This window comes from Streptomyces sp. NPDC127100 (assembly GCF_042724095.1).
GTDB lineage: Bacteria > Actinomycetota > Actinomycetes > Streptomycetales > Streptomycetaceae > Streptomyces.
On the sequence record NZ_JBHXFL010000008.1, the window covers coordinates 111,755 to 167,212 of the forward strand.

General features: G+C 73.4%; 54 protein-coding genes and 1 riboswitch (2 of these 55 only partly in view). Of the genes, 26 read left to right on the plus strand and 28 right to left on the minus strand.

The annotated features are described in order from the left end of the window. Positions 1–658: the 5' end (the start) of an FAD-binding and (Fe-S)-binding domain-containing protein gene (locus ACFWJB_RS11565; RefSeq protein WP_386921832.1), read on the minus strand. Its footprint begins 2,201 nt before the window's first position; the window shows 658 of its 2,859 coding nt (coding positions 1–658); it begins with the start codon at positions 656–658; its stop codon lies off the left edge, out of view. A gap of 110 nt (positions 659–768) precedes the next feature. Here ACFWJB_RS11565 and serC point away from each other — a divergent pair, with 110 nt between their 5' ends. Then, the gene (gene serC, locus ACFWJB_RS11570) at positions 769–1,887 is read left to right on the plus strand and encodes a phosphoserine transaminase (protein ID WP_385472464.1); all 1,119 of its coding nucleotides are present in this window, start codon (positions 769–771) and stop codon (positions 1,885–1,887) included. A gap of 94 nt (positions 1,888–1,981) precedes the next feature. On the opposite strand, the gene ACFWJB_RS11575 is transcribed toward serC, so the two are convergent. Next, positions 1,982–2,806, minus strand: a complete 825-nt coding sequence (locus tag ACFWJB_RS11575; protein ID WP_385458285.1) for an ABC transporter permease — start codon at positions 2,804–2,806, stop codon at positions 1,982–1,984. Next, positions 2,803–3,774, minus strand: coding sequence for an ATP-binding cassette domain-containing protein (locus tag ACFWJB_RS11580; protein WP_385458286.1), 972 nt, complete (start codon positions 3,772–3,774; stop codon positions 2,803–2,805). Before ACFWJB_RS11580 ends, ACFWJB_RS11575 begins: the two co-directional genes overlap by 4 nt. Positions 3,775–3,871: 97 nt before the next feature. On the opposite strand from ACFWJB_RS11580, the gene ACFWJB_RS11585 reads away from it, so the two are divergent. After that, positions 3,872–4,660 (plus strand): TetR/AcrR family transcriptional regulator, encoded by a 789-nt coding sequence (locus ACFWJB_RS11585; protein WP_385458287.1) that lies wholly within the window; start codon positions 3,872–3,874, stop codon positions 4,658–4,660. Here the strand turns inward: ACFWJB_RS11585 and ACFWJB_RS11590 are convergent. Next, entirely contained in the window at positions 4,634–5,617 is a 984-nt protein-coding gene (locus ACFWJB_RS11590) for a WD40 repeat domain-containing protein (protein ID WP_386921835.1), read from the minus strand. The two genes, ACFWJB_RS11585 and ACFWJB_RS11590, sit on opposite strands and share 27 nt — an antisense overlap. Positions 5,618–5,717: 100 nt before the next feature. Between ACFWJB_RS11590 and ACFWJB_RS11595 the strand changes: the two genes are divergently transcribed. The 3 genes from ACFWJB_RS11595 (at position 5,718) to ACFWJB_RS11605 (ending at position 8,127) form a co-directional block, all read left to right on the plus strand. Further along, positions 5,718–6,398, plus strand: coding sequence for a GDSL-type esterase/lipase family protein (locus ACFWJB_RS11595; protein WP_386921837.1), 681 nt, complete (start codon positions 5,718–5,720; stop codon positions 6,396–6,398). 101 nt (positions 6,399–6,499) lie between these two features. Next, a complete protein-coding gene (locus ACFWJB_RS11600) occupies positions 6,500–7,087 on the plus strand; it encodes a Uma2 family endonuclease (protein WP_385458290.1) in 588 nt (195 codons plus the stop codon). A 47-nt stretch (positions 7,088–7,134) separates the two neighbouring features. After that, the gene (locus ACFWJB_RS11605; protein ID WP_385458291.1) at positions 7,135–8,127 is read left to right on the plus strand and encodes an aldo/keto reductase; all 993 of its coding nucleotides are present in this window, start codon (positions 7,135–7,137) and stop codon (positions 8,125–8,127) included. 127 nt (positions 8,128–8,254) lie between these two features. On the opposite strand, the gene thpR is transcribed toward ACFWJB_RS11605, so the two are convergent. Genes thpR through ACFWJB_RS11620 form a run of 3 tightly spaced genes read right to left on the minus strand, consistent with a single transcriptional unit; the run spans position 8,255 to position 10,676 of the window. Next, positions 8,255–8,827, minus strand: a complete 573-nt coding sequence (gene thpR / locus ACFWJB_RS11610) for an RNA 2',3'-cyclic phosphodiesterase (protein WP_385458292.1) — start codon at positions 8,825–8,827, stop codon at positions 8,255–8,257. Between the two features lie 21 nt (positions 8,828–8,848). Further along, positions 8,849–10,213 carry an MFS transporter gene (locus ACFWJB_RS11615; RefSeq protein ID WP_385458293.1) on the minus strand — a complete coding sequence of 455 codons (1,365 nt, stop codon included), beginning with the start codon at positions 10,211–10,213 and terminating at the stop codon, positions 8,849–8,851. A 25-nt stretch (positions 10,214–10,238) separates the two neighbouring features. Further along, the gene (locus tag ACFWJB_RS11620) at positions 10,239–10,676 is read right to left on the minus strand and encodes a MarR family transcriptional regulator (protein ID WP_351014225.1); all 438 of its coding nucleotides are present in this window, start codon (positions 10,674–10,676) and stop codon (positions 10,239–10,241) included. A gap of 156 nt (positions 10,677–10,832) precedes the next feature. On the opposite strand from ACFWJB_RS11620, the gene ACFWJB_RS11625 reads away from it, so the two are divergent. Continuing rightward, the gene (locus tag ACFWJB_RS11625) at positions 10,833–11,015 is read left to right on the plus strand and encodes a ribbon-helix-helix protein, CopG family (RefSeq protein ID WP_362101560.1); all 183 of its coding nucleotides are present in this window, start codon (positions 10,833–10,835) and stop codon (positions 11,013–11,015) included. A gap of 10 nt (positions 11,016–11,025) precedes the next feature. Here ACFWJB_RS11625 and ACFWJB_RS11630 read toward each other — a convergent pair whose 3' ends face one another. Next, a complete protein-coding gene (locus ACFWJB_RS11630) occupies positions 11,026–12,483 on the minus strand; it encodes an NCS2 family permease (RefSeq protein WP_385458353.1) in 1,458 nt (485 codons plus the stop codon). Positions 12,484–12,684: 201 nt separating this feature from the next. Between ACFWJB_RS11630 and ACFWJB_RS11635 the strand changes: the two genes are divergently transcribed. Together ACFWJB_RS11635 and ACFWJB_RS11640 are read left to right on the plus strand one after the other, a co-directional pair. Further along, on the plus strand, positions 12,685–12,954 hold the full coding sequence (locus ACFWJB_RS11635; RefSeq protein WP_385458294.1) for a DUF2530 domain-containing protein: 270 nt from the start codon (positions 12,685–12,687) through the stop codon (positions 12,952–12,954). Positions 12,955–13,053: 99 nt separating this feature from the next. Beyond that, positions 13,054–15,456 carry an HAD-IC family P-type ATPase gene (locus tag ACFWJB_RS11640; RefSeq protein ID WP_386921841.1) on the plus strand — a complete coding sequence of 801 codons (2,403 nt, stop codon included), beginning with the start codon at positions 13,054–13,056 and terminating at the stop codon, positions 15,454–15,456. 123 nt (positions 15,457–15,579) lie between these two features. Here ACFWJB_RS11640 and ACFWJB_RS11645 read toward each other — a convergent pair whose 3' ends face one another. Continuing rightward, positions 15,580–18,792 carry a sacsin N-terminal ATP-binding-like domain-containing protein gene (locus tag ACFWJB_RS11645; RefSeq protein WP_386921843.1) on the minus strand — a complete coding sequence of 1,071 codons (3,213 nt, stop codon included), beginning with the start codon at positions 18,790–18,792 and terminating at the stop codon, positions 15,580–15,582. Between the two features lie 326 nt (positions 18,793–19,118). Continuing rightward, a complete protein-coding gene (locus ACFWJB_RS11650) occupies positions 19,119–20,045 on the minus strand; it encodes a DUF3027 domain-containing protein (RefSeq protein ID WP_385458297.1) in 927 nt (308 codons plus the stop codon). Between the two features lie 399 nt (positions 20,046–20,444). Here ACFWJB_RS11650 and ACFWJB_RS11655 point away from each other — a divergent pair, with 399 nt between their 5' ends. The 4 genes from ACFWJB_RS11655 to ACFWJB_RS11670 are packed head-to-tail and all read left to right on the plus strand — an operon-like array spanning position 20,445 to position 23,955. Then, positions 20,445–21,827, plus strand: coding sequence for an MFS transporter (locus tag ACFWJB_RS11655; RefSeq protein WP_385458298.1), 1,383 nt, complete (start codon positions 20,445–20,447; stop codon positions 21,825–21,827). Positions 21,828–21,885: 58 nt separating this feature from the next. Next, positions 21,886–22,398 (plus strand): DUF2771 domain-containing protein, encoded by a 513-nt coding sequence (locus tag ACFWJB_RS11660; protein WP_385458299.1) that lies wholly within the window; start codon positions 21,886–21,888, stop codon positions 22,396–22,398. Positions 22,399–22,409: 11 nt separating this feature from the next. Beyond that, positions 22,410–23,117, plus strand: a complete 708-nt coding sequence (locus ACFWJB_RS11665; RefSeq protein ID WP_386921846.1) for a futalosine hydrolase — start codon at positions 22,410–22,412, stop codon at positions 23,115–23,117. Next, positions 23,107–23,955 (plus strand): 1,4-dihydroxy-6-naphthoate synthase, encoded by an 849-nt coding sequence (locus ACFWJB_RS11670; protein ID WP_385458301.1) that lies wholly within the window; start codon positions 23,107–23,109, stop codon positions 23,953–23,955. The genes ACFWJB_RS11665 and ACFWJB_RS11670 overlap by 11 nt, the downstream gene beginning before the upstream one ends. A gap of 19 nt (positions 23,956–23,974) precedes the next feature. On the opposite strand, the gene ACFWJB_RS11675 is transcribed toward ACFWJB_RS11670, so the two are convergent. Next, on the minus strand, positions 23,975–24,358 hold the full coding sequence (locus ACFWJB_RS11675; protein WP_385458302.1) for a cold-shock protein: 384 nt from the start codon (positions 24,356–24,358) through the stop codon (positions 23,975–23,977). A gap of 150 nt (positions 24,359–24,508) precedes the next feature. Between ACFWJB_RS11675 and ACFWJB_RS11680 the strand changes: the two genes are divergently transcribed. Beyond that, on the plus strand, positions 24,509–24,775 hold the full coding sequence (locus tag ACFWJB_RS11680; RefSeq protein WP_385458303.1) for a hypothetical protein: 267 nt from the start codon (positions 24,509–24,511) through the stop codon (positions 24,773–24,775). On the opposite strand, the gene ACFWJB_RS11685 is transcribed toward ACFWJB_RS11680, so the two are convergent. Together ACFWJB_RS11685 and ACFWJB_RS11690 are read right to left on the minus strand one after the other, a co-directional pair. After that, positions 24,736–25,392 carry an HAD family hydrolase gene (locus ACFWJB_RS11685; RefSeq protein WP_385458304.1) on the minus strand — a complete coding sequence of 219 codons (657 nt, stop codon included), beginning with the start codon at positions 25,390–25,392 and terminating at the stop codon, positions 24,736–24,738. The genes ACFWJB_RS11680 and ACFWJB_RS11685 overlap by 40 nt on opposite strands. Before the next feature lie 248 nt (positions 25,393–25,640). Beyond that, on the minus strand, positions 25,641–26,669 hold the full coding sequence (locus ACFWJB_RS11690; RefSeq protein WP_386921849.1) for a hypothetical protein: 1,029 nt from the start codon (positions 26,667–26,669) through the stop codon (positions 25,641–25,643). 146 nt (positions 26,670–26,815) lie between these two features. Between ACFWJB_RS11690 and ACFWJB_RS11695 the strand changes: the two genes are divergently transcribed. The 3 genes from ACFWJB_RS11695 (at position 26,816) to ACFWJB_RS11705 (ending at position 31,688) form a co-directional block, all read left to right on the plus strand. Beyond that, complete coding sequence (locus ACFWJB_RS11695; RefSeq protein ID WP_386921851.1) at positions 26,816–29,392, plus strand: helicase-associated domain-containing protein; 2,577 nt, start codon at positions 26,816–26,818, stop codon at positions 29,390–29,392. Positions 29,393–29,757: 365 nt separating this feature from the next. After that, a complete protein-coding gene (locus tag ACFWJB_RS11700) occupies positions 29,758–29,961 on the plus strand; it encodes a hypothetical protein (protein ID WP_385458307.1) in 204 nt (67 codons plus the stop codon). An 83-nt stretch (positions 29,962–30,044) separates the two neighbouring features. Beyond that, positions 30,045–31,688 (plus strand): DNA repair helicase XPB, encoded by a 1,644-nt coding sequence (locus ACFWJB_RS11705; protein ID WP_385458308.1) that lies wholly within the window; start codon positions 30,045–30,047, stop codon positions 31,686–31,688. A gap of 4 nt (positions 31,689–31,692) precedes the next feature. On the opposite strand, the gene ACFWJB_RS11710 is transcribed toward ACFWJB_RS11705, so the two are convergent. Continuing rightward, entirely contained in the window at positions 31,693–31,878 is a 186-nt protein-coding gene (locus ACFWJB_RS11710; RefSeq protein WP_385458309.1) for a hypothetical protein, read from the minus strand. Positions 31,879–32,154: 276 nt separating this feature from the next. Here ACFWJB_RS11710 and ACFWJB_RS11715 point away from each other — a divergent pair, with 276 nt between their 5' ends. After that, positions 32,155–34,200: a HelD family protein gene (locus tag ACFWJB_RS11715; protein WP_386921854.1), complete on the plus strand. Its 2,046-nt coding sequence runs from the start codon at positions 32,155–32,157 to the stop codon at positions 34,198–34,200. Between the two features lie 130 nt (positions 34,201–34,330). On the opposite strand, the gene ACFWJB_RS11720 is transcribed toward ACFWJB_RS11715, so the two are convergent. Together ACFWJB_RS11720 and ACFWJB_RS11725 are read right to left on the minus strand one after the other, a co-directional pair. Beyond that, positions 34,331–35,020, minus strand: a complete 690-nt coding sequence (locus ACFWJB_RS11720) for a copper homeostasis protein CutC (RefSeq protein ID WP_385458311.1) — start codon at positions 35,018–35,020, stop codon at positions 34,331–34,333. A 130-nt stretch (positions 35,021–35,150) separates the two neighbouring features. Next, entirely contained in the window at positions 35,151–35,834 is a 684-nt protein-coding gene (locus ACFWJB_RS11725) for a maleylpyruvate isomerase family mycothiol-dependent enzyme (RefSeq protein WP_386921856.1), read from the minus strand. Positions 35,835–35,881: 47 nt separating this feature from the next. Here ACFWJB_RS11725 and ACFWJB_RS11730 point away from each other — a divergent pair, with 47 nt between their 5' ends. Both ACFWJB_RS11730 and ACFWJB_RS11735 read left to right on the plus strand, forming a co-directional pair. Beyond that, entirely contained in the window at positions 35,882–36,544 is a 663-nt protein-coding gene (locus tag ACFWJB_RS11730; RefSeq protein ID WP_385458313.1) for a hypothetical protein, read from the plus strand. 10 nt (positions 36,545–36,554) lie between these two features. Continuing rightward, on the plus strand, positions 36,555–37,634 hold the full coding sequence (locus ACFWJB_RS11735) for a GNAT family N-acetyltransferase (RefSeq protein WP_386921858.1): 1,080 nt from the start codon (positions 36,555–36,557) through the stop codon (positions 37,632–37,634). Here ACFWJB_RS11735 and ACFWJB_RS11740 read toward each other — a convergent pair. Continuing rightward, positions 37,607–37,894, minus strand: a complete 288-nt coding sequence (locus ACFWJB_RS11740; protein WP_385458315.1) for a DUF4031 domain-containing protein — start codon at positions 37,892–37,894, stop codon at positions 37,607–37,609. The two genes, ACFWJB_RS11735 and ACFWJB_RS11740, sit on opposite strands and share 28 nt — an antisense overlap. Positions 37,895–37,904: 10 nt before the next feature. After that, positions 37,905–38,288 carry a hypothetical protein gene (locus tag ACFWJB_RS11745; RefSeq protein ID WP_385458316.1) on the minus strand — a complete coding sequence of 128 codons (384 nt, stop codon included), beginning with the start codon at positions 38,286–38,288 and terminating at the stop codon, positions 37,905–37,907. 55 nt (positions 38,289–38,343) lie between these two features. Between ACFWJB_RS11745 and ACFWJB_RS11750 the strand changes: the two genes are divergently transcribed. The 3 genes from ACFWJB_RS11750 to ACFWJB_RS11760 all read left to right on the plus strand — a co-directional run bounded on the left by ACFWJB_RS11750 (position 38,344) and on the right by ACFWJB_RS11760 (position 41,018). Then, positions 38,344–39,297, plus strand: a complete 954-nt coding sequence (locus ACFWJB_RS11750; RefSeq protein WP_386921861.1) for a MurR/RpiR family transcriptional regulator — start codon at positions 38,344–38,346, stop codon at positions 39,295–39,297. 130 nt (positions 39,298–39,427) lie between these two features. Further along, a complete protein-coding gene (gene murQ / locus ACFWJB_RS11755) occupies positions 39,428–40,363 on the plus strand; it encodes an N-acetylmuramic acid 6-phosphate etherase (RefSeq protein WP_386921863.1) in 936 nt (311 codons plus the stop codon). A 73-nt stretch (positions 40,364–40,436) separates the two neighbouring features. After that, the gene (locus ACFWJB_RS11760; RefSeq protein WP_385458319.1) at positions 40,437–41,018 is read left to right on the plus strand and encodes a hypothetical protein; all 582 of its coding nucleotides are present in this window, start codon (positions 40,437–40,439) and stop codon (positions 41,016–41,018) included. Positions 41,019–41,054: 36 nt separating this feature from the next. Here the strand turns inward: ACFWJB_RS11760 and ACFWJB_RS11765 are convergent, their stop codons facing one another. The 6 genes from ACFWJB_RS11765 to thrC all read right to left on the minus strand — a co-directional run bounded on the left by ACFWJB_RS11765 (position 41,055) and on the right by thrC (position 47,327). Beyond that, entirely contained in the window at positions 41,055–41,627 is a 573-nt protein-coding gene (locus ACFWJB_RS11765) for a dihydrofolate reductase family protein (protein WP_386921865.1), read from the minus strand. Positions 41,628–41,781: 154 nt separating this feature from the next. Beyond that, the gene (locus ACFWJB_RS11770; RefSeq protein ID WP_386921867.1) at positions 41,782–42,912 is read right to left on the minus strand and encodes an NADH:flavin oxidoreductase; all 1,131 of its coding nucleotides are present in this window, start codon (positions 42,910–42,912) and stop codon (positions 41,782–41,784) included. Positions 42,913–43,139: 227 nt separating this feature from the next. Continuing rightward, on the minus strand, positions 43,140–44,762 hold the full coding sequence (gene groL, locus ACFWJB_RS11775) for a chaperonin GroEL (protein WP_189233956.1): 1,623 nt from the start codon (positions 44,760–44,762) through the stop codon (positions 43,140–43,142). A gap of 346 nt (positions 44,763–45,108) precedes the next feature. Then, a complete protein-coding gene (locus ACFWJB_RS11780; protein WP_004929928.1) occupies positions 45,109–45,312 on the minus strand; it encodes a cold-shock protein in 204 nt (67 codons plus the stop codon). Positions 45,313–45,753: 441 nt separating this feature from the next. Then, positions 45,754–46,029 carry a ubiquitin-like small modifier protein 1 gene (locus tag ACFWJB_RS11785; protein WP_385458322.1) on the minus strand — a complete coding sequence of 92 codons (276 nt, stop codon included), beginning with the start codon at positions 46,027–46,029 and terminating at the stop codon, positions 45,754–45,756. Beyond that, positions 46,026–47,327: a threonine synthase gene (gene thrC, locus ACFWJB_RS11790; protein ID WP_385458323.1), complete on the minus strand. Its 1,302-nt coding sequence runs from the start codon at positions 47,325–47,327 to the stop codon at positions 46,026–46,028. Before thrC ends, ACFWJB_RS11785 begins: the two co-directional genes overlap by 4 nt. An 18-nt stretch (positions 47,328–47,345) precedes the next feature. Then, positions 47,346–47,501, minus strand: a riboswitch (SAM riboswitch). A 141-nt stretch (positions 47,502–47,642) separates the two neighbouring features. Between thrC and ACFWJB_RS11795 the strand changes: the two genes are divergently transcribed. Continuing rightward, on the plus strand, positions 47,643–48,614 hold the full coding sequence (locus tag ACFWJB_RS11795; protein WP_385458324.1) for a glucosyl-3-phosphoglycerate synthase: 972 nt from the start codon (positions 47,643–47,645) through the stop codon (positions 48,612–48,614). Positions 48,615–48,649: 35 nt separating this feature from the next. Here the strand turns inward: ACFWJB_RS11795 and ACFWJB_RS11800 are convergent, their stop codons facing one another. Next, positions 48,650–49,333, minus strand: a complete 684-nt coding sequence (locus tag ACFWJB_RS11800) for a hypothetical protein (RefSeq protein WP_386921870.1) — start codon at positions 49,331–49,333, stop codon at positions 48,650–48,652. A 161-nt stretch (positions 49,334–49,494) separates the two neighbouring features. On the opposite strand from ACFWJB_RS11800, the gene ACFWJB_RS11805 reads away from it, so the two are divergent. Then, complete coding sequence (locus ACFWJB_RS11805; RefSeq protein WP_386921872.1) at positions 49,495–50,883, plus strand: trehalose-6-phosphate synthase; 1,389 nt, start codon at positions 49,495–49,497, stop codon at positions 50,881–50,883. A 61-nt stretch (positions 50,884–50,944) separates the two neighbouring features. On the opposite strand, the gene otsB is transcribed toward ACFWJB_RS11805, so the two are convergent. Genes otsB through ACFWJB_RS11820 form a run of 3 tightly spaced genes read right to left on the minus strand, consistent with a single transcriptional unit; the run spans position 50,945 to position 53,377 of the window. Continuing rightward, a complete protein-coding gene (otsB, locus tag ACFWJB_RS11810; RefSeq protein ID WP_385458327.1) occupies positions 50,945–51,817 on the minus strand; it encodes a trehalose-phosphatase in 873 nt (290 codons plus the stop codon). Between the two features lie 34 nt (positions 51,818–51,851). Further along, a complete protein-coding gene (locus tag ACFWJB_RS11815) occupies positions 51,852–52,076 on the minus strand; it encodes a DUF3263 domain-containing protein (RefSeq protein ID WP_077797979.1) in 225 nt (74 codons plus the stop codon). 35 nt (positions 52,077–52,111) lie between these two features. After that, positions 52,112–53,377, minus strand: a complete 1,266-nt coding sequence (locus ACFWJB_RS11820; protein ID WP_386921875.1) for an ABC transporter substrate-binding protein — start codon at positions 53,375–53,377, stop codon at positions 52,112–52,114. Positions 53,378–53,521: 144 nt separating this feature from the next. Here ACFWJB_RS11820 and ACFWJB_RS11825 point away from each other — a divergent pair, with 144 nt between their 5' ends. Next, complete coding sequence (locus ACFWJB_RS11825) at positions 53,522–54,439, plus strand: ROK family protein (RefSeq protein ID WP_385458355.1); 918 nt, start codon at positions 53,522–53,524, stop codon at positions 54,437–54,439. Further along, on the plus strand, positions 54,439–55,458 hold the 5' portion of the coding sequence (gene nagA, locus ACFWJB_RS11830) for an N-acetylglucosamine-6-phosphate deacetylase (RefSeq protein ID WP_386921877.1). The gene runs 126 nt beyond the window's last position; only the first 1,020 of its 1,146 coding nucleotides appear in the window; it begins with the start codon at positions 54,439–54,441; its stop codon lies beyond the right edge, outside the window. The genes ACFWJB_RS11825 and nagA overlap by 1 nt, the downstream gene beginning before the upstream one ends.

Sequence of the window (55,458 nt, forward strand, 5' to 3'; positions counted from 1 at the left end):
CGTGCTCCGGGAGCAGCGCGTCCAGCGCGTAGCCGGAGATGCGGCGGGGCAGGTCGGGGAAGCCGGTACGCAACCGCGCCAGGTCGCCGTCCACCAGCTCACGCAGGCCCTCCGGTGCCCCGGCCCACTCCCGCCCGAGCCGCAGCCGACGCCCCCGCGCGGTGAGCACCGTCAGCTCGCGCACGCTGTCCGCCGTGGTGCCCCAGGCCACCGAGTGGGACCCGCACGCGTTGTTGCCGATCATCCCGCCGAGCGTGCAGCGGCTGTGGGTGGAGGGGTCGGGGCCGAAGCGCAGGCCGTGCGGGGCGGCGGCCTCCTGGAGCCGGTCGAGGACCAGGCCCGGCTGGACGACGGCCGTGCGGCTCTCCGGGTCCAGGGACAGCAGCCGGTTCATGTGCCGGGTGAAGTCCAGGACGACGCCCGTGCCGGTGGCCTGGCCCGCGATCGACGTGCCCCCGCCGCGCGCCACGACCGGTACGCCCCGCTCCCGGCACACCTCCAGCACGGCCGCCACGTCGTCGGCGTCCGACGGCGCCACCACACCGAGCGGGACCCGCCGGTAGTTGGACGCGTCCATGGTGGTCAGCGCCCGGGAGGTGACGTCGAATCCGACCTCGCCCCGGACGGCCCCGCGCAGTGCTGCCTCAAGACCCGTCATGCGTCCAGGATGGGCTCTCGTAGCTCCGTACAGGTCCGCACGGCGGAGATCTCGTCTCATCGGACGGACATGTCGTCGTCCGGTTTGGCCCAGGGGGTAGCCTCCGGCTCGTGGCTGAGATCCAGATTCCTGCTGACATCAAGCCCGCGGACGGTCGATTCGGCGCGGGTCCCTCCAAGGTGCGGGTGGAGGCGCTGGACGCCCTGGCCGCCACCGGTACGTCCCTCCTCGGCACCTCACACCGCCAGGCCCCGGTCAAGAACCTGGTCGGCAAGGTCCGTGAGGGCATCCGCGAGCTGTTCCAGCTCCCCGACGGCTACGAGGTGGTCCTCGGCAACGGCGGCTCCACCGCGTTCTGGGACGTCGCGACCCACGGCCTGATCGAGAACAAGTCGCAGCACCTGACCTTCGGCGAGTTCTCCTCCAAGTTCGCCAAGGCGGCGAAGCTCGCCCCCTGGCTGGCCGAGCCGACGGTCGTCTCCGCCGACCCGGGCACCCACCCCGAGGCGCGGGCCGAGGCCGGCGTGGACGTGTACGCGTTCACGCACAACGAGACCTCGACCGGCGTCGCCATGCCGATCGAGCGGGTCGCCGGTGCCGACGAGGGCTCCCTCGTGCTGGTCGACGCCACCTCCGGCGCCGGCGGCCTGCCCGTCGACATCGCCGAGACCGACGTCTACTACTTCGCCCCGCAGAAGTCCTTCGCCTCCGACGGCGGCCTGTGGATCGGCGTGTTCTCCCCGGCCGCGATCGAGCGCGCCGAGCGGGTCCACGCGTCCGGCCGGCACGTCCCGGAGTTCTTCTCGCTGCCGACGGCGATCGACAACTCCCGCAAGAACCAGACGTACAACACCCCGGCGCTGGCCACCCTGTTCCTGCTGAACGAGCAGCTGGAGTGGATGAACGGCCAGGGCGGCCTGGACTTCACCGTCCGCCGCACCGCGACCTCCGCGCGCACGCTGTACGGCTGGGCGGAGGACGTGAAGTTCGCGACGCCGTTCGTCACCGACCCGGCCAAGCGGTCGCAGGTCATCGGCACCGTCGACTTCTCCGACGACATCGACGCCGCCGCCGTCGCCAAGGTGCTGCGCGCCAACGGCATCGTCGACACCGAGCCGTACCGCAAGCTCGGCCGCAACCAGCTGCGCGTCGCGATGTTCCCGGCGATCGACCCGGCCGACGTCGAGGCGCTGACCAAGTGCATCGACTACGTGATCGAGAAGCTGTAGCCGTCACCGGCAACGACGAGGAGGGCGCCCGGCGGACCACCCGCCGGGCGCCCTCTCACGTGCTCCGCGGGAGGTCAGCACCTCCACACGCGGTTCAGCGGCTGAGGCGCTGGAACCGCCGTACCGCCAGGGGCAGGAAGATCGCCGTCAGCACCACCGGCCACACGCACGCCATCAACACCGCGTGCTGCTCGACCCACGAGTCGCCGCCGCCGATCGGCGTGCCGAACAGCTCGCGGGCAGCCGCCGCCGTGGAGGAGATCGGGTTCCAGGCGGCCACCCAGCCCAGCCAGTCGGGCATGAGCTGCGGGGCGACGAAGATGCTGGAGATCATCGTCAGCGGGAACGCCACCGCGAACAGACCGCCGGCCGCCTCCGGGTTCGGGACCAGCAGGCCCAGCCACACACCGATCCAGATCAGCGCGAACCGCAGCCACAGCAGCAGCGCGAACGCCGCCAGGAAGCCCCAGCCGCCGTCCGGACGCCAGCCCATGGCCAGCGCCGTCAGCATCATGATCGCCAGCTCGGCGCAGGCGATCACGAGGTCGGTCACGCCGCGCCCCGCGACCACGGCGGAGGAGGCCATCGGCATGGAACGGAACCGGTCGATGACGCCCTTGGTGGAGTCGTAGACGACGACGGTGGCGGTGTTGATGAAGCCGAACGCCATGGTCATCACGAACATGCCCGGCATCAGGAAGTCCTTGTAGTCCCCGCCGCCCGGCACGGTCATCGCGCTGCCGAAGACGTAGCCGTAGAGGAGGACGGACAGGATCGGGAAGCCCAGCTGCCAAGCGATGTTGACGGGCTGGCGCTGGTAGTGCGTCAGGCCGCGGCGCACGATGTTGCCGCAGTCGGCCAACAGCCAGTACAGCCGGCCGCGTTCGCGCGGGGCCGTCGTCGGGTCGAGGGCGCTCATGCCGCCGCCTCCGTCTCGGTACGGGCGGTGCGGTGACCGGTCAGGCGCAGGAACACGTCGTCGAGGCTCGGCCTGCGCAGCCCGATGTCCTCCACGCCGACCCCCTCGTCCTGAAGGGTCCGTGCCACCTCGGTCAGCGCGGAGACCCGGTCGGTGACCGGGGCGTGCACGCGCAGTGCCTCCTCGTCGGCCTCCGGTTCGCCGTCGCAGACCCGGGCGACCACCTTCACCACCCTCGGGATGTCGGCCCGCTCGGCCACCACGACCTCTACGCGGTCGCCGCCGACCGCATTCTTCAGCCCGTCCGGGGTGTCGTCGGCGATGGACCGGCCCCGGTCGATCACGGTGATGCGGGAGGCCAGCTTGTCGGCCTCCTCCAGGTACTGCGTGGTCAGCAGCACGGTCGTGCCGCTCGCCACCAGGGCCCGGACCGAGTCCCAGACCTCGCCGCGGCTGCGGGGGTCGAGGCCCGTCGTCGGCTCGTCCAGGAACAGGACGGAGGGGGCGAGGATCATCGAGGCGGCGAGGTCGAGGCGGCGCCGCATGCCGCCGCTGTACTTGCCGACGCCCCGGTCGGCGGCGTCGGTCAGGTCGAACTGCTCCAGCAGCTCGACCGCGCGGGCCCGGGCCCGCCGGCCGCCCAGGTGGAACAGGCGCCCGAACATCTCCAGGTTCTGCCGGCCGGTGAGCACCTCGTCCACGGCCGCATACTGCCCGGTGAGGCCGATCCGGGCCCGCACCTCGCGCGGCCGGCGGGCGACGTCCAGACCCGCCACCTCGGCCCGTCCGCCGTCCAGCCGGACCAGCGTGGACAGGATGCGCACGGCGGTGGTCTTCCCGGCGCCGTTCGGCCCGAGCAGGCCGTGCACGGTGCCCTCGCGGACGAACAGGTCGAAGCCGTCCAGTGCGCGTTTGTCCCCGTACCGCTTCTCCAGACCCTCGGCCCGTACCGCGTCTCGCTCGCTCATGGGTCCCGGTCCCCCTTTCCTGCGGCTGACTGAGTACACCGTACTCGATTACGCGTACACCGTACCCAATTTTCTGGCGCGGATTTAGACTGACCCCATGGCAAGCGGTACGGAGACCAGCGGCAGCGGCGACATCGGCCGCACCCTCGAACTGTTGTGGGACACCGGCCGGCGCCCCAGCCGAGGCCCCAGGCCGGGCCTGACGCTGGAGCGGATCGTGGAGGCCGCCGTCGAGGTCGCCGACCGGGACGGACTGGGCGCGGTCTCGATGCGTCGGATCGCCACCGAGCTGGGCACCGGCACGATGTCCCTGTACCGCTACGTCCCCGGCAAGGGCGAGCTGATCGACCTGATGCTGGACCGCGTACAGCGCCCGTCCGAGGACCCGGCCGACCTCGGCGACGGCGGCTGGCGCTCGGCACTGGAGGCCCTCGGCCACGCCACACTCGCCCTCTACCGCCGCCACTCGTGGCTGCTGGAGGTCAACCAGTCCCGCCCGATCCTCGGCCCGTCAGCCCTGGACGGCATGGAGAAGGTGCTCGCCCGGATCAAGCCGATGGGGCTGACCGACCCCGAGCTGGTCTCGGTGATCATCATGATCGACGGGTACGTCGTCGGGGCCGCCCGGACGCAGGTGTACGAGCGGGAGGCGGAGCGCAGGTCCGGGCTGACGGACGCGCAGTTCTGGGCGGCCCAGGAGCCGGTGCTGGTGAAGGCCATGGCCAGCGGGCGCTACCCCGTGCTGGCCTCCCTGTCCGAGGACGCCTTCGGCACCGGCTTCGACCACTTCGAGTTCGGGCTCCGGCGCATCCTGGACGGGCTGGAGGTGCTGGTGGCCGCACGGCGGGCGGCGGACGTCTCAGCGGCGCCGGAACAGCCGGCGTAGGCCGAACAGCGCGGCGCACGCCACGAGCACGCCGACCGCGCCGACCTTGAGCGTGTCCCCGCCGGTGCCGTCCGCACCGGAGGCGCCGGACCCGCCGTCGCCGGACGAGGCGCCGTCCCCGCCCGACGAGCCGCCCCCGGGCGCGTCCTGGGCCCGCACCGGGCTGTTCTCGCCCTCCATGCCGAGCAGCAGCTTCTTGCCGTCGGCGGTGTAGGTGACCGACTCGCCCTGCCCCAGGGGCACGCTGATCCGCCCCTTGCGCTGGATCTTCCCGTCGTTCCAGGCGTACCAGATGCCCCCGAGATAGCCGCGCACGGCGAGCCGCTCGCCGTCCGGGGAGAACGCGGCGTCGGTGGCCCAGAGGTCGACGGGGACGGTGGGCCGGAAGACGTTGGTGCCGGAGGAGGACAGCTTCGCCGGGCCCTCGTACAGGTGCCCGCCGTCCTCGTTCTTGTCGATGATGTAGACGCGCCCGGTCTTCGGGTGGACGACCATCGACTCGGCGTCGCGGGCACCGTCCGCGTACTTCACTACGTACTGCGTGGCCTTGACCGTCTGGTCCTTCAGTTCCTTCGGCTCGGGCAGCTCGTAGATCCACACGTACGGCCAGGTGCCGCCGAGGTTGTCCCCGATGTCGCCGACGAAGATCCTGTTCCCGGGCCCGACCGCGATCGCCTCGACGTCCCGGGGCGTGCCCACGCCGGACAGCGCGACGCGCGCGACGGTCTCGCCGGTGGCGCCGTCCACGGCGTAGAGGTAGGGCCCGTTGTCCTGGTCGTTGTGCGTCCAGTAGACGCCGGGGTGCAGGCGGGAGGCGGCGAGGCCGCTGGACTCGGTGATGCGCGGGTCCTTGATGGTGAACCCGTCGCTCCCGTCGTCCCCGTCGGCGGCGACGGCCGGCACGGCGAACGCGCCCACGAGAAGGGCCGAGGCGAGGAGGGCGAGAGATCGGCGCATGCGCCAAGCCTGCCATCCCGCGCGGGTGTTCACCTTGACGGCCGTCCCGGGTGGCCGGGCTCACATCGCGCCGGCCAGGCGGATCGTCCATGATGAGCGGATGCTCAGGTTCATGTTCGTCGGTGACTCCATGACGATAGGGAGCGCCGGCGAACACACGTGGCGCCACCGGATGTGGCAGCACCTGCGTGACACGTACGGCCGCCCCTTCACCTTCGTCGGCCCCCGCGAGGCGCTGCACGACCCGTCGACGGACGCCCCCACCTCGTACACCTACGCCGACCCCGGCTTCCCCCGCGCCCACCTGGCCGGCTGGGGCGAGGGCTGGCACCACATGACGCCGCTGATCGGCGAGGCGGTGCGCGTCCACCGCGCGGACGTGCTCCTGGTCTCCCTGGGCCTGATAGACCTCGGCTTCTACACCAACCCCGAGCAGACCGCGGACAACGTCCGCGCCTTCGTGGCCGGGGCCCGGTCGGCGAACCCGCGCGTCCGCGTGGCCGTGATGCCGGTGCTGCACAACATCCGGGTGGACACCGACGCGCCCTTCGCCGACCAGGTCCACCGCTTCAACGAGCTCCTGGCCAAGACGGTCGCCGACCTCGACGCACCGGACTCCGCCCTCCTCCTCGTCCCCCCGCCGGCGTCGTACGACTTCCACACGGACACCTACGACGGCACCCACCCCAACGAGGACGGCGAGCACAAGATCGCGGGCGCGTTCGCGGAGGCGCTGCACGAGGAGTGGGGGCTGGGCGGGCCGTACTCCGGCGAGTCCTAGTCTGCTGACATATGCGCGGCCTGCCGTGACCTGACCTCCGTGCGTATCGTTGTACCGCGCGGCTGCTCCCGCCCGTGGGACAGCCGGGGAGGAGCGCCACGATGACCGTCCTTGAAGACAGGATCGCCATGGCCGACGCCAACACCCAGCGCCTGGACGAGTGGTTCGAGCGGCTGGAGCGGATGCCCGTCCCCGAAGGATTCAGGGTCGAGATCGTCGGGGGCAACGTCCACATGACACCGCAGCGGGACACGCACTGGGGGATCATCTTCCGCATCGCACGAGCCGTCGATGACAGGTTCGGCAAAGATGTCAAGATCTTCTCGGACGTCCGCATCGACTTCCCCGGCCATGAGAACGGCTTCTGCCCGGACGTCGCCAAACTCCGCGACGGAGCGGAGCGGGACGACACCGGCCACTGGCGCCACCAGGACGTCGAGTTCGTGGCCGAAGTCATCTCCCAGGGCACCGCCGCCAACGACTACGGCCCCAAGAAGCTCGCGTACGCCGCCGCCGAGGTCCCCCTTTACCTCATCGCCGACCCGTACCAGGGCAGGTGCCACATCTACACCCGTCCCAAGGACGGCGACTACACGACCGAGACCCGGGTCGCCTTCGGGCAGGACCTGGACCTCACCGACACCGTCCTCGGCCTCACGCTGCCCACCGCCGGGTTCCCCCGCGACTGAGCGGATCCGCTTGCCTGGAGCGCACTCCAAGCCGTTGGCTGGGGGCCATGAAGTACACGCAGCTCGGACGCACAGGACTCAAGGTCAGCCGGCTCGTCCTCGGCACCATGAACTTCGGTCCGCAGACCGACGAGGCCGACAGCCACGCGATCATGGACGCGGCGCTGGACGCGGGCATCAACTTCTTCGACACCGCCAACGTGTACGGCTGGGGCGAGAACAAGGGCCGCACCGAGGAGATCATCGGCAACTGGTTCGCCCAGGGCGGCGACCGGCGCGACAAGGTCGTCATCGCCACCAAGGTGTACGGCAACATGGGCGCCGACGGCGAGGCGTGGCCCAACCACGACAAGCTGTCCGCCGTGAACATCCGCCGGGCCGTCGACGCCAGCCTCAAGCGGCTCCGGACCGACCACATCGACCTGTACCAGTTCCACCACATCGACCGCGCCACCGGATTCGACGAGATCTGGCAGGCCGTCGACACGCTGGTCCAGCAGGGCAAGGTCCTCTACGCCGGCTCCTCGAACTTCCCCGGTTACAAGATCGCCCAGGCCAACGAGACCGCCGCCCGGCGCGGCGGCACCATCGGCCTGGTCAGCGAGCAGTGCCTCTACAACCTGGCCGAGCGCCGCGCCGAGATGGAGGTCATCCCGGCCGCGCAGGACTACGGCCTGGGAGTCATCCCGTGGTCGCCGCTGCACGGCGGGCTGCTGGGCGGGGTCATCAGGAAGCAGGCGGAGGGCGGACGGCGCGCCTCCGGGCGGGCGGCCGACACCCTGGCCGACCCGGCCTCGCGCGCTCAGATCCAGGCGTACGAGGACCTGCTCGACAAGCACGGCGTCGCACCCGGCGAGGCGGCGCTGGCCTGGCTGCTGACCCGGCCCGGCGTGACCGGCCCCATCGTGGGTCCGCGGACCGGCGAGCAGCTGGCGTCGGCGCTGCGCGCCGTGGAGCTGGAGCTCTCCGAGGAGCTGCTGAACGGGCTGGACGAGATCTTCCCGGGGCCGGGCCCCTCCCCGGAGGCCTTCGCCTGGTAGGCCGCGCGGGCACGCCGGCGGCGGCCTCGGCTAACCGAGCGCCGCCGCCACCGCCACGACGACGAACATCAGCACGAGCACACCGGCCATGATCCGGTTACGGGTCTTCGGGTCCACGCCCCCGAGCCTAACCGGCCGCGCCGAGCGGAGTGCGGGCGACCGTCTCGTAGCGGGGCTGCTCGCCGGGAACCCCGGACCTCGGCAGGTTGCTGCGCACCAGCGCCAGGTCCGTCACGGTCCAGGTGCGGCTGGTGAAACCGGCCAGCGCGTCGACATAGGGAGCCACGTCGAACGCCTCCCGGCCGCGGGCCAGTGTGAGGTGGGCCGTGTAGCGCCGGTGCTCCCCCATCGGGACGCCCGCCCGGCGCGCCGCCGACTCGGCACGCTCCGCGAGCAGACGCAGGGCGCCCAGGTCGCCCGCTCCCCCGGCCCACAGGGCCCGGCCGTGCCCGAAGTGGCCGCCGCCGCGCAGCGCCAGCTCGAACGGCGCGGTGCGGCGTGCGGCCCGCTCCAGGCGCGCGGACAGCTCCGGTACGACGTCCTCGCCGACCTCGCCGTAGAAGGCGAGCGTGAGGTGCCACCCCGGACGGCCGGTCCAGCGCAGCCCGTCCGCGCCGGGCAGCTTCCTGAGCGCGGCCACCTCGGCGGCGAGAGCGGCGACGACGTCCTCGGGCGGCAGCACGGCGGCGAAGAGTCTCATGCCGCCACCTTCCCAGACCTCCTACGCCGCCGGGGCCAGTTGCTCCCGGCGCTCGCGCGGCACGAACCGCACCTGCGGGTGTCCCCGGTGCCAGCCGACGGACAGGCGCAGGTTGCCGACGCGGGCCAGGACCAGGCCGACCACGGCCGCCGCGGTGGCCGCCACGGCGCCGCCCGCGGCGAAGCCCACCCGGGCGCCGTAGGTGTCGGTGACCCAGCCGACGATCGGGGCGCCGACCGGGGAACCGCCGAGGAAGACCATCATGTAGAGGGCCATGACGCGGCCCCGCATGGCCGGGTCGGTGGACATCTGGATGCTGGTGTTGGCGGTGACGTTGACCGTCATGCTGAAGACGCCGATCGGGACCATCAGCAGGGCGAACAGCCACAGCGACGGCGCCGACGCTGCGACGATCTCCAGGACGCCGAAGCCGAGGGCCGCCGCGATCAGCACCCGCAGCCGGGCCGTGCCGCGCCGGGCGGCGAGCAGCGCGCCGGCCAGGGAGCCGACGGCCATGAGGGTGTTGAACAGGCTGTACTCGCCGGCGCCCGCGTGGAAGACGTCGTCCGCGAAGGCGGACAGGAACACCGGGAAGTTGAAGCCGAAGGTGCCGATGAAGCCGACCAGGACGATGGTCCAGATCAGCTCGGGGCGCCCGGCGACGTAGTGCAGGCCCTCCCGGAGCTGTCCCTTGCCGCGCGGGGCGCGCTGCGCGACGTGCAGCTCGCGGGCCCGCATCAGCAGCAGGCAGCCCAGCGGCGCCACGAAGGACAGCCCGTTGGCGAGGAACGCCCAGCCGGTGCCCACGCCGGTGATCATCAGGCCCGCGACGGCGGGGCCGACCAGGCGGGCGGACTGGAAGTTGGCCGAGTTCAGGCTGACCGCGTTCTGGAGCTGGTCGCGGCCGACCAGCTCGGAGACGAAGGACTGGCGGGCGGGGTTGTCCATGACGGTGGCCAGGCCCATCGCGAAGGCCGCGACGTAGACGTGCCACACCTGGACGTGCCCGGTCAGGGTGAGCGCGGCGAGGGCGAGCGCGGTCAGGCCCATGGCGGACTGGGTGACCAGCAGCGTGGGCCGCTTGCGCAGGCGGTCGACGAGGACGCCGCCGTAGAGACCGAAGAGCAGCATCGGCAGGAACTGCAGGGCCGTCGTGATGCCGACGGCCGCGGAGGACCCGGTGAGGCTGAGCACCAGCCAGTCCTGGGCGATGCGCTGCATCCAGGTGCCGATGTTGGAGACGACCTGGCCCAGGAAGAACAGGCGGTAGTTGCGGACCCTCAGGGAGGCGAACATGGACGTCTTGTGCGGGGCCCCGGGGGCCTTGGACAGGGAGTCGTCGTGGTCAGGTGCGGGGACGGAAGCTGCTCCGGGTCCCGTACTCAAAGGGTCGCCTCCTCGCGATTGCTTTCTACAGGTGTGCGAGCTTCTCCAGCACGGGGGCCGCTGCGCGCAGCTTCGCCCACTCGTCCTCGTCGAGCCCCTCGACCAGCGCGGCCAGGAACGCGTTGCGCTTGCGGCGGCTCTCCTCGAGCATCACCACGGCCTGCTCGGTCTGCGTCACGACCTTCTGGCGCCGGTCCTCGGGGTGCGGCTCCAGCCGGACCAGCCCCTTGGCCTCCAGGAGCGCCACGATGCGGGTCATCGACGGCGGCTGGACGTGTTCCTTGCGGGCGAGCTCGCCCGGGGTCGCGCTGCCGCAGTTGGACAGGGTGCCGAGCACCGACATCTCGGTGGGGCTGAGCGACTCGTCGACCCGCTGGTGCTTGAGCCGACGGGAGAGCCGCATCACGGCGGAGCGCAGGGAGTTCACGGCGGCGGCATCGTCGCCATGCTTGAGGTCCGGCATGTTCCTTAGCCTAACTCATTAGGTTCGCGAAATACCAACGCTCACCCCGCCGGTTGCCCGTGACCCCCGCCACTGAAACCCGAGGGTCACCCGTACGAGTGAGCTATTTCCGGAAACCGTGGCATCACCCGGCGGGCGGGGGCGACCCTCGTGCGCATGGGGACCAGCGTGCTCAGCCTGCGGATGGACGGGGAGCTGCTCGAACGGCTCCGGCACCACGCGGCGAAAAGAGGAATGAGCGTCCAGGACTATGTCGTCCGGACGCTCATTCGGGATGACTTCGACGAGCGGTTCCAGTCCGCCGTCGAGGAGACGGAACGGTTCTACGGGGTGCCGTGACCCCGCGGGATCAGGTCAGGCCCAGGGCCGGCATCAGGTAGTAGAAGGCGAAGACCGCCGACACCGCGTACATCGCCACCGGCACGTCCCGGCCGCGGCCGACCGCCAGGCGCAGCACCGTGAAGGTGATGAAGCCCATGCCGATGCCGTTGGTGATCGAGTACGTGAACGGCATCATCAGCATCGTCACGAAGGCCGGGACGGCGACCGTGAAGTCGGCCCAGTCGATCTCCTTGATCGAGCCGGCCAGGATCAGGAAGCCGACCGCGACCAGCGCCGGGGTGGCCGCCTGCGACGGGACCATCGTGGCGACCGGCGTGAGGAACAGGGCCAGGGCGAACAGCCCGCCGCTGACGATGTTGGCGAAGCCGGTCCGGGCGCCCTCGCCGACGCCGGCCGTGGACTCCACGAAGCAGGTCGTGGCCGACGCCGAGGCGGCACCGCCCGCGGCGACCGCGACACCGTCCACGAACAGGACCTTGTTGATGCCCGGCATCTGGCCCTCGCCGTCGGTCAGCTTGGCCTCGTCGCTGACGGCCATGATCGTGCCCATGGCGTCGAAGAAGCAGGACAGCAGGACGGTGAAGACGAACAGGACGCCGGTCAGGACGCCGACCTTCCCGAACCCGCCGAACAGGCTGACCTGGCCGACCAGGCCGAAGTCGGGCGTGGAGACCGGGTTGCCGGGCCACTCCGGGGTGGTCAGGCCCCAGGACGGGATGTCCGCGACGGCGTTGATGATCATCGCGATGACGGTCATCACGACGATGGAGATCAGGATGGCGCCGGGGGTCCTGCGGACGATCAGCGCCAGCGTGAGCAGCACGCCGAGGACGAAGACCAGGACGGGCCAGCCGAGCAGGTGACCGCCCGTGCCCAGCTGGAGCGGGACGGTGGTCTGGGCGGCGTCCGGCATCCGGGTGACGAACCCGGAGTCGACGAGGCCGATGAGCATGATGAACAGGCCGATACCGATCGCGATGGCCTTGCGCAGACCGAACGGCACGGCGTTCATCACGCGCTCGCGCAGACCGGTGGCGACCAGCAGCATGACGACGAAACCGGCCAGCACCACCATGCCCATGGCGTCCGGCCAGGACATCCGCGGGGCGAGCTGGAGGGCGACGACCGAGTTCACGCCGAGACCGGCGGCGAGCGCGATCGGGACGTTGCCGATGACGCCCATGAGGAGCGTGGTGAACGCCGCCGTCAGGGCGGTCGCGGTGACCAGCTGGCCGTTGTCGAGCTGGTGGCCGTACATGTCCTTCGCGCTGCCCAGGATGATCGGGTTCAGCACGATGATGTAGGCCATCGCGAAGAAGGTGGCCAGACCGCCGCGGATCTCGCGGGACAGCGTGCTGCCGCGCTCGGAGATCCGGAAGTAGCGGTCGAGGGCGTTCTGCGGGGGTCGCCGGTCTTCGGGCGACTCGGGGGACGGGGGGACCTTGGCGGCGGCCGAGGCGGACATGCGAGACCTCATCACCAACAGGTTCCCCCACGGCCTTGTTGGCGTTTCCTACGAATGAAAGCGGTCAGAGACAAACGGATTCAGTATGAACGTATGAGCCCGAGATCGCTATCTCCGCGCGTAGACCCGTGCGGCGGCACCCGCCCTGCCGACCGGCCGCCGCCCCGCGAGGGCGCGCCGGCACCCTCGTAAGCTGTACGCATGGCGAAGTGGACACCTACGCATGAGGCGCCGGAGCCCCTTGAGGGCCCCGTGGTCGCGACCATCACCGGCGGCACCATCCTCTGGTTCGTCCTCTTCCTGGCCCAGCTGCCCTTCTACGGCTGGTTCGACGACCACGGGCACACCTGGTGGGTGTGGACCTGCCTGGCGGGCGGCGGGCTCGGCCTCATCGGCATCTGGTACGTCCGCCGGCGCGACGCCGCGATCAAGCGGGACACCGCGGCCCGCGAGGCCCGTCCCACCCCGTAGTACCACGGCAGCACACGGCGGCCGGGCTTCTCGTACCCAGGTCGGATCTTCCACCCATCCAGCGGGTGAAGCCCCAAAACCGCACGTACCGTCGAATGCATGACGCATATCGACGCGGGCGCCGCACTCGATCCCGCGCGCCCCGCTCCCCTGTCCTCGCCGGAGACGGGGCTGACGGCCGCCGAGGTCGCCGAGCGGGTCGCGCGCGGGCAGGTCAACGACATACCGGTGCGCAGCAGCCGCTCACTCGGCGAGATCGTCCGCGCCAACGTCCTCACCCGCTTCAACGCGATCATCGGCGTCCTGTGGGTGATCATGCTGATCGTGGCGCCGATCCAGGACAGCCTCTTCGGCTTCGTGATCCTCGCCAACACCGGCATCGGCATCGTCCAGGAGTGGCGGGCGAAGAAGACCCTCGACTCCCTGGCGCTGATCGGCGAGGTCAGACCGGACGTGCGCCGGGACGGGCGGACCACCCCGATCAGCACCTCGCTGATCGTGCTGGACGACGTCATCGAGATCGGCCCCGGGGACAAGGCCGTGGTCGACGGGGTGTGCGTCGAGGCCGACGGACTGGAGATCGACGAGTCGCTGCTGACCGGCGAGGCCGACCCGGTCGTCAAACGGCCCGGGGACCAGGTCCTGTCCGGCAGCTTCGTGGTCGCGGGCGGGGGTGCCTTCCGGGCGACCAGGGTGGGGCGCGAGGCCTACGCCGCCCAGCTCGCCGAGGAGGCGTCCCGCTTCACCCTCGTCCAGTCCGAGCTGCGCTCCGGCATCTCCACGATCCTGAAATACGTCACGTGGATGATGGTCCCGACCGCGATCGGCCTGATCATCAGCCAGCTGGTCACCAAGGACGACGCCTTCAAGGACTCCGTCGCGCGGACCGTCGGCGGCATCGTGCCCATGGTCCCGGAGGGGCTGGTGCTGCTCACCTCCGTGGCCTTCGCGATCGGCGTCGTCCGGCTCGGCCGCAAGCAGTGCCTCGTCCAGGAGCTGCCCGCCATCGAGGGCCTCGCCCGCGTCGACACGGTCTGCCTGGACAAGACCGGCACGCTCACCGAGGGCGGCATGGACGTCACCGAGGTGCGCGCGCTCGGCGGCGCGGACGAGGAGTACGTCCGTACGGTGCTCGGCGCCCTCGGCGCGTCCGACCCGCGCCCGAACGCCTCCCTCCAGGCGATCATCGACGCCTCCCCGGCCACCGGGGCCGCCGAGGGCTGGCGGTGCACCGACTCCCTGCCCTTCTCCTCCGCCCGCAAGTACGCCGGCGCCACCTTCGAGACGGCCGACGGCGCCTCCGGCACCTGGCTGCTGGGGGCTCCCGACGTGCTGCTGACCGAGGACGACCCCGCCCTCGCCGAGACCGGGCGGCTCAACGAGCAGGGCATGCGGGTGCTGCTGCTCGCCCGCGCCACCCGGGACCTCGAGGACGCCGAACCGGCCGAGGGCGCCGTGCCGACCGCGCTGGTCGTGCTGGAGCAGCGGCTGCGGCCGGACGCCGCCGACACCCTGCGCTACTTCGCCGACCAGGACGTGCGGGCCAAGGTCATCTCCGGGGACAACGCCGTCTCCGTCGGCGCGGTGGCCGCCAAGGTCGGGCTGTCCGGCAGCGCCGTCGACGCGCGCCGGCTGCCCGCCGACCGGGAGGCCATGGCCGGCGAGCTCGACGCGGGCACGGTGTTCGGCCGGGTCACCCCGCAGCAGAAGCGGGACATGGTGGGCGCCCTCCAGTCGCGCGGGCACACGGTCGCGATGACCGGCGACGGGGTGAACGACGTCCTGGCCCTGAAGGACGCCGACATCGGCGTGGCGATGGGTTCGGGCTCGGAGGCCACCCGGGCGGTCGCGCAGATCGTGCTGCTGAACAACAGCTTCGCCACCCTGCCCTCGGTGGTCGCCGAGGGCCGCCGGGTCATCGGCAACATCACGCGGGTCGCGACCCTGTTCCTGGTGAAGACGGTCTACTCGGTGCTGCTGGCGGTGCTGGTGGTGTGCTCACGCGTCGAGTACCCGTTCCTGCCCCGGCACCTGACCCTGCTGTCCACCCTCACCATCGGCGTCCCGGCCTTCTTCCTGGCCCTCGCCCCGAACACGGAGCGGGCCAGGCCGCACTTCGTACGGCGGGTGATGCGGTACGCCGTCCCGGGCGGGGTGGTGGCCGGGGCGGCGACCTTCGTGACGTACCTCGTCGCCCGGCACCACTACAGCGGGCCGGGGGCGCTGGACGCGGAGACCAGCGCGGCGACGCTGACGCTGTTCCTGGTCTCGATGTGGGTGCTGGCGATCGTCGCGCGGCCCTACACCTGGTGGCGGGTGCTGCTGGTCGCGGCGATGGGGCTGGCCTTCCTGGTGGTGCTGGTGGTGCCGTGGCTGCAGGACTTCTTCGCGCTGAAGTTGGTGGGCGTGACGATGCCGTGGACCGCCGTCGGCGTGGCGGTCGCCGGTGCGGGCCTGCTGGAAGTGGTGTGGAGGTGGGTGGACCGGCGTGTCCCCGGCTGACGGTGCGTCCGTGCCGGGGGGCGGCCGGTCCGTCGTTCACCGCGGCACCGTCGTGGCCGAGCGCGCCGTTCTCCGCGCCCCTTTCGGGGCGCGTGCCCGTCGTCCGTCGCAAGGCGCCGCGGGTCAGTCGAACCAGCGGTCCCGGGCCAGCTCCTCCGTGCGGGACGGGTCCTCCAGCAGGGCCGCGACCTCGAAGCGGCGGGGCCACTGGCCGGCCGCCCAGGCGAGGCCGGCGGCGACGCCCTCCAGGGTCGCGGCGTGCAGCACGCCGGCGGGCGTGAGGCGCCAGTCGATCTCCACGCCGTCGACCACGAGCTCCTCGTGCTCCACGTACGACGCCGGGGTCCGCGCCCCGAGCAGCACCCGCACCGGCTCCGGCACGTCGTGCTCGGTGCCCTCGGAGTGCACCTCGCCGGTGACGGACTCGCTCAGCCGCCGCACCTGGAACAGCTCCGCCAGCTCGGCGGCCAGCACCGGCCGTACCGGCAGCAGGGGCACGCCGGACGTGAAGGGCAGCAGGTCGGGCGAGTCGACCACGACGGCGTCGGCGGCGTCCACCACCTCGACGCGGCCGTCGCGGACGGCGCGCAGGTCGTCCGGCAGGGTGACCTGCTCGGGGTCCAGCCCGGCCAGCGCCCCGTACAGGGCGTGCAGCTGGGCCGCCGTGACCGGGCGGTCGGGGTCGGCGAGGCGGTCCAGCAGCTCGGCCGCGCCGCCGGGCTCGTCGAGCAGGGCGGCCACCGAGGTGCGCACACCCAGCGCCCGCAGCACCTGCTCGTCCTCGAAGCCGGTCGCGTCCGCCTCGTCGTACAGGCCCCGCAGGAGGGGGTCGCCGCCGGCCGCGCGCAGTCCGGCCGGGCGCCGGCCGCCGAGCACCGGGTGCCCGCGCAGCCACCACGCGGTGTACGGCCGTACGACCTCGTGGGTGCCGTCGGGCAGCAGGACGCGCACCGGCTCGACCAGGGCGTCCCGCAGCGGCGGCCGCGACAGCAGGGCGAGGGCCCGGGGCCACTGGTCGTCGTCCACCAGGTCCAGGTCGCGCACGGCGACGATCTCGGTGGCGACCGGCGGGACGGGGCTGTCCGGGAAGCGGTCGAGGACGTCCTCGCTCCACACGTCCACGGCGTCCAGCAGACCCGCGTCGTCGGGCTCGGCGAAGTCTCCCTCACGGGGCTCCAGTTCGTCCGGGTCGAGGACGACGTCGGTGGCGCGGACGAGGGCGAAGGTGACGAGGACGCCGCAGGCGGCGAGCGGTTCCGGGCCCCACTTCCGGGCCAGTTCCGCGTCCACGGCGGCGAGTTCGTCCTCGCGCATGACCTGGGCGAAGGGGCCGCCGGGGAAGACGAGTTCACCGGCCGGGGAGAGTTCGCCGTCCTCGTCGGGCAGCGCGAGCGCGCCGAGCCACGGCTCGTCGCCGGGGTCGAGGGCGGCGTCGCGGACCAGGCCGAGCACCGTGTCGGCGAGTTCCTCGGCGTCGAGGGCGTCGTCCTCCCAGTTCATGCCGCCCTCGTCGTCCAGGGAGGCGGCGACGGCGGCCCGGACCTGCGGGGTGGTCAGTACGGCCCGCGGGGTGGCGGGGAGGGCGCCGAGCTTCTCCAGGAGCGGGTGGGCTGCGTCCGGGTGGGCGACCTTGAGGCCGAGGCGGGTGAGGACCCCGGGCTCGACGGAGGCGGCGTCCGGGGAGGGCAGCAGCACCTGGCGGGGGCCGATGGTGGTCCGCCCGTCGGCCAGCGGCACCGGCAGCCCGGACAGCCGCTCCGGGTCGACCCCGGCGAGGCTGTCGTAGAGCCGCCGCCACCAGGCGGGGTCCTTCTCCAGTCCGGCCAGCCGGTCGACCGCGTCGGTCAGCGGCACCCGGGCCACGCCCAGCGTGCGCAGCTCGGGCCGGCGCTCCAGGCCGCCGGGCAGCAGGGTGGGCAGCACCTCGGCGAGCACGCGCACCGTCTCCGCGCCCGCGCCCTCGACCACCTCGGCGTCGCGGGGGCGCAGGGACTCGGCGAGATCACCGAGGCCGCCGTCGTGCGCCGGGTCACCGGGCGCCGGGGCGGGCAGCGCGTCGGCGTCCCCGAGGTGGAGGGGCGCGGACAGGTCGCCGGCGTCCCCGGCGTGCGGTCCGGCGGCGGGCGGCAGGAAGGAGGTGCGCGGCAGCCGGCCGAGGATCGCCTGGCGCAGGGCGCCGTCCAGTTCGCCCTTGCCCAGCGGGCCGGGCACCAGGTCGAGGATGCCGGTGGTGACCGGGCGCCAGCCGGCGAGGAGGGCGGCGTAGGCGTCCGCCGCCCGCTGGGTCAGGAAGTCGGTCAGCGGTCCGGGCGCCGCGTGCCGGCGGGTCGAGTCCAGCGGGAAGGACGCGATGAGCAGGGCGGGCACACCGAGGGGTTCGTCGCTGGGGGTGGGGGCGTGCACGACGGGGCTGGTGCGGGGGCGGGCGGGTGCGCCGTCGGCGTCCACGGGGACGGCCCACGTCACGGACCAGTGGGGGCGCAGGCGCTCCTCGACCGGCCGGTCGGCGAGCAGGTCGGGCGTGAGCGGACCGTGCGCGACGGCCGTGCGCCAGCGGGTGACGCCCTCCCGGGAGTCCTCCACGACCGTGAGGGCGCCGTCGGCACCGCGGCGCAGCGTCCGGACGTCGTCCCCCGCCTCGATCACGACCTCCTCCAGGCCCGGCAGGGCGAGGAGCAGCGCGTCGTCCACGGCGTGCAGGAGCCGTTCGGCGAGATCGGCGGCGGCGGCGTCGCGCAGCGGCAGGATGACGGCCGTGTCGTACGGGTCGGGGGCGCTGCCCTCGGCGGGGAACGGCAGCCGCAGCAGCGGCACGTGACCGTCGCGGCGCCGGATCTCGTCGCCCAGGCCGGGGCTGTGCCGCGCGGTGTCGGCGGCCAGTCCCCGCGCCTCGGCGAGGGACCAGCGCACGCCGCCGTGCCGGCCGACGACGGCGGGTTCGTCGGTGACGGCGAGGACGGCGGCGAAGCCGACCCCGAACCGGCCGACCGCGCCCTCGCCGCCCTCCCGTTTGGCGGAGGCGCGCAGCGTGGACAGCGACTCGGCGCCGGCCGCGTCCAGCGGGGCGCCGGTGTTGGCGGCGACGAGGACGCCGTCGCGCAGGGTCAGCCGCAGCCGGCCGGGCACGCCCGCGCGGGCGGCGGCGTCGGCGGCGTTCTGGGCGAGCTCGACGACCAGCCGGTCGCGGTAGCCGCCGAGGACGAGGTCCTCCTCGGCGTTGGCGTCCTCACGGAACCGGGCGGGGCTCGTCGCCCAGGCGTCCAGCACCCCGCGCCGCAGGCGTGCCGTGGCGAAGGGGTCCGCACCCTCCTCGGCGGGCCGCACGAACATGCTCACGGTCACTCTCCTCTTCGACGGACCACGAAGGTACCGCGAGCACGCCCGTCCTCCGGCCGGACGTTCAGCGGCCGGACCACCGGCACCGTCCCACCCGGTCCCGGCGCCCGGCGACCGAGTACCGGCGGTCGCCGCCTTCCAACCCCTCCGGCATCCGCCGCCCGGTGAGGGACGGCGCCCTCACCCGATCCGGGCGTGATCGTCCGGTCCGACCCGTGTGCGAGGACTGCTAGGACGGTGGCGCCGCGCACGCACCCGGCGCGACGGCGGTGCCAGGGGGCGTCCGACACATGAGCGCGACGCCGCGGGCATGTGTCAGACACCCCCTAGGAGTGCCCGAGGTCCGCCGACGCCTCGTCCCCGGTCACCGGCACCGACCCGGAGTCCGGCGCGGGGCGCAGCGGGAACGGGTCGATCCGCGTCTCGTCGATCACCGGCGGAGCCGGCTGCGGGGTCTTCGGCATCACCGCGGCCTCGGAGTGACCGCCGCAGCCGTAGGCCAGGGACACGACCCGGCCGTCCGCCGGGGAGAACTCGTTGGCACACACGCCGAAGGCCTGGCCCAGCGAGCCGCCGATGCGGGCGAGGAAGCCGCAGGAGGCGCAGGAGGCGGGCGCGGCCTGGGCCATCGCGGTCTTGGGCCCGAAGGCGTCCTCCCACCGGTCGGCGGCGACGTGCAGGCCGTAGCGGGAGAGCACCCGCGCCCGGCGCAGGCCCAGTTCCTCGGCGACGGCCGCGATCGTGCCGCGGGCCGGGGTGGTCGTCAGCTCCGCGGGGGGCCCGGCCGTGACCTCGGCGTCCTCCGCCTCGACCAGGTCGGCCATCTCGTGGGAGACCACCGAGTTGGGCGGCGGCTCGTCCTCGCCGGTCCAGCCCGGCTCCAGCCGCAGGTCCTCCGCGTCGGTGGGCAGCAGGTCGCCGGGGCCCATGTCGCCGGGTCGCAGCCGCTCGCTCCACGGCACCCACTCGGGGGCGAGGAGGGCGTCCGGGCCGGGCAGCAGCACCGCCTCGTCCACGGTCACGATCTTCGCCCGGGAGGCGCGGGCCACGGTGACGGCCCAGCGCCAGCCGCGGTAGCCGAGCTCCTTGGCGGCGAAGTAGTGGGTGACGACCCGGTCACCCTCGGACACGAGCCCCTCGTGCTCGCCGACGACGCCGGGGGCGGCGGCCTCCTCGGCTGCGGCGCGGGCGAGGTCGACGGCCTCGGCGCACAGGCGGTCAGGGGTGCGGCTTCGCGTTGTCGCTGCGCTCACAGGTATCGCTTCTCTCCATACGCCGTCTCACGAGTGCGCCGCTGCCTGCGAGGGGCGGACGGAGCGGACCTGTGGACCGCGTCGACGTCCGCGCCCGATCGCGCTCGGGCACACCTACGTCATCCATTCTGCGGTATGCACGTAAGGCGCGCGGCCGAGAACGTCGCCACGGCGCGCTAGGCACGCTACCTGCTCACGTGCGCTGGGCCTACACCGACGGGAGTTTCGGCCGGGGCGCGATCCCGCTCCGGCGCGCTCCCGCCCCCGTCCGGGCCACGGCGAACCCGGTGCCGGAACGGCGCCGGACCCGGTCCCGGACCGGGTGCGTCACCCGACCCGATCAGCGCCATGCGTGCCGTAACGGCGCTAGACCCCGGGCTCACGGGGCACTATGACGGGGTGGCAGCCGCACGGACGGAGTTCAAGGGCGGAAGCCGGGGACGAGGTCCCGGCTGGCTCCGCGCGGTCGGCCGTGCCCTGCGCCGGCCGGTGACCGGGACGGTGCGCGGCATCCGCCGGGCGACGCACGCGCACGGCGCCGGCGAGTCCGGCCTCGGCAAGCTGATCGAGCTGCACGGGGTGAACGGCGCGGGCGACGTCATGATCACCGTGGCCCTCGCCTCCACCGTGTTCTTCTCCGTGCCGACGGACGAGGCGCGGGGCCGGGTCGCGCTCTACCTCGCCATCACCATGGCCCCGTTCACCCTCCTCGCCCCCGTCATCGGCCCGCTCCTGGACCGCGTCCCGCACGGCCGGCGCGCGGCCATGGCGACGGCGATGGGCGCCCGCGCGCTGCTCGCGCTGGTGCTGTCCGGGGCGGTGATCACCGGCAGCATCGAGATGTACCCGGCGGCGCTCTGCGTGCTGGTCGCCTCCAAGGCGTACGGCGTGGTCAGAAGCGCCGTGGTGCCCCGGCTGCTGCCACCCCGGTTCTCCCTGGTGAAGGCCAACTCCCGGGTGACGCTGTGCGGGCTGCTCGCCACCGGCGTGGCCGCGCCGATCGCGGCGGGACTCCAGCACCTGGGACCGCGCTGGCCGCTGTACGGCGCGTTCGTGATCTTCGTCGCGGGGACCTTCCTGTCCTTCACCCTGCCGCGGAAGGTGGACTCGGCGCGCGGAGAGGACCGGGCCCTGCTCGCCGCGGACGAGCGGCACCTGCACGGGCCGCGCCGCGGCAAGCGCCCCGGGCTGCGCACGGTGGGCCCGGCGGTCACCCACGCACTGGCCGCCAACGCCGCCATCCGCTGCCTGACCGGCTTCCTGATCTTCTTCCTGGCGTTCCTGCTGCGCGTCCATCCGATGACGGGACAGAGCGCGGCGGTGTCGCTCGGCATCGTGGGCGTCGCGGCCGGGGCGGGCAACGCGCTGGGCACGGCGGTCGGGGCGTGGCTGCGGTCCCGGGCACCGGAGATCATCATCGTGACGGTCGTCGCGATCGTGCTGGGCGCGGCGGTGACGGCCGCGGTGTTCTTCGGCGCGGTACTGGTGGCGTGCCTGGCCGCGGTGGCCGGTTTCGCCCAGGCGCTGGCCAAGCTGTCCCTGGACGCGCTGATCCAGCGGGACGTGCCCGAGCAGGTCCGCACGTCGGCGTTCGCCCGCTCGGAGACGCTGCTCCAGGTCGCCTGGGTGCTCGGCGGGGCGGTGGGCATCGCGATGCCGCTGAACGGCACGCTGGGCCTGTCGGTGGCCGCCGCGATCGTCGCCGCCGGATGGCTGACCACCGTACGGGGGTTGATCGGTTCGGCCCGGCACGGCGGCACCGCGCGGGCCAGGGTGGCGTGACCACGCCACGCCGTACCCAGGTGGGGGGACCGCCGGAGCCGCAATATAGCCTTCGTCCATGACCACGTTGCCCCGCGGCGCAGCCGCCATCGGACACCGCGTTGTGCGACGCCGCCGTGCCGTCGCCGCCGCCGGTGCCGTATCCGCCGGACTGCTCCTGCTGTCCGCCTGTGACGAGCCGACCGCCATCTCCACGATCACGGTCGGCAGTGACTCGGTCAGCTCCGAGGCCACCTGCGGAGGAGAGGACAAGGCCCTCTCCGACGACGAGATCAACAAGTGCCTGAAGGACCCGGACGCCAAGTCCATCAGCGTCGACCAGGACGAGACCGTCCGCTTTGGTGTCGACCCGGAGATCGCCGACGACCACTGGACGATCCTGATGAACGGGCAGCAGCTGGTCGAGGACAGCAAGAAGACCTACCGCACCATCCCCGGCAGCGTCTTCTTCAACGCCCAGTACGGCGCCCAGGGCAACTCGACGAACGTCGCCATCGCGGCCCGCGACGGCAAGGACGGCAGCCAGAAGATCACCGGCGTGTGGGTCTTCAAGCTGAAGAAGGACGACTGACCACGTCCTCCGTGCGCGTCCTCGTGGCCACCGCGGTCCCCGCCGAACGGGACGCGGTGGCTCGGGCGTTCCCGGGGCCGGCGGTGGAGACGCCCCGGCCCGGTACAGTCCTCCACCGGCTGCCGGAGGGGCCCGACCTGCTGGCGGCCGGTGTCGGCCCCGCCCTCGCCGCCGCCTCCACCGCTGCCGCCCTGACCGCGGCGGCCCTGGACGGCGCCCCGTACTGCCTCGTCGTCTCGGCCGGCATCGGCGGCGGCTTCGCGCCCGGCGCGCCCGTCGGCTCCCTCGTCGTCGCCGACGAGATCACCGCCGCCGACCTGGGCGCCGAGACCGCCGACGGCTTCCTGCCGGTGACCGACCTCGGCTTCGGCGCCGTCACCCACCGCCCGCCCGCCGGACTCGTCGGCCGGGTGGCCGCCGCGACCGGGGCCCGCCCCGGCACCGTCCTGACCGGATCCACCGTCACCGGGACCGCCGAACGCGCCGCGCTGCTGCGCGCCCGCCACCCCCGCGCCCTCGCCGAGGCCATGGAGGGCTTCGGCGTCGCCGAGGCCGCCGCCGCGCACGGGGTGCCCGTGCTGGAACTGCGCGCGGTCTCCAACCCGGTCGGCCCGCGCGACCGCGCCGCGTGGCGCATCGGCGACGCGCTCGCGGCCCTGACGGACGCCTTCGGGAAGCTCGCACCCGTCCTCGGAAGTTGGAACCCCCATGAGCAGTGACACCTTGCGCATCGCGTACTCACCCTGCCCGAACGACACCTTCGTCTTCGACGCCCTGGCCCACGGCCGCGTCCCCGGCGCGCCCGCCCTCGACGTGACGTTCGCCGACATCGACATCACCAACGGCATGGCCGAGCGCGGCGAGTTCGACGTGCTGAAGGTGTCGTACGCGGTGCTGCCGTACGTCCTCGGCGAGTACGCCCTGCTGCCCTGCGGCGGAGCGCTGGGCCGGGGCTGCGGGCCGCTCGTGCTGACCCGGGAGGCGGGAACCGACCTGCGGGGCCGTACCGTCGCCGTGCCGAGCGAGAAGTCGACGGCGTACCTGCTGTTCCGGCTGTGGGCGGCGGACACCGTGCCCGGCGGGGTCGGCGAGATCGTCGTCATGCCCTTCCACGAGATCATGCCGGCCGTGCGGGACGGGAAGGTCGACGCGGGCCTCGTGATCCACGAGGCCCGCTTCACGTACCAGAACTACGGGCTGCACAAGCTCGCCGACATGGGCGAGCACTGGGAGCACACCACCGGGCTGCCGATCCCGCTCGGCGCGATCATCGCCAAGCGATCGCTGGGCGCCGAGGCGCTGACGCGGCTCGCCGACTCCGTCCGCGCGTCCGTGCGCGCGGCGTGGGACGACCCCGAGGCGTCCCGCCCGTACGTGATGGAACACGCCCAGGAGATGGACCCGGCCGTCGCCGACCAGCACATCGGGCTGTACGTCAACGAATTCACCGCCGGCCTGGGCGAGGCCGGCTACGCGGCCGTGCGCGGGCTGCTGACCCGCGCGGCGGCCGAGGGACTGGTGCCGGCCCTCGGCCCGGACGCGCTGGAATTCCCCTGAAAAGGGCCGGCCGGTACGGCTATACGTCGAGCTGGTCGGCGACCGCGCGGAGCAGGCCCGCGATTTTCTTTCCGGAGGCCTTCTCGGGGTAACGGCCCTTCTCCAGCATCGGCGTGATGTTCTCGAGGAGGGTCGTCAGGTCCTGCACGATGGAGGCCAGTTCGTCCGGCTTCCTGCGCTGCGCGGCGGCGACCGACGGGGCCGGCTCCAGCAGGGTCAGGGACAGGGCCTGGTCGCCGCGCTGGCCGGCGACGACGCCGAACTCCACGCGCTGGCCCGGCTTCAGGGCCTCGACTCCGGCGGGGAGGACCGAGGAATGGACGAAGACGTCACCGCCGTCGTCACGGGAGAGAAAGCCGAAGCCCTTCTCACTGTTGAACCACTTGACCTTGCCGGTAGGCACGTCTGTCCTCGTCCTCGTACTCGTCGGAAAACTGCTCTTGATAGCACTCGGGCGGGTCGAGGGACCCGCCGGTACCCAGGCTAATGGTCTTCACGCCGGTGACAAGACGTCTCCCGGTCGTTCCTTCGGGCAGGGAACTACCCTGGTCGGGTGCGTGACAAAACCCGAACGAATTCCGCGGAGCCCGGTGACCGGCTGATCCGCGCCGGTGTGATCGTCTTCTTCGTCGGCGCCGTGGCCACACTGGTCACGGTGGCCCCGCTGCTGCTGGGGACGACGCCCTTCCCGACCTACATGTTCGGCCTGAGCATGCTCATGGGGGTGGGCTTCCTGGTCGCCGGCGCGGGCGTGCTCCGGTCGATCGCGGCGGGGCGGCGTCAGGCGCGCGCCGTGCCGGGCCCGTCGGCGCCGCGGTAGCCCGCGAGCCACTCGGGGAACTCCGTCAGGGCGGCGAGGACGACGTCGGCGCCCGCGGTGCGCAGTTCCTCGGCGTCGCACGGTCCGCTGGCCACGGCGACGGAGAGGGCGCCGGCCGTGCGGGCGCCGCGGACGTCGCCGACGTGGTCGCCGACGTACACGTCGGCGGCGTGCTCGCGCAGCGCCACGGCCTTCTGCTCGGCCCACAGGTCGCCGATCACCGCGTCCGGCGCCATGCCGAGGTGCTCCAGGTGCAGCTTGGCGTTGGGCTCGTACTTGGCGGTGACGACGATCGCCCGTCCGCCGGCCGCCCGCACCGCCTCGATCGCCTCACGGGCGCCGGGCAGCGCGGTCGTGGCGGTGACGGCGTACGCCGGGTACATCTCCCGGTACAGGGCGGCGGTGGCCTCGACCTCCTCGGCGGGGAACCAGTGCGCCAGCTCCTCCACGAGCGGCGGCCCGAGCCGGGTGACGGCCAGGTCGGCGTCGACGTACGTCCCCGTCCGCTCCGACAGCGCCAGATAGCAGGCGCGGATGCCGGGACGGGAGTCGATCAGCGTCATGTCGAGGTCGAACCCGACGGTGGGCGCGGGCACGGGGTGGATCACGGAGGCCATACCGCCATTGTGCCGGGCCGCCCGCCCCGCCCAACTGCGGGCGGTCGCGGGCACAGCCCCGCCGCCGCCCCGCCCGACTGCGGGCAGTCGTGCCGCTGGGGCGATGGGGGTCCCCCGCTCGAGCGAAGACGAGAGTGGGGGAGGGTGGGCGCAGCGGCACCCCGTGACGCCGGGCCGCGCACCCGACCGCCGGCTCGGCCCGGAGCCGGGCGCCTTCCCCCCAGGAACCCGCCCGGGGCGGGCCCCGCTCAGGCCCCGGACCGGCGCGCGCGCCAGAGGAGGTACAGCGCCGTGGCGACGGCCGCGCACCGCAGCACCCACGGCCACGTCTCGGCGACCGCGTCGTTCATGTGCCCCTCGGCGATCGGTTCGCCCCAGCGTCCCTCCGTCCGGCCCCAGAGCCACACCACACCCGCCGCCAGCACCGTGCCCGGCAGCCCCAGCACCGCCCACTTCGCCTGGACCGGGGTCAGCCGCCGGGAGAGGTAGGCGATCAGCCAGCCCAGGCCGAGCGGGACGAGACTGCCGAGCACGGCGCCGGCGAGCAGCAGGGCGGCGGCGAGCAGCAGGAGCGGGTTGTTCCAGCCTCCCTCGGGCCACAGGCGGCGGCGCGCAGCGCGCGCGGGGCGGGACCGGCCCGGCTTCCCGGCGGGCGGGGCCACCGCCTCCGCCGCCTCGTCCTCCGCCGGTGCCTTCCGCCCGGCGCCGCCCTTGCCGCCCTTGCCGTCCTTCTCGCCCGGCTCCCCGGGCGGGGGCCTGAGCAGGTCAGCGATCTCCACGCCGCCGACGAACCCCGGCACGCTGTCGCCGCCGCCCCCGAAGGGCCCGTCGTCCACCCGCCACCAGTCCGGCTGCACGGTGCTGTCCCCCAGCTCCCGCGCGCTCGCCAGATGCGGTGGGGAGGCGGCGGGCTCGGGCGCGGCCTCGGCGGGGCGGGGCCGCGGTACGGCGCGCCGCAGGCCCTTGCGCTTCGGACGGCTCTCCGGCTCGCCGTCCCGCTGCTCGGGCACGGCGGCGGACGGCTCCCGGACCGCCCCGCCGGACCCGCCGGTGCCGCCCGCCGCGTCGACGACGTCGTCGGGGCTGCCGAGCCGGTCCAGGATCCGGCGGACGGCGGCCGGGCTGTCGACCGTGGTCTTCGCCCGGTGCCGGTCGATCTCGTTGCGCAGCTCGGACACCAGCCGCATGCGGGTGGCCGACGGCAGCTGCCGTTGCTGGGCCACGTCGCCGACGCGGCTCAGATACTCGTAGACGACCTGGTCGCTCTCGATCCCCACGAACAACCCCTCCGGGACGGGTGAGTGGTGACGTCCCGTCGGACGAAGGTACCGAAAGTTCCCGGATGCGGCTGACGCCCCCGCGTACCGGACCGCCCCGCGCACGAGCGGCCCCGCCGTCGTGCCCACCCGCTAACGTTGGCCGGATGAGCACCGAGGAGAAGTCCGCGGCCCCCCGGTCCCTCGCGGAAGCGCTCCGCGCGCGGGACGACGTCTCGCTGGCGGCCCTCCTGCGCAGCCGGCCCGACCTCATCACCCCCGTGCCCACGGACCTCACCCAGCTCGCCACCCGGGCCGGCACCCGGGCCTCGGTGGTGCGGGCGCTGGAGCGGCTGGACCGGTTCACGCTGCAGACGGCGGAGGCGCTGGCCGTGGCGGCGGACCCGGCGACGTACGGCGAGCTGCTCGGCCTCATGGCCGGTGACGACGGGGACCCGGCCGTCGCCGGTGCCCTGCCGCGGGCCGTCGCCCTCCTGCGCGAACAGGCCCTGGTGTGGGGCGGCGACGACCGGCTGCGGCTGGTGCGCACGGCCCGGGAGCTGCTCGCGCCCTCCCCGCAGCATCCGTCCCCGACCGGCCTCGGGCCCACCGTGCGGGAGGCCGCGGCGGGGATGTCGCCCGGCCGCGTCCAGGAGATCCTGACCACCGTCGGCCTGCCCTCGACCCACGACTCCGTCACCGCCCTGGCCGCGCTCGGCGACCTGTTCACCGACCGGGAGCGGATGGCGGACCTGCTGGCCGAGCTGCCCGCGGGCTCCCTCGAGGTGCTGGACCGCCTGGTCTGGGGCCCGCCCTACGGCCAGGTCACCCACGACCCGGCGCCCCACCTGCGCCGGCTGCTGGACCACGGTCTGCTGCTGCCGACCGCGCCCGGCACCGTCGTCCTGCCCCGCGAGGCCGCCCTGCACCTGCGCGCCGGCCGGGCGCACCGCGCGGTCGAACCGGTGCCGCCGCCGGTGGAGGCCGCCGCCGCGCACCGTCCACAGGTGGTGGACGCCACCGCGGCCGGCCAGGCCCTCGCGGCGCTGGCCACCGTCGAGGAGCTGCTGAAGGACTGGCACGAGGGGGGCCCGGCGGTGCTGCGGGCCGGCGGGCTGAGCGTGCGCGACCTGAAGCGGACGGCCGTCGCGCTGGACGTGCCCGAGCCGGTCGCCGCGTTCTGGACCGAGCTGGCCTACGCGGCCGGGCTGCTGGCCTCCGACGGGGAGGCGGACGAGCGGTACGCGGCGACCCCGGCGTACGACGAGTGGCGCGAGCTGCCCGCCGCCGAGCGCTGGGCGCGGCTCGCCGAGGCGTGGCTGACGGCCACCCGGACTCCGGGGCTGGTCGGCGGGCGGGACGCCAAGGACCGTACGCTCTCGGCGCTCGGCCCGAACCTGGACCGGTCGGCGGCGCCCGAGGTGCGGCACCGGGTGCTGGCCCTGCTGGCCGGGCTGCCGGAGGGGTCCGCGCCGGCCGGGGAGTCGGTGCTGGCCAGGCTCCGCTGGGAGCGTCCGCTGCGGGGGCCGCGGCGGGACGGGCGGGACGGCCAGGAGGACGACCTGCGCACCCGCCTCGCCCGGTGGACGCTGTCCGAGGCGGAGCTGCTGGGCGTCACCGGGCGCGGTGCGCTGGCGGCGCCGGGGCGGGCGCTGATCGGGGCGCCGGAACCGCCCCGGGCGGCGGACGCGCCGGAGGACTCCGACGGACCCGGTGCCAAGCTCCCGGTCCACCACCACCGCACGCCCGCCGCGCTCCCGTCGCCGAGCCCCGCCGAGCGGGCGGCCGCCACCGAGCGGGCCGCCCGGCTGCTGGCGCCCCTGCTGCCCGAGCCGCTGGACCACGTGCTGCTGCAGGCCGACCTGACGGCGGTGGCGCCGGGGCCGCTGGAGCGTCCGCTCGCGGACGTGCTGGAGGTGCTCGCGGACGTGGAGTCCAGGGGCGGGGCCACCGTCTACCGGTTCACGCCGGGCTCGGTGCGCCGTGCGCTGGACGCCGGCCGGACCGCCGCCGACCTGCACGCCTTCCTCGCCCGGCACTCCCGTACGCCGGTGCCGCAGCCGCTGACGTACCTGATCGACGACGTGGCCCGGCGGCACGGGCAGCTGCGGGTCGGGGCCGCGTCGGCGTACGTGCGGTGCGACGACGACGCGACGCTGGACGAGATCCTCGCCGACAAGCGGGCCGCCGGCCTCGGCCTGCGCCGCCTCGCCCCCACCGTGCTGGCCGCGCAGACCGGCCCGGGCGCGCTGCTGGAGGGGCTGCGCGCGATGGGGTTCGCGCCGGCCGCCGAGTCCGCCGGGGGCGACGTGCTGATCGCCCGTGCCGACGCCCACCGGACACCGCCGCGGGCGGCACCCGAGCCGGTCCCGGACGGCCCGCCGGTGCCCGACGACACCCTGCTGGCGGCCGCGATCCGCGCCGTCCGGGCGGGTGACCTGGCGTCCACCGCCCCGCGCAAGCCGGGCCCGGCCACCGGCGGGGGCACGCCGGCCGCGGACGGCGAGCTGCCCCGCACGGGCGCGGCCGAGACGCTCGCCACCGTGCAGGCGGCCGTGCTGACCGGCGAGGCGCTGTGGATCGGTTACGTGAACGCCGAGGGCGCCGCCAGCCAGCGCGTCATCGCCCCGATCCGGGTCGAGGGCGGATTCGTGACGGCGTACGACCACACGGCGGACGAGGTGCGCACGTATCCGCTGCACCGGATCACGGGCGTGGCGGAGCTCGCCGACGACGCGACCTGAGGTCCTGCGCCCCGCGGCCGCGCACACCTGGTGGCGCAGCGGTGCGCACTTTCGGGCGTACGGGACGGTTCATGCACGCCACGCCGGACTTTTCGCACGCGCGGGGGAGCTTTGCCCGTGTCCCGCATCGGCCTGCCGGGGCGGGGGCAGCCACCGGGTGTCCTGGTGCCGAACCGAAAGGAACCCTCCGGATGCGTGCCGCGCGTCATGTCGTCACCGCAGAGGCCGCCGAGGCCGCCGCGGCCGGCATCGACCCGGGCGAGGGGCTCGCCCTCTGACCCGTCCGTCCCGCATCCCGCCGTCCACGGGCCGGCCCCAGCCCTCTCCCTGGAGCCGGCCCGTCCCGCGAAAGGCCGGACCGTCCCGTGCACACGAAGCTTCCCGAAACCGCCCGCCCCGCCGTCGCCGTCTCCGTCGCCGCCCTGATCACCGCGGCCGCCCTCTTCGGCTCGCTCGCCCCCGAGGTCACCGGGCCGCCGCTGCCGCTGCCGACGGCGGGCGTCGATCCGCCGGTCACCGCGGGGATCACCGGGGAGGGCCCGCTGGCCGGGCGTCTCACGCGGCGGTAGCCGCCCCTTCGCGCCGCGATCAGGCACACTGGACGATTGGCCGTGCCGTCGTCCGGCCGTACGCACGCGAAAGGGTGCCGCCCGTGAATGGTCCGCTCATCGTCCAGTCCGACAAGACCCTGCTCCTGGAAGTCGACCACGAGCAGGCCGACGACTGTCGCCGGGCCATCGCGCCCTTCGCCGAACTGGAGCGGGCGCCGGAGCACATCCACACCTACCGGGTGACGCCGCTGGGCCTGTGGAACGCGCGGGCGGCGGGTCACGACGCGGAGCAGGTCGTGGACGCGCTCGTGCAGTACAGCCGCTACCCGGTGCCGCACGCGCTGCTCGTCGACATCGCCGAGACGATGGACCGCTACGGCCGCCTCACCCTCTCCAAGCACCCCGCGCACGGACTGGTCCTGACGACCACCGACCGGCCGGTGCTGGAGGAGGTCCTGAAGTCGAAGCGGATCGCGCCGCTGGTCGGCGCCCGCATCGATCCCGACACGGTGGCCGTGCACCCCTCCGAGCGCGGGCAGATCAAGCAGACGCTGCTCAAGCTGGGCTGGCCGGCCGAGGACCTCGCCGGATACGTCGACGGCGAGGCGCACCCGATCGAGCTGGCCGAGGACGGCTGGGCGCTGCGCCCGTACCAGAAGCAGGCCGTGGAGAACTTCTGGCACGGCGGCAGCGGTGTCGTCGTCCTGCCGTGCGGCGCGGGCAAGACGCTGGTCGGGGCCGGGTCGATGGCTCAGGCCAAGTCGACGACGCTGATCCTCGTCACCAACACCGTCTCGGCCCGGCAGTGGAAGCACGAGCTGGTGAAGCGGACCTCGCTGACCGAGGACGAGATCGGCGAGTACAGCGGGACGAAGAAGGAGATCCGGCCCGTCACGATCGCCACCTACCAGGTGCTGACGACGAGGCGGAAGGGCGTCTACCCGCACCTGGAGCTGTTCGACTCCCGGGACTGGGGGCTGATCGTCTACGACGAGGTGCACCTGCTGCCGGCGCCGGTCTTCAAGTTCACCGCCGACCTCCAGGCGCGCCGGCGGCTCGGCCTGACCGCGACGCTGGTCCGCGAGGACGGCCGCGAGTCGGACGTGTTCTCGCTCATCGGCCCCAAGCGCTTCGACGCGCCGTGGAAGGAGATCGAGGCGCAGGGCTACATCGCGCCCGCCGACTGCGTCGAGGTCCGGGTCAACCTCACCGACTCCGAGCGGCTCGCGTACGCCACCGCCGAGACGGAGGAGAAGTACCGCTTCTGCGCGACGACCGCGACCAAGCGGAAGGTGACGGAGGCGATCGTGCGCCGCTTCGCCGGGCAGCAGATCCTCGTCATCGGCCAGTACATCGACCAGCTCGACGAACTGGGCGAGCACCTGGGCGCGCCGGTCATCAAGGGCGAGACGTCCAACGCCCAGCGGGAGAAGCTCTTCGAGTCCTTCCGGCAGGGCGAGATCAGCGTCCTCGTGGTGTCGAAGGTCGCGAACTTCTCCATCGACCTGCCGGAGGCGACGGTCGCCGTGCAGGTGTCGGGCACCTTCGGTTCGCGGCAGGAGGAGGCCCAGCGCCTGGGCCGGGTGCTGCGCCCCAAGGCCGACGGCCACCAGGCGCACTTCTACTCGGTGGTCGCCCGCGACACCCTCGACCAGGACTTCGCCGCCCACCGCCAGCGCTTCCTGGCGGAACAGGGCTACGCGTACCGGATCATGGACGCGGACGAGCTGCTGGCGGAGGGCTGAGGCGTCACCGGCGGCGGACGCCGGCCTCCTCGCCGTACTCGCCGAGGACGACCACGTCGAAGGCGGCGCCCGCGAACACCTTGACGGCGCGCACGGCGTCACCGAGCCTGTGCCGGTGGCTGCCGGCCACGGGCGTGGCGCCGGGCGGGCGGCCCGGTGCCGGGGCGGGGGAGATGGTTGCTGCGCTCATGTCTCCATAGTGCGATTCCGGACATACGGCTGTCATCGGTCTCCGGACCGACCCCGTGCCGCCGTCCGCTACGACCGTGGAGGGAGCGCGTCCCCGACCTTCCGGGGCCCGGTCCCCTAGGGGGTGGCGGAAACCGTTGGCCCGCGCCGCGTCCGGTCCCCTAGAATCTCCGCTCTTGCCCGCCTCCCTCACGGAGCGCCGCCGGCCGGACGGAAACCGGCCGGCCCCTCGCGCAGCCCGCGCCCGACGAACCGCAGGTCATCCGGAGGCACCCCCTTGTCCACGCCCGTCCACGACGACCCCCTGTCCCGCGAGCGCGCCCACCTGGCCGCGTCCCGTTCCGCGCTGCGGGCCATGCGGGAGGACGTCGAGTCCCTCGACATCAGCGACGTCACCGCGAACTGGGTCAACGCCGCGGTGCTGGAAGCCCAGATCGAGGACCGCATCAAGGCGCTCGCCGACCTCAGCGACACCCCGCTGTTCTTCGGCCGGCTCGACTACCTGAACGCCCCCGGGGCGGAGCGGGCGGAGGGTGGGGAAGGGGAGCGTTTCTACATCGGGCGCCGGCACGTCCATGACGCGGACGGCGACCCGATGGTGATCGACTGGCGTGCGCCGGTCTCGCAGCCCTTCTACCGGGCGTCGAAGAAGGACCCGCTGGACGTCGGGCTGCGCCGCCGCTTCGGGTACACCGGCGGGGACCTGACGGCGTACGAGGACGAGCACCTGTCCGACCCGGCCGAGGCGGCGGCCACCAGCAAGCTGCTCCAGCAGGAGATCGAGCGGCCCCGCGTCGGCCCGATGCGGGACATCGTGGCGACCATCCAGCCCGAGCAGGACGAGATCGTGCGCGCCGGGCTCGCCGGGTCGGTCTGCGTGCAGGGCGGCCCCGGCACCGGCAAGACCGCCGTCGGCCTGCACCGGGTCGCCTACCTGCTGTACGCCCACCGCGAGCGGCTCGCCCGCGCCGGCACCCTGGTCATCGGGCCGAACAAGTCCTTCCTGCACTACATCGAGCAGGTCCTGCCCGCGCTCGGCGAGCTGACGGTCCGCCAGGCCACCGTCGACGACCTGGTCGCGCACGTCGAGGTGCGCGGCACGGACGACGCCGCGGCGGCGGTGATCAAGGGCGACGCGCGGATGGCGGAGGTGCTGCGCCGGGCCCTGTACTCGCACGTCACGCCGCCCGCCGAGGGGATCGTGGTCGTGCGCGGCTCGCGCCGCTGGCGGGTGGCGGCGTACGAGCTGGAGGAGATCGTCCGCGAGCTGCTGGCCCGAGACATCCGCTACGGCGCCGCCCGCGAGGCCCTTCCGCAGCGCGTCGCGCACGCCGTGCTGGTGCAGATGGAGCGGGCGGGCGAGGCCCCGGACGACCGGGTGCAGAACGCGGTGGCGCGCAACGCCGCGGTGAAGGCGGCGGTCAAGGCCGTCTGGCCGCAGGTCGACCCGGCGAAGCTGGTGCTGCGCCTGCTGACCGACGCGGACTTCCTCGCCGAGCACGCCGAGGGCGTCCTCACCGAGGACGAGCAGAAGGCGATCCTGTGGGTGAAGCCGGCCCGCTCGGTGAAGTCCGCCCGGTGGGCGCCCGCCGACGCCGTGCTGATCGACGAGGCGACCGACCTGATCGAGCGCACCCACTCCCTGGGGCACGTGGTGCTCGACGAGGCGCAGGACCTGTCCCCCATGCAGTACCGCGCGGTGGGCCGGCGCTGCACCACCGGCTCGGCGACGGTCCTCGGCGACCTGGCGCAGGGCACCACGCCCTGGGCGACGCGGAGCTGGGAGGAGGCGCTGGCCCACCTGGGCAAGGGCGAGGCGGTGATCGAGGAGCTGACGGCCGGTTTCCGCGTGCCGACGGACGTCATCACGTACGCCTCGCGGCTGCTGCCGTCCATCGCGCCCGGGCTGACGCCGGTGGCGTCGATCCGTGAGAACCCGGGCTTCTTCGAGATCCGCGCGGCACAGGGGACGGCCGGTGTGGTGGCGGCGTGCCGCGAGCTGCTGTCGCGGGAGGGATCGGTCGGCCTGATCGCCGCCGACGCGCGCGTGCCGGAGCTGGCGGACGCGCTCGCCGCCGCCGGGATCGGCCACCTCGGCCCCGGCGAGGAGACCACCCACGCCACCCGCCTGACCCTGGTCCCGGCCTCGCTGGCCAAGGGCCTGGAGTACGACTACGTGGTCCTGGACGAGCCGCGGGCCGTGGTCGACGGCGAGCCCGACGAACGCACGGGCCTGCGCCGGCTGTACGTGTGCCTGACCCGAGCGGTCTCGGGGCTGATCGTGACGCACGGCACGGACCTGCCCCCGCAGCTGACCGCCTGAGCCGGCACGGTGCCGGGCGACGGACGCGGCGCGGCGCGGCCCCGTCGCCGCGGCGTCGGTGCCCGCGAGGGCGCCCGAGTGGCCGCGCGGACGGTGGCACCGGCGCCCCCGCCGGACCGGCCGGGGGTGCTCAGCCCCCCAGCACCCGCCGCCACTGGGCGACGGCCTGCTCCGACACCGGGCCGTCCCACCCCGCGGGCCGTGCCGCGCCGCCGATGTGGAAGCCGTCGATCCCCGCCTCCAGCAGCCCCGGCACGTGCTCCAGCCGCAGGCCGCCCCCGACCAGCAGCTGCTGCTCGTACCCCGGCTCACCCCGCCGCCGCGCCTCCGCGAGCAGCACGCCCATGCCCTCGTCCACGCCGCCGGCCGCCCCGGCGGTCAGATACGTGTCCAGCCCCGGGAAGTCCGCGAGCCGCTTGCGCACCGCGTCCCGGTCCGCGGCCCGGTCGATGGCCCGGTGGAAGGTCCACCGGCACCCCCGCAGCGCCCCGGCGATCCGCTCCACCGCCCGTACGTCCACGTCGCCGTCCGCGTCGAGGAACCCGAGCACGAACTGGTCCGCCCCCGCCTCCCGCATCTCGACGGCGACCCGCGTCAGCCGCTCGACGTCCCCGGCGTCGAACCCGTCCGCGAGCCGCAGCATCACCCGCAGGTCGATGTCGACGGCGGCGCGGATCGCGGCGACGGTCCCGGCCGACGGGGTGAGGCCGTCGGCCGCCATGTCGGTGACCAGTTCGAGGCGATCCGCGCCTCCGGCCTGGGCGGCGACCGCGTCCTCGACGTCGAGGGCGATCACCTCCAGGACTGCACGCTTGCTCATGGGACCCCATTCGTCGGGCTTCGTCGGCTTGCTCGGCTGTCCGGACCGCTACAGGTCTAGTCCAATCCAAGCCTACGCCCCGGCCGCCCGCCAGGGGATACCTTCCCCTCCCCTCGGGACCGGCCGCCGCTCAGCCGCCGAAGATGTTCAGCTCCGCCGCCTCGACCCCGGCGAGCTCGTAGCCGGCCCCGGCGTCCACCGGCCGCCCCGCGTACAGCCGCACCAGCGTCGGCGCGTCGCCGATGAACCGCCCCGGCGGCCGCGCGCCGCTCACCTCGCCCAGCTTCAGCGGCTCGTCCACGTCGTCGAGGTCGGCGTGCAGCGGGACGTGGCCGAGGTCCCGGGTGACCGTGGTCAGCAGCGTGAGCGCGTCCGGCAGCCCGCGCCCCGCGTACGCCCCCGGCTCGCCGAAGGCCACCCGCACATCACCGGCGTGCACCCACTCGCCCAGCGCGACCCGGTCCAGCACACCGCCCGCCCGGCCGATCACCGGCCCGGCCTCGGTCATGCCGCGTTCCAGCTCGTCGACGATCCGGGCGTTCGCCCAGTCGGCGCGCTCGGCGATGTCCCGGTCGTTGGACGCGGGCGAGAAGACGCCCTTCTCGAAGCGGCGCTCCACCACCCTCATCAGCGCGGCCGAGCAGTGCGCCAGCACGTCCCGCACGGTCCAGCCCGGACACGCCGCCACCGGCAGCGCGAAGTCGTCGTCGGCCCGGGACCGCAACAGCGGCACCAGTTCGTCCCGTTCGACGGCCAGCAGCCGCCCGGGCAGTTCGGGGTCGCGTACGTCGTGCACGTCAGCAGGAGTCGTCATGGGCTCCACGCTAGGGGGCAGCGGGCCGATCGCGGGAGAATGAGGGCATGCCCGATCCCGACGCCCTGCGCGCCCGCTTCGCCCGTGCCCTGAACGGAGCCCGGGGCTCCGGCACCGGACCGGACCCGGCGCCGTACGCCGGCAACCTGCTCGCCCGCTGGCAGGAGCCCCAGCGGCGCTATCACACGCTGGATCACCTCACCGCCGTCCTCGACCGCGTCGACGAACTGGAGGGGTACGCGGACGACCCCGACGTCGTACGGCTGGCCGCCTGGTTCCACGACGCGGTCTACCTGCCCGAGCGCTCCGAGAACGAGGAGCGGTCGGCGCGGCTGGCCGAGCGCGCGCTGCCCGAGGCCGGCGTGCCGGCGGGGAAGACCGCCGAGGTGGCCCGGCTGGTGCGGCTCACCGTCTCCCACGACCCCGCCGACGACGACCGCGACGGACAGGTGCTGTGCGACGCCGACCTGGCGGTCCTCGCCTCGCCCCCGTCGGCGTACGCCGCCTACACGGCCGCCGTCCGCGCGGAGTACCACTTCGTGCCGAACGACGCCTTCCGCGGGGGACGCGCGGCGATTCTCCGCCAACTCCTCTCCCTCCCCAGGCTGTTCCGTACGCCGCACGGCCGGCGGGAGTGGGAGGCGACCGCACGCCACAACCTCGTCGGAGAGCTGGAAATGCTGTCGCCCGACGGTGACCCGGCCCCGTAACGTGCCCCGCATGCGGACCATGGGCGGGGATCAGGTGGAAGAGGCGGTGGCGGGCGCGGTGGCGCTGCTCCGCACGGCGGCGGACCGGGACTGGGAGGGGGTGCGGGCCGGGCGGCTGGAGTGGACCTGCCGGTACACGGCGGAGCATGTGGCGGGCGACCTGATCGCCTACGCGGGCCAGCTCGCCGGACGCGCCACCGGCGCCTACGTGCCGTTCGAGATCACCCTCGACGACGGCACCGGCAACGAGGACGTCCTCCAGGTGATCGAGACGACCGGCGCGCTGCTGGCCGCCACCGTCCGCACCACCCCCCGCGAGGTCCGCGCCTTCCATCCGTACCCGTTCCGCAGCGCCGACCGCGAGGGCTTCGCCGCGATGGGCGTCACCGAGGTCCTGGTGCACACGCACGACATCGCCGTGGGCCTCGGCCTCGCCTACGAGCCGCCCGCCGGGCTGTGCGAGGACGTGCTGACCCGGATCTTCCCGCAGGTCCAGCCGGGCTCCGACCCCTGGCGCACCCTGCTGTGGGCCACCGGCCGCGGTGAGCTGCCCGGACGCGCCCCGCTCACCGAGTGGCGCTGGAGCAACAACCTCGTGATCCCCACCGGGCGCCTCACCCTCCAGGGCGTCACCCCCGCCGCCGCCGCCGACCTCGCCGCGGAGGGCGACGGCGGGTTCGTGTGGGTCGACGGCGGGCCGTACCAGGGCACGCGGGACGCCGCCGGGATGCTGCTGAAGGCGTACGAGGCGGGCGTGCACCGGCCGGAGTGGGGGGTGTTCACGCTCGTGCGCACGGAGGACGGGCGCGCGGTCGGCGGCATCGGCTTCCACGGCCCGCCCGACGAGGACGGCCGGGTGGAGATCGGCTACGACCTCGCCGAGGCCGCCCGGGGCCACGGGTACGCCACCGAGGGCCTGCGCGCGCTGTCCGCGTGGGCGCTGGAGCGCGAGGAGGTGACGTCCGTGTTCGCCCGGACCGAGCCCGGCAACCTGCCGTCCCAGGCCGTCATCGCGCGCGCCGGCTTCACGCGGGTCGCGGGCGAGGGCGAGGAGGAGTTCGCCTACGAGCTGCGCGGCTCGCGCGGCTGACCCGCGCCCTTGCGCCGGCGCAGCCCCGCCCCGTGCAGCAGCCGTACGACCTCGCGGCTGCTGACCTCCAGGGCGCCGGCGGACACGGCGTCCGCGTACCGGTGGGCGGGGAGGTCGTAGTGGTCGCGTTCGAAGGCGCGGCGCGGCACGCCCAACGTCTCGGCGAAGGCGTGCAGTTCGGCGAAGGACACGTCACTGACGAGGTGCGACCACAGGCGGCCGTGGCCCGGCCACTGCGGCGGATCGATGTAGACGGTCACCGGGGCGTCCTCACGACGACTGCGCACCGCCCGTGGCGGCACCCAGCGAGCCGACCGCCGCGACCTTCACCCCGGCCTTGCCGCACACCCAGTGCGGGTCCGGGCCCAGTTCGGGTTCGACGTCCAGCGCGTGCGGGTCGCCGGAGCCGCACACCGGGCACAGCGGCCAGCGGCCGTACCGCTCCAGCAGGGCGTCCTGGACGTCCTGCGCGACGAGTCCGGCCACGAACTCCGCGCCCTCGGGCCACTGCTCGACCCACCAGCGCCGCTGCACGACGGACTCCTCGACGAGCGACACGACGTCCGCCTCGGCCACCTGGCCCGCCACCAGGTCGGCGAGCACGAGGGCGCGTGCGGCGTGCAGGGCCTGCTCCAGGGGGCTGATGGGGTCCATGCCCCCATTGTGCGCACTCTTGACCCGCAGACCGAAACGAAAATATCTTTCATGAGTGACCGATGACGTGAAGGAAACTTTCGCGAACGCGTCCGGCGGCCGCCGCGCCGGCGGAGGCGGCGGCGCACCGCCCGCGCCCGCCGCCCTCGCGGCCAAGGTGCGCACGCTGGCACCGTCGATGACCCGCTCCATGCAGCGGGTCGCCGAGGCCGTCGCGGGCGACCCGGCCGGCTGCGCGGCCCTCACGGTCACCGGCCTCGCCGAGCTGACCGGCACCAGCGAGGCCACCGTCGTGCGCACCGCCCGCCTGCTCGGCTACCCCGGTTACCGGGATCTGCGCCTCGCGCTCGCCGGGCTCGCCGCGCAGCAGCAGTCGGGGCGCGCCCCCGCCATCACGACCGACATCGCGGTCGACGACCCGATCGGCGACGTCGTCGCCAAGCTGGCCTACGACGAGCAGCAGACCCTCGCCGACACCGCCGCCGGACTGGACACCGTCCAGCTCGGCGCGGCCGTCGCCGCCCTCGCCGTCGCCCGCCGCACCGACGTGTACGGCATCGGCGCCTCCGGGCTGGTCGCCCAGGACCTCACCCAGAAGCTCCTGCGCATAGGGCTGATAGCCCACGCCCCGAGCGACCCCCACCTCGCCGTGACCAACGCGGTGCAGCTGCGGGCCGGGGACGTCGCCCTCGCCATCACGCACTCCGGGTCGACCGGGGACGTCATCGAGCCGCTGCGGGTCGCCTTCGAACGCGGTGCGACGACCGTCGCGATCACCGGCCGCCCCGACAGCCCCGTCACGCAGTACGCCGACCACGTACTGACCACGTCCACGGCGCGGGAGAGCGAGCTGCGGCCGGCGGCGATGTCCTCGCGGACCAGCCAACTGCTGGTCGTGGACTGCCTGTTCGTGGGGGTGGCGCAGCGCACGTACGAGTCGGCCGCGCCGGCGCTGGCGGCCTCCTACGAGGCGTTGGCCCACCGGCACGGGTCGCGCGGCAGACCGTAAGGACCCGATCACCGCGGGCGGCCGCGGCCGGGCCCGGCCGTCCGCGCCCGCGCGGCGGAGCCGCGCACCGGAAGCAGCCCGCGCCCGGCGGGCAGGTACAGACACCGAAGTCGAAGAGAGCCGCTGCCACATGACCTCCACCCCCCATCACCCCGATCTCCGCTCCCAGTTGGAGACCATGACGACCGAGGCGTTCCGGCCCGAGCTGGCCGAGATCGACCGGATGTCCACCCTCGACATCGCGCGGGCGATGAACGGCGAGGACAGCACCGTGCCCGCCGCCGTCGCGGCGCGGCTGCCCGAGATCTCCGCCGCCGTCGACGCCATCGCCGCCCGGATGAGCCGGGGCGGCCGGCTGGTCTACGCGGGCGCCGGCACCGCCGGCCGGCTCGGCGTGCTGGACGCCTCGGAGTGCCCGCCCACCTTCAACACCCGGCCGGGGCAGGTCGTCGGCCTGATCGCGGGCGGCCCGGAGGCCATGGTCACCTCCGTCGAGGGCGCCGAGGACTCGGCCGGGCTGGCCCGTGCCGACCTCGACGCCCTCGGTCTCACCGCCGACGACGCGGTGGTCGGCGTGTCCGCCTCCGGGCGCACGCCGTACGCCGTCGGCGCCGTCGAGCACGCCCGCGCGCTCGGTGCGCTGACCGTCGGCCTGGCCTGCAACGCGGGCAGTGCGCTGGCCGCCGCCGCCGAGCACGGCATCGAGGTCGTCACCGGCCCCGAGCTGATCACCGGCTCCACCCGGCTGAAGGCCGGCACGGCGCAGAAGCTGGTCCTCAACATGCTGTCGACGATCACGATGATCCGGCTCGGCAAGACGTACGGGAACCTGATGGTCGACGTCCGCGCCTCCAACGAGAAGCTGCGCGCCCGCTCCCGCCGGATCGTCGCGCTCGCCACCGGTGCCGGGGACGCGGAGATCGAGCGGGCCCTGGCCGCCACCGACGGCGAGGTCAAGCACGCCATCCTGACCCTGCTGGCCGATGTGGACGGCCCGACGGCCGCCCGCCTCCTGGCGGACTCCGACGGTCATCTGCGCGCCGCGCTGGCGGCGGCGAACGGCTGACCGCACGCCGGGCGCCGGCCCCCGGGCGGCGCAGCGGGCGGGTTCGCCGGCGCCGTGTGCGACCCTGAGGAGCATGAACCACGCCCAGCTGACCGCCCTGGGCCGCGCCCTGCGTCTCCTCGGTGAGCACGGCGAGGCCCTGACCGCCGACACGCCGGACGCCAAGCTCCACGAGATCCGCGCCGACCTGAAGCGCGCGCTGGACCAGCTGGAGGAGAGCGTCACCACGGCGGCCCCCAGCACGCGCTGCCCCGAGCACCCGAACGGGCCGGTGGACAAGGCCGCCCCCGACCTGTGCCTGCTGTGCGAGACCCGCCGCCGTGCCGCCCGCCGCGCCGAGTACAACGGCGGCCCCCTCCCGGCCCGGTCCGCCGAGCCGGTCCCGTCCCGCTACGGGGTGCGCGGCGACCGTCCGCAGCCCCAGCAGCGCTGGCTGCCGGAGCTGTGGAACGGCCAGGCGTGGCAGCTGTGCGGCACACCGCGCCGCGACCGCCGCGAGGCCGAGCTGTACATCGCCGCACAGCTGCGCGCCCCGCGCGCGGCCATGGCGTACCGGCTGGTGCACGAGTTCACGGACTACGAGGTGCTGCGCGTGTGGGGGACGCCGGTGCGGGTGGACGTCGAGCCGATGGGCGGAGGCGGCCCGGTCGGCTGACGCCGGCACCGGCGGGCGATGCCGGCGTCACCGGTGTCAGCGGACGACGTCGAAGACGTTCTTCTGGATGCCGTTGGCGTAGGCCTCGTGCTCGACGAGCCGCAGCCGCTGGGTGTCCTTGTCCGTGTCGCTGAACAGCCGCTTCCCTGCTCCGAGGAGCAGCGGGAAGACCAGCAGGTGGTAGCGGTCGACGAGGCCGGCGTCCGAGAGGGCCCGGTTGAGGGTGGCGCTGCCGTGCACGATGATCGGGCCGCCCTCCGTCTCCTTCAGCGCGGCGACGTCGTCGAGCGAGCCCAGGATCGTGGTCTCGCCCCAGTTCGCCACCAGGTCGCCGTCGGTGAGGGTGGTGGAGACGACGTACTTCGGCATCACCTTGTAGTCGGCGAAGTCCGCCATGTCCGGCCAGACCGCGCTGAACGCCTGGTAGCTGACCCGGCCGAGCAGCATCGCGCCGGCCTCCTTCTGCTCCCGGCCCTTGATCTCGTACGCCTCGGGGAGGAACTCCAGGTCCTTGAAGGTCCAGCCCGCGTTCCGGTAACCGGCCTCGCCGCCGGGCGCCTCCACGACACCGTCGAGCGAGACGAAGGCGGTGCTGATCAGCGTGCGCATCTGGGGTTCTCCTGGGTGTCTCGTGGTTCCGGGTCTCCCGTGGCTCCGGGTGTCCCGTGCTGCCCTCACCCTGTACGACCGCGGCGACCGTGAGAACTCATCGGTCGCCGTGTCGCTCCTCCGGCCGGTCGTCGTGTCCCGAGCGGGCCGGGGGTCAGCTCAGGGTCTTCAGCGCCGCCGCGTCGAAGGGGGTCAGCTCGTCGAAGCGGCCGTCGAGGACCTTCCGGGCCCACTGCGGGTCCTGGAGGAGGGCGCGGCCGACGGCGACGAGGTCGAACTCGTCGCGCTCCATGCGGTCCAGGAGGTCGTCGAGGCTGCCGAGCGCGGCGCCCTCGCCCTGGAACGCCTTGCCGAACTCGCCGTCGAGCCCGACCGAGCCGACCGAGATGGCGGTCTTCCCGGTCAGCTTCCTGGTCCAGCCGGCCAGGTTGAGGTCGGAGCCGTCGAACTCGGGTCGCCAGTAGCGGCGGGTGGAGGCGTGGAAGGCGTCGACGCCGGCCGAGGCGAGCGGGGCGAGGATCGCGTCCAGCTCCTCGGGGGTCTCGGCGAGGCGGGCGTCGTAGGCGTCCTGCTTCCACTGGGAGTAGCGGAAGATCACCGGGAACTCGGCCGAGACCCGCTCCCGCACGGCGGCCACGATCTCCGCGGCGAACTTCGTCCGGGCCACCGGGTCGCCGCCGTAGGCGTCGGTGCGGCGGTTGGTGCCGGCCCACAGGAACTGGTCGACCAGGTAGCCGTGGGCGCCGTGGATCTCCACGCCGTCGAAGCCGATGCGCTCCGCGGCGGCGGCGGCCTCCGCGAAGGCGCCGATGACGTCGTCCAGGTCGCGCTGGGTCATGGCCTTGCCGGTGACCTCGTCCTCGCCGATGCGCAGGCCCGAGGGACCGACGGCGGGGGCGTCGGGGAACGGCTGGTCACCCTGCTTGCGCACCATCCCGATGTGCCAGAGCTGCGGCACGATCGTGCCGCCCGCCGCGTGCACGGCGTCGGCGACCTTCGCCCAGCCGGCCAGCTGCTCCTCGCCGTGGAAGCGCGGCACGCGGTCGCTCTGCCCGGCGGAGTCGTGGCCGACGTACGTGCCCTCGGTGACGATCAGACCGACACCGGCGGCGGCGCGGCGCGAGTAGTACGAGACCACGTCCTCGCCGGGGATGCCGCCCGGGGAGAACATGCGGGTCATCGGCGCCATCGCGATCCGGTTCGGTACGGTCAGGCCGTTGATGACGGTGGGGCGGGCGAGGATCCGCGCGGCGCGCGAGGCGGCGTCGGGGGCGGTGACGGTCATGGGGGCTCCTCGGGGGTACCAGTCGGTATGTGCATACGCATGCATGCCTGCATCCGTGCAACCGGCACACCCGCCACCACCATTCCGGCGGCCTGCCATCCGTGACCCGGCTCACACACGCCCGCGGTGCCACGGGGCACGACGCGCCCGAGGGCGGCACCCCCGGCCGTGGCCAGGGGTGCCGCCCTCGGTACGTGAAGGACGGTCGATCAACCGGAACCGGTCGATCAGAAGTCCATGTCACCGCCCGGCATGCCGCCCGGGGCGGCCGCGGCGGCCTTCTCCGGCTTGTCGGCGATGACGGCCTCGGTGGTGAGGAACAGCGCGGCGATGGAGGCGGCGTTCTGCAGCGCGGAACGGGTCACCTTCGCCGGGTCGATGATGCCCTCGGCGATCATGTCGACGTACTCACCGGTCGCGGCGTTCAGGCCGTGGCCGACGGTCAGGTTGCGGACCTTCTCCACGACGACGCCGCCCTCGAGACCACCGTTGACGGCGATCTGCTTCAGCGGGGCCTCCAGGGCGAGCTTCACGGCGTTGGCGCCGGTCGCCTCGTCACCCGTGAGCTCCAGCTTCTCGAAGACCTGGGAGGCCTGGAGCAGGGCCACGCCACCACCGGCGACGATGCCCTCCTCGACGGCCGCCTTCGCGTTGCGAACGGCGTCCTCGATGCGGTGCTTGCGCTCCTTGAGCTCGACCTCGGTGGCGGCACCGGCCTTGATGACGGCCACGCCGCCGGCCAGCTTCGCCAGACGCTCCTGGAGCTTCTCGCGGTCGTAGTCCGAGTCGCTGTTCTCGATCTCGGCGCGGATCTGGTTGACCCGGCCCTGGACCTGCTCGGCGGAGCCGGCGCCGTCCACGATCGTGGTCTCGTCCTTGGTGATGACGACCTTGCGCGCCTTGCCCAGCAGGTCGAGGGAGGCGTTCTCCAGCTTGAGGCCGACCTCCTCGGAGATGACCTCGCCGCCCGTGAGGATGGCGATGTCGCCGAGCATGGCCTTGCGGCGGTCGCCGAAGCCCGGGGCCTTGACGGCGACGGACTTGAAGGTGCCGCGGATCTTGTTGACGACCAGGGTCGACAGGGCCTCGCCCTCGACGTCCTCGGCGATGATCAGCAGCGGCTTGCCCGACTGCATGACCTTCTCCAGGAGCGGCAGCAGGTCCTTGACGTTGCCGATCTTGGAGTTGGCGATGAGGATGTACGGGTCGTCGAGCGACGCCTCCATCCGCTCCATGTCGGTGGCGAAGTACGCCGAGATGTAGCCCTTGTCGAAGCGCATACCCTCGGTGAGCTCCAGCTCCAGACCGAAGGTCTGGGACTCCTCGACGGTGATGACGCCTTCCTTGCCGACCTTGTCCATGGCCTCGGCGATGAGCTCGCCGATCTGGGTGTCGGCGGCGGAGATGGAGGCCGTGGAGGCGATCTGCTCCTTGGTCTCGACATCCTTGGCCTGCTCGAGCAGGGCGGCGGAGACGGCCTCGACGGCCTTCTCGATACCGCGCTTGAGGGCCATCGGGTTGGCGCCGGCGGCCACGTTGCGCAGACCCTCGCGCACCAGGGCCTGGGCGAGGACGGTCGCGGTGGTCGTACCGTCACCGGCGACGTCGTCCGTCTTCTTGGCGACTTCCTTGACCAGCTCGGCGCCGATCTTCTCGTACGGGTCCTCGAGCTCGATCTCCTTGGCGATGGAGACACCGTCGTTGGTGATCGTGGGCGCGCCCCACTTCTTCTCGAGGACGACGTTGCGGCCCTTGGGGCCGAGCGTCACCTTGACGGCGTCCGCGAGCTGGTTCATGCCGCGCTCGAGGCCGCGCCGCGCCTCCTCGTCGAACGCGATGATCTTGGCCATGTGAAGTGGTCCCTCCAGGACTGGGGGTGATTCCTTCGGACCGCGCCCGCGCCCGCGACGGACGGCTCGCCGGCCTCGTGGGTTCCTTCCCCACCCGGCCCGCGGGCCTCACCGACCCGGTCCTCGTTGTCACTCTCACCTTCAGAGTGCTAACGCAATGATTAGCACTCGCCCCTGTCGAGTGCAAGCGCCTCCCGGGGATCGAGCCGCTCGCTCAGCCGCCCGCGAACACCGGCCCGCGCGGACCCCCGGGGTCCGGACATGGGCCCGGGCAGGCCGAAGGGCCCGCACCCCAGGGGGTACGGGCCCTTCGGAGAAGACCGTTGGCTTGCGGTGGCCGCACGTCTCAGGCGCTGAGGCGAACCATGTCGGCCTGCGGGCCCTTCTGACCCTGCGAGATCTCGAACTCGACCCGCTGGCCTTCTTCGAGGGTGCGGTAGCCGTCCATCTGAATCGCGCTGTAGTGGACGAAAACATCCGCACCACCGTCGACCGCGATGAAGCCGTACCCCTTCTCCGCGTTGAACCACTTGACGGTGCCCTGAGCCATGCCTAACTCCCCTATTACTGGCCCTTGCACAGATCCGCACTTCGCGGATCCGGGTCAGACCTCACCCCCCAATGGGCGGGGGCGTGCGCCGGAACGCGTCGACCGCGGCTGAATGTATCTGTCCAACTGCCGTCTGCAACAGGGCAATCGGACGAGAAATCTGGACGTAGCCGGTCCGGAATGTGGCGACAATGCGCCTGAATTCGGGTCAAGTCGGGCTACACAAAGAGAACAAAAGCCGCGAAATACGCCCACACTTTGGCTACATCTTGTCGGGCCTGGGGCAGGAATTCCGGGGCGCCGTCCCGGTGATCGGGAGCGCGTTCCCCAACTCTACCGCGCTCAATCACATGGAATTGCCCCCTCCACTTCTCTCACGGGAGGGGGCAATTCACTGAACGCGGAGTGACGCCGTTTACCGAAGGTAACGAAGGAGGCGTCTCAGCCGCCCGCGACCGCCGGGATGATCGAGACGCCGGCGCCGTCCGGGGTCTCCGTCTCCAGGCCCTGCTCGAAGCGGACGTCGTCGTCGTTGACGTAGACGTTGACGAAGCGGCGCAGCTTGCCCTGGTCGTCCAGGACGCGAGCGGCGATCCCGGTGTGGTTCTTCTCCAGGTCCGAGATGACCTCGGCGAGGGTCGCGCCGTCGGCGGCGACCTCGGCCTTCCCGCCGGTGTAGGTGCGCAGGATGGTGGGGATGCGAACGGTCACGCTCATGCGAGGCCAGCCTCTCGGAAGGAGTCCAGGTTGGGGCGGATCGTCGCGGTCAGGCCGGTGCCGGCCACCGCGTCGAGGGTCTTGAGGCCGTCACCGGTGTTGAGGACGACCGTGGTGAGCGACGGGTCCAGCACGCCGTTCTCGATCAGCTTCTTCGTGACGCCCACCGTCACACCGCCGGCGGTCTCCGCGAAGATGCCCTCCGTGCGGGCCAGCAGCTTGATCGCGTCGACGACCTGCTCGTCGGTCACGTCCTCCACCGCGCCACCGGTGCGGCGGGCGATGTCGAGCACGTAGGGGCCGTCGGCCGGGTTGCCGATCGCGAGGGACTTGGCGATGGTGTTCGGCTTCTGGGGGCGCACGACGTCGTGTCCCGCCTTGTAGGCGGTGGACACCGGCGAGCAGCCCTCGGCCTGCGCGCCGAAGATCTTGTACGGCTTGTCCTCGACCAGGCCGAGCCCGATCAGCTCCCGCAGACCCTTGTCGATCTTCGTGAGCTGGGAGCCGGAAGCGATCGGGACGACGAGCTGGTCGGGAAGCCGCCAGCCGAGCTGCTCGCAGATCTCGTACGCGAGGGTCTTGGAGCCCTCGGCGTAGTAGGGCCGCAGGTTGACGTTGACGAAGCCCCAGCCCTCGCCGGCCGGGTCGCCGATCAGCTCGGAGCAGAAGCGGTTCACGTCGTCGTAGTTGCCCTCGATGCCGACGAGCTCACCGCCGTAGACCGCGGCCATGACGACCTTGCCCTGCTCCAGGTCGTGCGGGATGAACACGCAGGAGCGGAAGCCGGCCCGCGCGGCGGCGGCGCCGACGGCGCCGGCGAGGTTGCCGGTGGAGGAGCAGGACAGGGTGGTGAAGCCGAAGGCGCGGGCGGCCTCCAGGGCCTGGGCGACGACGCGGTCCTTGAAGGAGTGCGTCGGGTTGCCGGAGTCGTCCTTGACGTACAGCCCGCCGGTGACGCCGAGCTCGCGGGCCAGGTTCTCGGCCTGGACCAGCTTGGTCCAGCCCGGGTTGATGTTCGGCTTGGTCGCGACGTCGGCCGGGACGGGCAGCAGGGGCGCGTAGCGCCAGATGTTCGCGGGGCCCGCTTCGATCCGCTTCCGCAGCTCCTCGGTGTCGTAGGCCGAGAAGTCGTAGGCGATCTCCAGCGGGCCGAAACACTCCTCGCAGGCGAAGACCGGGCCGAGGGGCACGCGGTGGCCGCACTCGCGACACGAGAGCGCCGCGGCGGGGCCCAGGTCCACGGGGGAGGCGGGGGAAGCGGTGGTGTCGTTGCCGCTTGCGACAGTCTGCACAGCCATGTGAGGCGAGGCCCTTTCTCCTCATCTTCCTCACGACGCATCTCGCCGTGAGACGGATTTGGCACCTTCCCTAGCCGGGAGCCTCGCGCTGCGATCGACAGTGATCTACGAGAACCGACTGGAGGGTTGCCGGGGCTTCATCGGGCCGTTTCCCTCTGCCCCTCTGGATGAGCGGTATGTGGTTGTTTTGCGCTGGTGCACACGGTGACCCGGCATGCGCCGGTCCTCCGCGTTGTTCAAGACTGTAACCGACGGCCACGACTGTTGAGATAGTCGTCCGTACCGCGAGATGGATCACGAAGGAGCCCACCGACCGTGCTGGAAGAAGTCGAGCGCTGGCTTGGCGCGCGTTCCTGGTCCGTGGCAGATCGCACGATCGCCCAGATCATGGCCGCCAAACGTGCCACGGGCCAGTCGGTCAGCGTGGTGCTGCCCGCGCTCGACGAGGAGGCGACCGTCGGCGACATCGTCACGGTGATCCGCCGTGAGCTGATGCGGCGGGTCCCGCTCGTCGACGAGCTCGTGGTCGTGGACTCCGGGTCGACCGACCGCACGTCGGCGGTGGCCGCGGCGGCGGGGGCGCGCGTCGTCCATCGCGACGAGATACTCCCCCGCATCCCCGCCGTGCCCGGCAAGGGCGAGGTGCTGTGGCGCTCGCTGCTGGTCACCGGCGGCGACATCGTCTGCTTCGTCGACGCCGACCTGCGCGAGTTCTCCGCCGACTTCGTCTCCGGCATCGTGGGCCCGCTGCTCACCGACCCGGAGGTCCACCTGGTCAAGGCCATGTACGACCGCCCGCTCACGATGCCCGACGGGCACGCCGGCGGCCAGGAGTCCGCCGGCCAGGGCGGGCGGGTCACGGAACTCATGGCCCGCCCGCTGCTCAATCTGCACTGGCCGCTGCTGGCCGGCTTCGTCCAGCCGCTCGGCGGCGAGTACGCGGCCCGCCGCTCGCTCCTCGAACAGCTCCCCTTCCCGGTCGGCTACGGGGTGGAGCTGGGCATGCTGGTCGACTCCCTGCACCTGGTGGGCCTGGACGCCCTCGCGCAGGTCGACGTCGGCGTCCGCAGGCACCGGCACCAGGACGGGCAGGCCCTGGGCCGCATGTCCGCCGCGATCTACCGCACCGCCCAGCTCCGGCTGGCCCGCGGCCATCTGGTCCGGCCGTCGCTGACCCAGTTCGAACGCGGCAGCACCGGCTTCGAGCCGCGCACCTACTCGGTGGACACCGAGGAACGCCCGCCGATGACACAGATCGCGGAGTACGCGGCCAGAAGAGTGGCCTGAGCCCCGGGGGTGCTCCCGCCGGGGGCCCGCCCGCGTCAGCCGGCGACGCCGTCCGACCAGCGCCAGCGGCCGGCGGAGTCCGGCTCGCAGGTCAGGTACTCGCCGCCGCGGCCGTGGGTGCTCAGACCGCGGTGCTTCTTGGCGCAGAACTGGCCGTCGGCATAGCAGTTGCCCGCGGGGCTGGTGAGCTCGCAGGCACCGGTGCCCGCCCCGGCCCCGGTGCCCGTGTCCGAGCCGCCCGCGTCCGGCGTCCTGGCCGGTTCGGGGGTCGGCGTCGGCTTCGGGGTGTGCAGCAGGCGCCCGGCGCAGTCGCGGCCGTCGCGGGGGACGCTGAAGGTCACGCCACCGGGGCCGTCGGTCTGCTCGCAGACCTTCTCCCCCGTGCCCCAGGAGGATGCCTGCCGTCCGGTGCCCTGGAGCCGGACGGTGTAGCCGAGTCCCGCCCGCTTCGCCGCGAGGACGGCCGACCCGGCACTCCGCCCGGTGAAGTCCGGCAGCGTCACGGGGGTCGGCGTCGGTGTCGGTGTCGGTGTCGGGGCGGGCGCGGAGGTCGTCGCCCCGGTGGGGGACGCCTCGGCCGTGGGGCTAGCGTCGCCCGGTGTCGCGGTGGCCGCCGCCGGCCGTTCCTCCGCCGTCGTGTCCGCTGTCCCGTCACCGCAGCCGGCAAGGGCCAGCGCGGAGACCGCGACCGTCGCCGCGGCACCGGCGAGTCTGTTCATGCGCCTTCGTACGAGCACGGCGCCCACCCCCTGATCTCTGAAATGTGCACCTCACATACTTGATGTGTTCACAGCATCCACACAAGTCACGTGACCAAATCGCCGCCGAGGTGACGCGCGGGCACGTTTGAGGATTTGGGGGCCGGGCTAGGTTGAGGCGTATGGCTTCAAGCTTCGGTGCTGCTCAGGTGCTCGTCGCCTCCAATCGGGGGCCCGTCTCGTACGAGGTGCGGGAGGACGGTTCGCTGCACGCCAGACGCGGCGGTGGCGGGCTGGTCTCCGGTCTGTCGGCCATCGGGCCGGACGCGGGCGCGTTGTGGGTCTGCTCGGCGCTGAGCGACGGCGACCGCGAGGCCGTGCGGCGCGGGGTGGGCGAGGACGGCGTGCGGATGCTGGACGTGCCGGCCGACGTGCACGCGGACGCGTACAACGGGATCGCCAACTCGGTGCTGTGGTTCGTCCACCACATGCTGTACCAGACCCCCGTCGAGCCCGTCTTCGACGCGGAGTTCCGGCGGCAGTGGGCGTCCTACGAGGCGTACAACCGGGCCTTCGCCGAGGCGCTGGCCGAGGAGGCCGCCGAGGGGGCGGTCGCGATCGTGCAGGACTACCACCTGACGCTGGTGCCGGGCATGCTGCGCGAGCTGCGGCCCGACCTGCGGATCGGCCACTTCTCGCACACGCCGTGGGCGCCGGTCGACTACTTCCGGATGCTGCCGGACGACATCGCCGAGCAGGTGCTGCGCGGGATGCTGGGCGCCGACCGCCTCGGCTTCCTCACCCGGCGGTGGGCCGACGCGTTCACCGCCTGCTGCGAGGCGCTGGTGGGCGGGCTCGGCGGCACGGAGATCGGCGTGCACGGGCTGGGGGCGGACGCGGACTTCCTGCGGAAGCGGTCGCACGAGGCCGACGTGGACGAGCGGATGGCGAAGCTCCGCGAGGAGATCGGCGAGGGGCGCCGGACGATCGTCCGGGTGGACCGCACCGAGCTGTCCAAGAACATCGTGCGCGGCCTGCTGGCGTACCGGCAGCTGCTCACCGACCGGCCCGAGTGGCGGGAGCGGGTCGTGCACGTCGCCTTCGCCTACCCGTCGCGGCAGGACCTCGCCGTGTACCGGAACTACACGGCCGAGGTGCAGCGGGTCGCGGAGGAGATCAACGCGGAGTTCGGGACGGCCGGGTGGAAGCCGGTCGTGCTGCACGTGAGGGACGACTTCGCGCGGTCGCTGGCGGCGTACCGGCTGGCGGACGTGGCGCTGGTCAACCCGATCCGGGACGGGATGAACCTGGTGGCGAAGGAGGTGCCGGTCGTCTCCGACGAGGGGTGCGTGCTGGTGCTGTCGCGCGAGGCCGGGGCGTACGAGGAGCTGGGCGACGACGCGGTGGTGGTGAACCCGTACGACGTCGCCGGAACGGCGGACGCGCTGCACGAGGCGCTGTCCGTGGGCCCGGGGGAACGGGCGGAGCGCTCGAAGCGGCTGGCCGCGGCCGGAACGGCCCTGCCCCCGGCCCGCTGGTTCCTGGACCAGCTCGAGGCCCTGAGGTCCTGACCCCGCCCGACTGCCCGCGGCCGCGACCACGGCCGCGGGCGGTCGCGCCTCCCGCACCGCCCTACCGCAACCGCGCCGCCAGCCCCCGCAGCAGCGCCACCACGCCTCCGGGCCCGTCCACCTCCAGGTCGGCCTGTTCCCGCAGCTCGGCCACCTCGTCGCTGCCGCTGCACACGAGCAGCCCCGGTACGCCCTCGGCGCGAAGGTCCCCGACCGCCGCGAAGGCGGGCAGGTCACCGAGGTCGTCGCCGGCGAACAGAACGGCCCCGGCACCCGTCTCCCGCGCGTACTCGCGCAGCGCGACGCCCTTGTCCATGCCGGGCGGCCGAAGCTCCAGCACCATGCGGCCCGGCTCGACCACGAGCCCGTGACGTGCGGCGAGGCCGGCCAGCGGCGCGCGCAGGGCCTCGAAGGCGGCCTGCGGATCGGCCGCGCGGCGGGTGTGCACGGCGACCGCCCGGCCCTTCTCCTCGATCCAGGCGCCCTGCCCGGCAGCGGTGGCGTCCAGCAGTCCCGGCAGCTCGGCCCGGACGGCGGCCACGCCCGGGTGGGGCGGCGGGGCGGTGACGGTGCCGGTGGCGGCGTCCCAGCGCTCGGCGCCGTAGTGGCCGAGGACGACGAGGTGGTCCAGGCCGGGGACGTCCGCGAAGCCCCCGTGGTGGACGGCGACCTCGGCCGGGCGGCCGGTGATCACCGCGACGGAGGCGACCTTCGGGGCGAGGGCCGCGAGCGCGGGCACCGCGTCCGGGTGGGCGCGGGCCTGGTCGGGATCCGGCACGATCGGGGCGAGCGTGCCGTCGAAGTCGAGCGCGATCACCGCGCGGCCCGGGCGGGCGAGGAGGGCGTCGAGCCCCTCGCGGCCGGCCTCGGTCACGGGCGTCGGCACGTGGTCGGCGCCCTGGGAGTCGGGGGTGAGGTCCTGGTGGCTGCCCATGAGGCGAACCTATCCCGCCGCGCGGAAATCAACCTCAGCGCTCGCCGCGCCGCGACTCCCGCACCCGGCGCAGCCGGTTGACCGTCACCGGGTCGAGGGCCAGCGCGCGCGGATCGTCCAGGAGTGCGTTGAGGAGCTGGTAGTAGCGGACCGGGGCCAGGCCCAGTTCCTCACGGATCGCGCGTTCCTTGGCGCCGGGGCCCGCGAAGCCGCGGCGCTCCAGCGCGAGGATGCCGCGTTCCCTTGCTCCGAGGTCCATGCAGGGCACCGTAACGCCCGCCGCCGACAGCGGCACTACTCGTCGCTGCCCGCCCGCATGGCCGTCGCCTGGATCTGGCCGAGGACCTCCGAGGGGCTGCCGCCGGGGAGGACCGCCTGGCCGATGCGCTTCTTCACGTCCGCGCTGACCGAGGCCCAGGAGGTCTTGCCGACCGGGTAGAGCTCGGAGAGCAGCAGTTCGTCCAGGAAGGGCTTGAGGTCCTTGTCCTCGGCCGCCGTGCTCATCACCTGGGAGGCGGAGGTGGTGACCGGCAGCAGGTCGTACTCGCGGGAGAAGTCGAGGACGTTCTCGTCGCTGTAGACGAAGTCGAGGAAGTCGCCGATCTCCTCCTGGTGGCCGTTCTTCTTGAAGGCCGTCATCCAGTCGGTGACGCCGAGCGTGGTCCTGCTGGCCCCGTCGGCGCCGGGGGTGGGCACCATGCCGTACTTCACGCCCTTGGCGGACGCCGCCTTCATCAGCGAGGGGTGGCCGTTGAGCATGCCGACCTCGCCCTTGGCGAAGGCGGCGAAGGCGTCGGCGCGGTTGAGCCTGCCGGGGGCGACGGGGCCGGTGAGGCCCTTGCCGACCAGTTCGTCCTTGAGCCAGTCGAAGGTGGTGACGTTCTGCGGCGAGTCGACGGAGTAGGTGCCGACGTTGTCGGTGTAGCCGCCGCCGCCGCTGAGCATCCACTGCATCGTCTCGGCCTGCGCCTCCTCGGGGCCCAGCGGCAGGGCGTACGGGTACTTCACGCCCTCCGCCTCGAGCTTCCCGGCCGCCTCGGCGAGGTCGTCCCAGGTCTTGGGCGGGGTGGCGCCGGCCTTGTCGAAGAGGGTCTTGTTGTAGAAGAGCACGCGCGTGGAGGCGGCGAACGGCAGGCCGTACTGGACGCCCCGGACCTGGCCGGCGGCGGCGAGCTGGGAGACGAAGTCGGCCTGGACCGGGATGGAGAGCACGTCGTCGGCCCGGTAGAGCAGGTCCTGGGCCGCGTAGTCGGAGTAGGCGCCGATCTGAGCGAGGTCGGGGGCCTCGCCGGCCTCGACCATCTCGCGGACCTTGCGGTCGACGTCGTTCCAGGAGTAGACGGTGACGTCCACGTGCACGTCGGGGTGCTGGGCCTCGAAGGACTTGGCCAGCTCGTCCCAGTACTCCTGGGAGCTGTTGGCCTTGCTGTCGCCGTAGTCGGCGGCGACCAGCTTCAGCGTCACCTCGTCGGAGCCGCCGGTGAGCCCGCAGCCGCCGAGGAGCACCGTCAGCCCCAGGGCGGACACCGCCGCGATCGTTCCAGTCCTGCGCCGCTGCACCGTTCCCGCCCCGCCCTGCTCATGTCACCGTCCGTTTACCGGACTAAGGTCTACACCACGCGAGTGGACTAGACCTCTCCCGGGTGTACGGGCCACACTGTTCCCGTGAGACACGTCATCGCGCTCGATGTGGGCGGAACCGGGATGAAGGCCGCCCTGGCGGGGCCGGGAGGCGAGCTGCTGCACCAGGCACGCCGCGCCACCGGACGCGACCGCGGCCCCGAGGCCGTCGTCGCGGGCATCCTGGACTTCGCCGCCGAACTGCGCGACCTGGGCGCCGACCGGTTCGGCGAGGGCGCCGTCGCCGCCGGTGTCGCCGTCCCCGGCATCATCGACGAGGAGCACGGCACCGCCGTGTACGCCGCCAACCTCGGCTGGCGCGACGTCCCGCTGCGCGCGCTGCTCGGCGAGCGGCTCGGCGGCATCCCGGTCGCCCTCGGCCACGACGTGCGCACCGGCGGCCTCGCCGAGGGGCGGATCGGGGCCGGGCGGGGCGCCGACCGGTTCCTGTTCGTGCCGCTGGGCACCGGCATCGCGGGCGCCATCGGCATCGACGGCCGGGTGGAGGCGGGCGCCCACGGCTTCGCGGGCGAGATCGGCCACGTCGTGGTGCGCCCCGGCGGCATCCCGTGCCCGTGCGGGCAGCGCGGCTGCCTGGAGCGGTTCGCGTCCGCGTCGGCCGTCAGCCAGGCCTGGGCCGAGGCCTGCGGCGACCCGGAGGCGGACGCCGCCGACTGCGCCAAGGCCGTCGAGTCGGGCGACGTCCGCGCCGCCCGGGTGTGGCAGGACGCCGTCGACGCGCTCGCCGACGGGCTGGTCACCGCGCTCACCCTGCTGGACCCGCGCGTCCTGATCATCGGTGGCGGCCTCGCGGAGGCCGGGGAAACCTTGTTCACACCCCTGCGGGACGCCGTCCGGCGGCGGGTCACCTTCCAGAAGCTGCCGGAGCTCGTCCCCGCGGCCCTGGGGGACACCGCCGGCTGCCTCGGTGCCGGGCTCATGGCCTGGGACCTGCTCGACACCACTGCCACGACCGCGACTCCCCCGGAGGTAACCACCTGATGGCCCCAAGCAAGGTTCTCGCCGGTGCCCGGGTGGTACTGCCCACCGGCACCGTGGACGACGGCCGCGTGATCGTCGACGGCACGCGGATCGCGGACACGGCGCCCCCGGACGCGGAGACCGTCGACCTCGCCGGCCACTGGGTGGTCCCCGGCTTCGTCGACATCCACAACCACGGCGGCGGCGGCGCCTCCTTCACCGGCGGCACCGCCGAGGACGTCCTCAAGGGCGTCCACACCCACCGCCTGCACGGCACGACCACGGTGGTCGCCTCCGCCGTCACCGGCGACCTGGACTTCCTCGCCCGGCGCGCCGGGGAGCTCGCCGAACTGGCCCAGCAGGGCGACATCGCCGGCATCCACTTCGAGGGGCCGTTCATCTCCCCGTGCCGCAAGGGCGCGCACGACGAGGAGCTGCTGCGCGACCCCGACCCGGCCGAGGTACGCAAGCTGATCGACGCGGCGCACGGCCACGCGAGGATGATGACGCTGGCCACCGAGCTGCCGGGCGGCCTGGACTCGGTACGGCTGCTCACCGAGCACGGCGTGATCGCGGCCGTCGGGCACACCGACGCGACCTATGAGCAGACGCTCCAGGCCATCGACGCCGGCGCGACCGTCGCCACCCACCTGTTCAACGCCATGCCGCCGCTCGGCCACCGCTCCCCCGGCCCGATCACGGCGCTGCTGGAGGACGAGCGGGTCACCGTCGAGCTGATCAACGACGGCACCCATCTGCACCCGGCCGCGCTCCAGCTGGCCTTCCACCACGCGGGTGCGTCCCGGGTCGCCTTCATCACCGACGCGATGGACGCGGCCGGCTTCGGCGACGGCCGCTACATGCTCGGCCCGATGGAGGTCGAGGTCGCCGACGGCGTGGCCCGGCTGGTGGAGGGCGGCTCGATCGCGGGCTCCACGCTCACCCTGGACCGCGCCTTCAAGCGGGCGGTGACGGTGGACGGGCTGCCCGTCGAGGACGTCGTCGCCGCGATCTCGGCCAACCCGGCCCGGCTGCTCGGC

Bases quoted from the DNA above. Each gene is read 5' to 3' on its own strand.
- ACFWJB_RS11785 (WP_385458322.1), bottom strand. From the start codon at position 46,029: ATGAGCGTGACCGTTCGCATCCCCACCATCCTGCGCACCTACACCGGC.
- ACFWJB_RS11590 (WP_386921835.1), bottom strand. From the start codon at position 5,617: ATGCGCCGATCTCTCGCCCTCCTCGCCTCGGCCCTTCTCGTGGGCGCG.
- ACFWJB_RS11805 (WP_386921872.1), top strand. From the start codon at position 49,495: ATGGCTTCAAGCTTCGGTGCTGCTCAGGTGCTCGTCGCCTCCAATCGG.
- ACFWJB_RS11635 (WP_385458294.1), top strand. From the start codon at position 12,685: ATGGCGAAGTGGACACCTACGCATGAGGCGCCGGAGCCCCTTGAGGGC.
- ACFWJB_RS11725 (WP_386921856.1), bottom strand. From the start codon at position 35,834: ATGACGACTCCTGCTGACGTGCACGACGTACGCGACCCCGAACTGCCC.
- ACFWJB_RS11585 (WP_385458287.1), top strand. From the start codon at position 3,872: ATGGCAAGCGGTACGGAGACCAGCGGCAGCGGCGACATCGGCCGCACC.
- ACFWJB_RS11620 (WP_351014225.1), bottom strand. From the start codon at position 10,676: ATGCCGGACCTCAAGCATGGCGACGATGCCGCCGCCGTGAACTCCCTG.
- ACFWJB_RS11600 (WP_385458290.1), top strand. From the start codon at position 6,500: ATGACCGTCCTTGAAGACAGGATCGCCATGGCCGACGCCAACACCCAG.
- ACFWJB_RS11595 (WP_386921837.1), top strand. From the start codon at position 5,718: ATGCTCAGGTTCATGTTCGTCGGTGACTCCATGACGATAGGGAGCGCC.
- ACFWJB_RS11685 (WP_385458304.1), bottom strand. From the start codon at position 25,392: ATGGCCTCCGTGATCCACCCCGTGCCCGCGCCCACCGTCGGGTTCGAC.
- ACFWJB_RS11575 (WP_385458285.1), bottom strand. From the start codon at position 2,806: ATGAGCGCCCTCGACCCGACGACGGCCCCGCGCGAACGCGGCCGGCTG.
- ACFWJB_RS11815 (WP_077797979.1), bottom strand. From the start codon at position 52,076: ATGGACCTCGGAGCAAGGGAACGCGGCATCCTCGCGCTGGAGCGCCGC.
- murQ (WP_386921863.1), top strand. From the start codon at position 39,428: ATGACCTCCACCCCCCATCACCCCGATCTCCGCTCCCAGTTGGAGACC.
- ACFWJB_RS11660 (WP_385458299.1), top strand. From the start codon at position 21,886: ATGACCACGTTGCCCCGCGGCGCAGCCGCCATCGGACACCGCGTTGTG.
- ACFWJB_RS11670 (WP_385458301.1), top strand. From the start codon at position 23,107: ATGAGCAGTGACACCTTGCGCATCGCGTACTCACCCTGCCCGAACGAC.
- otsB (WP_385458327.1), bottom strand. From the start codon at position 51,817: ATGGGCAGCCACCAGGACCTCACCCCCGACTCCCAGGGCGCCGACCAC.
- ACFWJB_RS11580 (WP_385458286.1), bottom strand. From the start codon at position 3,774: ATGAGCGAGCGAGACGCGGTACGGGCCGAGGGTCTGGAGAAGCGGTAC.
- ACFWJB_RS11710 (WP_385458309.1), bottom strand. From the start codon at position 31,878: ATGAGCGCAGCAACCATCTCCCCCGCCCCGGCACCGGGCCGCCCGCCC.
- ACFWJB_RS11770 (WP_386921867.1), bottom strand. From the start codon at position 42,912: ATGACCGTCACCGCCCCCGACGCCGCCTCGCGCGCCGCGCGGATCCTC.
- ACFWJB_RS11695 (WP_386921851.1), top strand. From the start codon at position 26,816: ATGAGCACCGAGGAGAAGTCCGCGGCCCCCCGGTCCCTCGCGGAAGCG.
- ACFWJB_RS11625 (WP_362101560.1), top strand. From the start codon at position 10,833: ATGGGGACCAGCGTGCTCAGCCTGCGGATGGACGGGGAGCTGCTCGAA.
- ACFWJB_RS11825 (WP_385458355.1), top strand. From the start codon at position 53,522: ATGAAGGCCGCCCTGGCGGGGCCGGGAGGCGAGCTGCTGCACCAGGCA.
- ACFWJB_RS11640 (WP_386921841.1), top strand. From the start codon at position 13,054: ATGACGCATATCGACGCGGGCGCCGCACTCGATCCCGCGCGCCCCGCT.
- ACFWJB_RS11745 (WP_385458316.1), bottom strand. From the start codon at position 38,288: ATGGACCCCATCAGCCCCCTGGAGCAGGCCCTGCACGCCGCACGCGCC.
- ACFWJB_RS11760 (WP_385458319.1), top strand. From the start codon at position 40,437: ATGAACCACGCCCAGCTGACCGCCCTGGGCCGCGCCCTGCGTCTCCTC.
- thrC (WP_385458323.1), bottom strand. From the start codon at position 47,327: ATGGCTGTGCAGACTGTCGCAAGCGGCAACGACACCACCGCTTCCCCC.
- ACFWJB_RS11720 (WP_385458311.1), bottom strand. From the start codon at position 35,020: ATGAGCAAGCGTGCAGTCCTGGAGGTGATCGCCCTCGACGTCGAGGAC.
- thpR (WP_385458292.1), bottom strand. From the start codon at position 8,827: ATGAGACTCTTCGCCGCCGTGCTGCCGCCCGAGGACGTCGTCGCCGCT.
- ACFWJB_RS11735 (WP_386921858.1), top strand. From the start codon at position 36,555: ATGCGGACCATGGGCGGGGATCAGGTGGAAGAGGCGGTGGCGGGCGCG.
- groL (WP_189233956.1), bottom strand. From the start codon at position 44,762: ATGGCCAAGATCATCGCGTTCGACGAGGAGGCGCGGCGCGGCCTCGAG.
- ACFWJB_RS11605 (WP_385458291.1), top strand. From the start codon at position 7,135: ATGAAGTACACGCAGCTCGGACGCACAGGACTCAAGGTCAGCCGGCTC.
- ACFWJB_RS11630 (WP_385458353.1), bottom strand. From the start codon at position 12,483: ATGTCCGCCTCGGCCGCCGCCAAGGTCCCCCCGTCCCCCGAGTCGCCC.
- ACFWJB_RS11730 (WP_385458313.1), top strand. From the start codon at position 35,882: ATGCCCGATCCCGACGCCCTGCGCGCCCGCTTCGCCCGTGCCCTGAAC.
- ACFWJB_RS11780 (WP_004929928.1), bottom strand. From the start codon at position 45,312: ATGGCTCAGGGCACCGTCAAGTGGTTCAACGCGGAGAAGGGGTACGGC.
- ACFWJB_RS11800 (WP_386921870.1), bottom strand. From the start codon at position 49,333: ATGAACAGACTCGCCGGTGCCGCGGCGACGGTCGCGGTCTCCGCGCTG.
- ACFWJB_RS11765 (WP_386921865.1), bottom strand. From the start codon at position 41,627: ATGCGCACGCTGATCAGCACCGCCTTCGTCTCGCTCGACGGTGTCGTG.